The 57,671-nt window shown below is 59.9% G+C and carries 51 protein-coding genes (2 of these 51 only partly in view); 15 read left to right on the forward strand and 36 right to left on the reverse strand.

The genetic code is table 11. The annotated features are described in order from the left end of the window. Positions 1–518: the 3' portion of an ABC transporter substrate-binding protein gene (locus CAG02_RS23030; protein ID WP_085712410.1), read on the forward strand. 1,225 nt of this gene lie to the left of the window's left edge; 518 of the gene's 1,743 nt are visible here — the last part of the coding sequence; the start codon falls outside the window, past its left edge; it ends in the stop codon at positions 516–518. A 43-nt stretch (positions 519–561) separates the two neighbouring features. Here CAG02_RS23030 and CAG02_RS23035 read toward each other — a convergent pair whose 3' ends face one another. From CAG02_RS23035 to CAG02_RS23055, 6 genes are all read right to left on the reverse strand, one after another. Next, positions 562–1,347: an alpha/beta fold hydrolase gene (locus tag CAG02_RS23035; RefSeq protein ID WP_256576933.1), complete on the reverse strand. Its 786-nt coding sequence runs from the start codon at positions 1,345–1,347 to the stop codon at positions 562–564. Between the two features lie 89 nt (positions 1,348–1,436). Continuing rightward, on the reverse strand, positions 1,437–2,354 hold the full coding sequence (locus tag CAG02_RS23040; protein WP_256576932.1) for a trans-aconitate 2-methyltransferase: 918 nt from the start codon (positions 2,352–2,354) through the stop codon (positions 1,437–1,439). Positions 2,355–2,383: 29 nt separating this feature from the next. After that, complete coding sequence (locus CAG02_RS23045; protein ID WP_085712407.1) at positions 2,384–3,607, reverse strand: YcaO-like family protein; 1,224 nt, start codon at positions 3,605–3,607, stop codon at positions 2,384–2,386. Between the two features lie 50 nt (positions 3,608–3,657). Next, a complete protein-coding gene (locus tag CAG02_RS30080) occupies positions 3,658–3,786 on the reverse strand; it encodes a hypothetical protein (RefSeq protein WP_256576931.1) in 129 nt (42 codons plus the stop codon). A 384-nt stretch (positions 3,787–4,170) separates the two neighbouring features. After that, positions 4,171–5,577 carry a heavy metal sensor histidine kinase gene (locus CAG02_RS23050; protein ID WP_085712406.1) on the reverse strand — a complete coding sequence of 469 codons (1,407 nt, stop codon included), beginning with the start codon at positions 5,575–5,577 and terminating at the stop codon, positions 4,171–4,173. After that, entirely contained in the window at positions 5,574–6,248 is a 675-nt protein-coding gene (locus tag CAG02_RS23055; protein ID WP_085712405.1) for a heavy metal response regulator transcription factor, read from the reverse strand. Before CAG02_RS23055 ends, CAG02_RS23050 begins: the two co-directional genes overlap by 4 nt. A gap of 409 nt (positions 6,249–6,657) precedes the next feature. Here CAG02_RS23055 and CAG02_RS23060 point away from each other — a divergent pair, with 409 nt between their 5' ends. The 5 genes from CAG02_RS23060 (at position 6,658) to CAG02_RS23080 (ending at position 13,049) form a co-directional block, all read left to right on the forward strand. Next, positions 6,658–7,905 carry a TolC family protein gene (locus CAG02_RS23060; protein ID WP_085712404.1) on the forward strand — a complete coding sequence of 416 codons (1,248 nt, stop codon included), beginning with the start codon at positions 6,658–6,660 and terminating at the stop codon, positions 7,903–7,905. Positions 7,906–7,954: 49 nt separating this feature from the next. Next, a complete protein-coding gene (locus CAG02_RS23065) occupies positions 7,955–9,148 on the forward strand; it encodes an efflux RND transporter periplasmic adaptor subunit (RefSeq protein WP_085712403.1) in 1,194 nt (397 codons plus the stop codon). Positions 9,149–9,163: 15 nt separating this feature from the next. Then, complete coding sequence (locus CAG02_RS23070) at positions 9,164–12,316, forward strand: efflux RND transporter permease subunit (protein ID WP_085712402.1); 3,153 nt, start codon at positions 9,164–9,166, stop codon at positions 12,314–12,316. A gap of 134 nt (positions 12,317–12,450) precedes the next feature. Next, the gene (locus CAG02_RS23075) at positions 12,451–12,651 is read left to right on the forward strand and encodes a co-regulatory protein PtrA N-terminal domain-containing protein (RefSeq protein WP_085712401.1); all 201 of its coding nucleotides are present in this window, start codon (positions 12,451–12,453) and stop codon (positions 12,649–12,651) included. A gap of 65 nt (positions 12,652–12,716) precedes the next feature. Then, positions 12,717–13,049, forward strand: coding sequence for a DUF2790 domain-containing protein (locus tag CAG02_RS23080; RefSeq protein WP_085712400.1), 333 nt, complete (start codon positions 12,717–12,719; stop codon positions 13,047–13,049). An 85-nt stretch (positions 13,050–13,134) separates the two neighbouring features. Here the strand turns inward: CAG02_RS23080 and CAG02_RS23085 are convergent, their stop codons facing one another. The 4 genes from CAG02_RS23085 to CAG02_RS23100 all read right to left on the reverse strand — a co-directional run bounded on the left by CAG02_RS23085 (position 13,135) and on the right by CAG02_RS23100 (position 16,638). Continuing rightward, positions 13,135–14,286, reverse strand: coding sequence for an acyltransferase (locus CAG02_RS23085; protein WP_256576930.1), 1,152 nt, complete (start codon positions 14,284–14,286; stop codon positions 13,135–13,137). A 211-nt stretch (positions 14,287–14,497) separates the two neighbouring features. Beyond that, on the reverse strand, positions 14,498–15,823 hold the full coding sequence (locus tag CAG02_RS23090; RefSeq protein WP_085712399.1) for an OprD family porin: 1,326 nt from the start codon (positions 15,821–15,823) through the stop codon (positions 14,498–14,500). Positions 15,824–15,982: 159 nt separating this feature from the next. Then, positions 15,983–16,297 carry a DNA-binding transcriptional regulator gene (locus tag CAG02_RS23095; RefSeq protein WP_007951468.1) on the reverse strand — a complete coding sequence of 105 codons (315 nt, stop codon included), beginning with the start codon at positions 16,295–16,297 and terminating at the stop codon, positions 15,983–15,985. Then, complete coding sequence (locus CAG02_RS23100) at positions 16,294–16,638, reverse strand: toxin (protein WP_085712398.1); 345 nt, start codon at positions 16,636–16,638, stop codon at positions 16,294–16,296. The genes CAG02_RS23095 and CAG02_RS23100 overlap by 4 nt, the downstream gene beginning before the upstream one ends. 370 nt (positions 16,639–17,008) lie before the next feature. On the opposite strand from CAG02_RS23100, the gene CAG02_RS23105 reads away from it, so the two are divergent. Then, positions 17,009–17,473: a GNAT family N-acetyltransferase gene (locus CAG02_RS23105; RefSeq protein ID WP_085712397.1), complete on the forward strand. Its 465-nt coding sequence runs from the start codon at positions 17,009–17,011 to the stop codon at positions 17,471–17,473. 65 nt (positions 17,474–17,538) lie between these two features. On the opposite strand, the gene nuoN is transcribed toward CAG02_RS23105, so the two are convergent. The 22 genes from nuoN to CAG02_RS23215 form a co-directional block, all read right to left on the reverse strand. Further along, positions 17,539–19,002: an NADH-quinone oxidoreductase subunit NuoN gene (gene nuoN, locus CAG02_RS23110; RefSeq protein WP_085712396.1), complete on the reverse strand. Its 1,464-nt coding sequence runs from the start codon at positions 19,000–19,002 to the stop codon at positions 17,539–17,541. A gap of 7 nt (positions 19,003–19,009) precedes the next feature. Further along, positions 19,010–20,542, reverse strand: coding sequence for an NADH-quinone oxidoreductase subunit M (nuoM, locus tag CAG02_RS23115; RefSeq protein ID WP_007951464.1), 1,533 nt, complete (start codon positions 20,540–20,542; stop codon positions 19,010–19,012). 39 nt (positions 20,543–20,581) lie between these two features. Continuing rightward, a complete protein-coding gene (gene nuoL, locus CAG02_RS23120) occupies positions 20,582–22,435 on the reverse strand; it encodes an NADH-quinone oxidoreductase subunit L (RefSeq protein ID WP_085712395.1) in 1,854 nt (617 codons plus the stop codon). Further along, a complete protein-coding gene (gene nuoK, locus CAG02_RS23125; protein ID WP_003180046.1) occupies positions 22,432–22,740 on the reverse strand; it encodes an NADH-quinone oxidoreductase subunit NuoK in 309 nt (102 codons plus the stop codon). The genes nuoL and nuoK overlap by 4 nt, the downstream gene beginning before the upstream one ends. A 3-nt stretch (positions 22,741–22,743) precedes the next feature. After that, positions 22,744–23,244 (reverse strand): NADH-quinone oxidoreductase subunit J, encoded by a 501-nt coding sequence (gene nuoJ / locus CAG02_RS23130; protein ID WP_085690004.1) that lies wholly within the window; start codon positions 23,242–23,244, stop codon positions 22,744–22,746. A 9-nt stretch (positions 23,245–23,253) separates the two neighbouring features. After that, a complete protein-coding gene (nuoI, locus tag CAG02_RS23135; protein WP_085712394.1) occupies positions 23,254–23,802 on the reverse strand; it encodes an NADH-quinone oxidoreductase subunit NuoI in 549 nt (182 codons plus the stop codon). A gap of 11 nt (positions 23,803–23,813) precedes the next feature. After that, complete coding sequence (nuoH, locus tag CAG02_RS23140) at positions 23,814–24,821, reverse strand: NADH-quinone oxidoreductase subunit NuoH (RefSeq protein ID WP_007951460.1); 1,008 nt, start codon at positions 24,819–24,821, stop codon at positions 23,814–23,816. Then, positions 24,818–27,532 (reverse strand): NADH-quinone oxidoreductase subunit NuoG, encoded by a 2,715-nt coding sequence (gene nuoG / locus CAG02_RS23145; RefSeq protein WP_085712393.1) that lies wholly within the window; start codon positions 27,530–27,532, stop codon positions 24,818–24,820. The genes nuoH and nuoG overlap by 4 nt, the downstream gene beginning before the upstream one ends. A 138-nt stretch (positions 27,533–27,670) precedes the next feature. Then, entirely contained in the window at positions 27,671–29,026 is a 1,356-nt protein-coding gene (gene nuoF, locus CAG02_RS23150; RefSeq protein WP_085712392.1) for an NADH-quinone oxidoreductase subunit NuoF, read from the reverse strand. After that, on the reverse strand, positions 29,023–29,520 hold the full coding sequence (nuoE, locus tag CAG02_RS23155; protein WP_003223804.1) for an NADH-quinone oxidoreductase subunit NuoE: 498 nt from the start codon (positions 29,518–29,520) through the stop codon (positions 29,023–29,025). Before nuoE ends, nuoF begins: the two co-directional genes overlap by 4 nt. Positions 29,521–29,522: 2 nt before the next feature. After that, positions 29,523–31,307, reverse strand: coding sequence for an NADH-quinone oxidoreductase subunit C/D (nuoC, locus tag CAG02_RS23160; RefSeq protein WP_085712391.1), 1,785 nt, complete (start codon positions 31,305–31,307; stop codon positions 29,523–29,525). A 70-nt stretch (positions 31,308–31,377) separates the two neighbouring features. Continuing rightward, on the reverse strand, positions 31,378–32,052 hold the full coding sequence (locus CAG02_RS23165; RefSeq protein WP_007951456.1) for an NADH-quinone oxidoreductase subunit B family protein: 675 nt from the start codon (positions 32,050–32,052) through the stop codon (positions 31,378–31,380). Positions 32,053–32,062: 10 nt separating this feature from the next. Continuing rightward, positions 32,063–32,476, reverse strand: coding sequence for an NADH-quinone oxidoreductase subunit A (locus tag CAG02_RS23170; protein ID WP_003223812.1), 414 nt, complete (start codon positions 32,474–32,476; stop codon positions 32,063–32,065). A gap of 545 nt (positions 32,477–33,021) precedes the next feature. After that, positions 33,022–34,347, reverse strand: coding sequence for an isocitrate lyase (aceA, locus tag CAG02_RS23175; RefSeq protein ID WP_011334956.1), 1,326 nt, complete (start codon positions 34,345–34,347; stop codon positions 33,022–33,024). Positions 34,348–34,823: 476 nt separating this feature from the next. Continuing rightward, positions 34,824–35,561 carry a secretin N-terminal domain-containing protein gene (locus CAG02_RS23180; protein ID WP_085712390.1) on the reverse strand — a complete coding sequence of 246 codons (738 nt, stop codon included), beginning with the start codon at positions 35,559–35,561 and terminating at the stop codon, positions 34,824–34,826. A gap of 213 nt (positions 35,562–35,774) precedes the next feature. Beyond that, positions 35,775–36,200 carry a GNAT family N-acetyltransferase gene (locus CAG02_RS23185; protein ID WP_085712389.1) on the reverse strand — a complete coding sequence of 142 codons (426 nt, stop codon included), beginning with the start codon at positions 36,198–36,200 and terminating at the stop codon, positions 35,775–35,777. Next, on the reverse strand, positions 36,193–37,368 hold the full coding sequence (locus tag CAG02_RS23190) for a cupin domain-containing protein (RefSeq protein ID WP_085712388.1): 1,176 nt from the start codon (positions 37,366–37,368) through the stop codon (positions 36,193–36,195). The genes CAG02_RS23185 and CAG02_RS23190 overlap by 8 nt, the downstream gene beginning before the upstream one ends. Before the next feature lie 86 nt (positions 37,369–37,454). Next, positions 37,455–38,825: an adenylosuccinate lyase gene (gene purB / locus CAG02_RS23195; protein WP_085712387.1), complete on the reverse strand. Its 1,371-nt coding sequence runs from the start codon at positions 38,823–38,825 to the stop codon at positions 37,455–37,457. Between the two features lie 127 nt (positions 38,826–38,952). Then, on the reverse strand, positions 38,953–39,576 hold the full coding sequence (hflD, locus tag CAG02_RS23200) for a high frequency lysogenization protein HflD (RefSeq protein ID WP_064380694.1): 624 nt from the start codon (positions 39,574–39,576) through the stop codon (positions 38,953–38,955). Then, on the reverse strand, positions 39,573–40,697 hold the full coding sequence (gene mnmA, locus CAG02_RS23205; protein WP_085712386.1) for a tRNA 2-thiouridine(34) synthase MnmA: 1,125 nt from the start codon (positions 40,695–40,697) through the stop codon (positions 39,573–39,575). The genes hflD and mnmA overlap by 4 nt, the downstream gene beginning before the upstream one ends. A 59-nt stretch (positions 40,698–40,756) precedes the next feature. Beyond that, complete coding sequence (locus CAG02_RS23210) at positions 40,757–41,203, reverse strand: NUDIX hydrolase (RefSeq protein WP_085712385.1); 447 nt, start codon at positions 41,201–41,203, stop codon at positions 40,757–40,759. A gap of 78 nt (positions 41,204–41,281) precedes the next feature. After that, entirely contained in the window at positions 41,282–43,507 is a 2,226-nt protein-coding gene (locus CAG02_RS23215) for an NADP-dependent isocitrate dehydrogenase (protein ID WP_085712384.1), read from the reverse strand. A gap of 481 nt (positions 43,508–43,988) precedes the next feature. Between CAG02_RS23215 and icd the strand changes: the two genes are divergently transcribed. Beyond that, entirely contained in the window at positions 43,989–45,245 is a 1,257-nt protein-coding gene (icd, locus tag CAG02_RS23225; RefSeq protein ID WP_085712383.1) for an NADP-dependent isocitrate dehydrogenase, read from the forward strand. Positions 45,246–45,324: 79 nt separating this feature from the next. Here icd and CAG02_RS23230 read toward each other — a convergent pair whose 3' ends face one another. Continuing rightward, positions 45,325–45,606, reverse strand: coding sequence for a cold shock domain-containing protein (locus tag CAG02_RS23230; protein ID WP_085712382.1), 282 nt, complete (start codon positions 45,604–45,606; stop codon positions 45,325–45,327). Positions 45,607–45,830: 224 nt separating this feature from the next. Here CAG02_RS23230 and clpS point away from each other — a divergent pair, with 224 nt between their 5' ends. Further along, a complete protein-coding gene (gene clpS, locus CAG02_RS23235; RefSeq protein WP_011334948.1) occupies positions 45,831–46,214 on the forward strand; it encodes an ATP-dependent Clp protease adapter ClpS in 384 nt (127 codons plus the stop codon). Between the two features lie 30 nt (positions 46,215–46,244). Then, positions 46,245–48,515: an ATP-dependent Clp protease ATP-binding subunit ClpA gene (clpA, locus tag CAG02_RS23240; RefSeq protein WP_085712381.1), complete on the forward strand. Its 2,271-nt coding sequence runs from the start codon at positions 46,245–46,247 to the stop codon at positions 48,513–48,515. Positions 48,516–49,480: 965 nt separating this feature from the next. Here the strand turns inward: clpA and infA are convergent. The 3 genes from infA to aat all read right to left on the reverse strand — a co-directional run bounded on the left by infA (position 49,481) and on the right by aat (position 51,258). Continuing rightward, positions 49,481–49,699 (reverse strand): translation initiation factor IF-1, encoded by a 219-nt coding sequence (gene infA, locus CAG02_RS23245; RefSeq protein WP_002553999.1) that lies wholly within the window; start codon positions 49,697–49,699, stop codon positions 49,481–49,483. 112 nt (positions 49,700–49,811) lie between these two features. Beyond that, positions 49,812–50,519, reverse strand: coding sequence for an arginyltransferase (locus CAG02_RS23250; RefSeq protein WP_085712380.1), 708 nt, complete (start codon positions 50,517–50,519; stop codon positions 49,812–49,814). Positions 50,520–50,577: 58 nt separating this feature from the next. Then, positions 50,578–51,258, reverse strand: coding sequence for a leucyl/phenylalanyl-tRNA--protein transferase (gene aat / locus CAG02_RS23255; protein WP_085712379.1), 681 nt, complete (start codon positions 51,256–51,258; stop codon positions 50,578–50,580). A 475-nt stretch (positions 51,259–51,733) separates the two neighbouring features. Between aat and CAG02_RS23260 the strand changes: the two genes are divergently transcribed. The 5 genes from CAG02_RS23260 to serS form a co-directional block, all read left to right on the forward strand. Continuing rightward, the gene (locus CAG02_RS23260; RefSeq protein ID WP_085712378.1) at positions 51,734–54,142 is read left to right on the forward strand and encodes a DNA translocase FtsK; all 2,409 of its coding nucleotides are present in this window, start codon (positions 51,734–51,736) and stop codon (positions 54,140–54,142) included. Positions 54,143–54,207: 65 nt separating this feature from the next. Next, positions 54,208–54,828 (forward strand): outer membrane lipoprotein chaperone LolA, encoded by a 621-nt coding sequence (gene lolA / locus CAG02_RS23265; RefSeq protein WP_007958184.1) that lies wholly within the window; start codon positions 54,208–54,210, stop codon positions 54,826–54,828. Between the two features lie 24 nt (positions 54,829–54,852). Further along, on the forward strand, positions 54,853–56,175 hold the full coding sequence (locus tag CAG02_RS23270; RefSeq protein ID WP_085712377.1) for a replication-associated recombination protein A: 1,323 nt from the start codon (positions 54,853–54,855) through the stop codon (positions 56,173–56,175). Further along, a complete protein-coding gene (gene crcB, locus CAG02_RS23275; RefSeq protein ID WP_085712376.1) occupies positions 56,175–56,549 on the forward strand; it encodes a fluoride efflux transporter CrcB in 375 nt (124 codons plus the stop codon). Before CAG02_RS23270 ends, crcB begins: the two co-directional genes overlap by 1 nt. A gap of 15 nt (positions 56,550–56,564) precedes the next feature. Further along, a protein-coding gene (gene serS, locus CAG02_RS23280) for a serine--tRNA ligase (protein ID WP_085712375.1) crosses the window boundary here: on the forward strand, positions 56,565–57,671 show its 5' portion. The gene runs 174 nt beyond the window's last position; only the first 1,107 of its 1,281 coding nucleotides appear in the window; the start codon lies at positions 56,565–56,567; its stop codon lies off the right edge, out of view.

Genomic DNA, 57,671 nt, shown 5'->3' on the forward strand with positions numbered 1-57,671 from the left:
CCACGCCTGAGAAACAGAAACTCGCGGCCTGGCTGTACGCGCAGTTCGTGACCTCGAAGACCGTATCGCTGAAGAAAACCATCGTCGGCCTGACACCAATCCGCGAGTCGGACATCAACTCGCAAGCCATGACCGACCTGGCACCGAAACTCGGCGGTCTGGTCGAGTTCTACCGCAGCCCGGCCCGGGTGCAATGGACGCCGACCGGCACCAACGTGCCGGATTACCCACGTCTGGCACAACTGTGGTGGAGCCACATCGCCGAAGCCGCCAGCGGCGACAAGACACCGCAACAGGCGCTCGACGGTCTGGCCAAGGATCAGGACGCGATCATGACCCGTCTGGAACGCTCCAAGGCCCAGGCCACCTGCGCGCCGAAAATGAATCCCGAGCGCGACGCCCAATACTGGTTCGACCAACCGGGTGCACCGAAGCCGAAACTGGCGAACGAAAAACCGAAAGGCGAAACCGTGAGCTACAACGAACTGCTCAAGTCGTGGGAGGCAGCACGCAAGTAAGCGTTTTTGCGGGACGGAACGGCACCTCCGGGTGCCGTTTTTTTCAGCCCTCGATTTCACGTTTCACTGCCCGGCGCACGGCTTTGAGAATGGCGCTTTCAAAGGCGTTGTGCCCGGCATGCAGCAAACGGCAGTGAATGTTCATGCGTTGTCTGAGCCAGCGCACGCTGGCCATGCCGAAGGTATCCCGAATGCCCTGGATCAGCAGGGTGTTGTCGTCGAGGGTCAGCTTCTGGTCCCTTGGCTGGAAGAAATAGCCTTGAAGGTGATAATGCAATTCCAGACGGATGGCGAGCACCGCTTCCTGATCGACGAAACTCTCCAGTGAGTCGGGGCAAACCGTCTGGCCCGTGCGGCGTAGAACAGCACTCAGCCATTCGATGGCGGCAACGCGCTGTTGCAACGGGCAGCCTTCGCCGAGTATCCGGAAGATGTCTCTGGCGCGATGGCTTGAGGTCGCTGGTGGCGACTGCGCCAGCCCTTCATTGAGTGCCCGGTCGTACGCCCGGACATTGGTCGCGAAAGGTACGAACACTGATACCAGCGTGGTTTTCAGCAGGTGCTGCGGATAGCGCTGCTGGTACTGGATTGCCAGCCAACTGCCCCACGAAACGCCGAGCACACTGATCTTTTCGAAGCCGAAATGCTGGCGCAGAGCGTCGATGTCTTCGACACACAGGCCTGTGGTGTTGTCGCGCAATTCTCCGTAAGGCGTCGAGCGCCCGCAACCGCGTTGGTCAAACAGGATGATGTCGAAACGGCGCAGGTCGAAGAATTCCAGGTGATGGCGGCTGATTCGCCCGCCGGGGCCTCCATGCAGGAAAAACACCGGTTCGCCTCCCGTGATTCCATGCCGTTCCCAATAGAGTTGATGTCCGTCGTCGGTTGGGTAAAAGCCTCTGCCTTGCAGGGAAAACGTCATGCGGTTGCGACCTTCAGGCGATAGAACTGGAACAGTTCCGTTTGTCCCGGACGTGCCGCGACGCTGGATTCCAGTTGCAGGTTGTGAGCGGCGGCGAGCCAGACGACAGGGATCAGCACCGGGGTGTGACCGAAGACGAGGATTCTGCCGCCAGGCTTGACGCAACGAATGAGCGATTCGAATGCGGTCCGGGCTTCAGAGCGGGTCAAGACTTCGGCATTGAGGAAACGCAGGATCAGCACATCGCAGCGGATTCCCGCATTGAAGGCTTCCATCGCATCCAGCAAGTGGAAATCAACGGACGTCCCGCCATGACATTGCCGGGCGTGTTCAATCATCGAGGCTGAGCGATCACTCCCCAGGCACATGCAGTCGGGCAGGGCGCGGGCGAGGTGAGCGATGAATTCGCCCGTCGAACAGGCGGGGTCGTAGATCAACGCGCCGGTTTCGGTGATTGCCTGGAGCAGCCCTGCGCACTGTTCGCGCAGGTGTTGTTCATCGTTGTTCAACTGTTCGGCCAGTGATTCGCTGCATTGCCAGAAATCAGCCGGACAGACCGCTTCCCGTCCTGCCGCGTCAACTATCGGAAGCGGGAACAGAATCTCGCTGTCAGGCAGACGTAATGCTCGTTCAAAGGTCTGCGCTTTCTGTTCGACAGAGGCCGTCCGATAGCCGATCGACAATCCTTCATCCCCCCATAGTGAGTGGAGATGCGGACCCAGCAACATGCAGGGTTTGAGCACGCTGCTGGTGTGCCATCGAAAATGCCGGTCACGTTGCAGGCGCTTGCGGCCGACCCAGACCTCGCCATTTACCCGCAGGAAAAAAACGTGATGCAGTCCGCTGCCTGGAGGTTCGAGGTAATGGCCGACAGTACCTTTCTCGTCGATGTGAAGGTGCATGGAACTGGCCAATGCCAGTTCCCGGGAGCGATCGAGTCGGTTCATGGGGCGGCTCTCTCCAGAGTACGACCCCGGGCCAGCGGGATGACAACGTTGCCGCTGGAGACCACGAAAAACCTCTCCAGTCCGGGAATCACCACGTTGAGCAGGGTTGTACCGAGCCCGGTTTGCTGCAGGATCGAAGCGCCCAGCCTACGGCCGTGGCTTTGCAGGTCTTGAGTCAGCAAGTGAAGTTGATCGTGCACGGACATGTCCTCACTGACGCCGGGCAGCACCACCTCGTGTTGCGGGCAGCGATGCAGCAGCGTCTGCGGATCAAATTGCGCGCAGCGCAGCAGGCGCGGGAAGGGCTGCAGGTTGCGCAGTGCATTGGTCAGGGACTTGTGGTATTCGGGCTCGGCGGCACTCAATTGCAACTGCACCAGTTCACTGAGCGCACGCCATGCGGCGTGACGTGGGTCGAGTGAACAGCCACTGCCGTAAACCTGTGGATGAGGCCCCGGTTCAGTCGTGAAGGCCAGAAAGGTTCGTGCCTTGAATTCGCTGCTGATATCCGCCAGCACGATTTCGCCGCCGATTTCCTGTTCGGCATCGGCCCACAGACGACCGAGGTCATCGCCGTCACTGAGGCGGGCCACCCGTCGCAGAGGCGGGTGGTTTTCGTAATAGAAATGGTTGAGCAGAAACAGCGATACGGCATCGCGTTCGATGCATTCGTTGGCGGCGTGCAGCATCGCTTCGCTGTAAGTGGCGCCAATGGCGGTGCCGCTGTTGCTGGCGTAGCGTCGCACGGCACGGCAGTCGGCCGTGCCCGGTGATGAAGGCTGACGTGAATTGTTTGGCGAAGTCAGCGCAACCGGATAGGAAAAACGGTCATGCCACGGCGGACAGACGTAGGTCCTGCAGGGGATGCGCACATTCTGCTGACAGGTGAGCCTCTGCAGAAGCGAGTCATCGGCAAAGATCGACGAGTCTTTGAAATAGCGCTCCGTCTCGTGGTGAACATCGGTCGCAAAGCGTTCATCCGTCCAATAATGTTCGAGGGCTTCATACAGCGCGCCCAGGTGTGCCTGATCCGCATAACCCTTGCCGCCGCCACGGGCATGACGATTGTCGCTACCGTGAAGACTCGCCTGAACGGCGACCACCTTGCTGCCGAGTGTACGGGTTACCGGCGTGAGGCCGAGGCGTGAAAGCTCGGTCTGGATACGTCGCTCTGCCTGATCGGCCGTCAGCTCACGCTCGGCCATCCTTGTCTTGTCCATGGGTACCTTCCTGGAAAGTCCGCGAGGGCGCGCGGCCCTCGCGGGTCTTGTCACTCGGCGTTCAGTTCCGCCTGTTCTTCTTCGGTCAGTTGCAGTGCTTCAATCTGCTCGGCCGAAGGAGTTTCCTGTTCGTCGAGTTCATCGATCTGGTTGGCGTTCCAGCTGCCCATGTAGCCCATGAGGTTTCTCCTTGGTTGTTGTGTGGGTGTGCTGTTGCAAGCACGAGCAGAATCTAAGAGGGCAGTGACGAGGGGGTCAAAAATGTCCAGACGTTTCCGTTCGCGGTTTTTGCCCACGCCGAAACACGTACTGATAAATCTTGAATAGACGCGTCAGGATCAACGCAAAGGTTTGTTTTAGAGGGGAGGGAGCGGCGTGCAAGAAGGCGAACGAAGCGATCAGGAACCAATCGTCTGCGAAGTTTTTCCCTGTCCTTGTCAGACGCTTCATCGTGAGACTGACGCAAAATCGCACTGAAGGATTTGCATGGAGGTATGGCGCACTTGTGCGGTGATTTTTCTGACGGAGATTGAGAAAACACCGCACAAATCTGCTTGAAGGTTTTAGTGCTTTTCCGCAAACACGGGGAACACCAGACTGAAAACCGTCATCGCCCCTGGACGGCTCTGCACCTGTGCGGTACCCGAATGCAGGCTCATGATCGAGCGCACGATGGCCAGCCCCAGTCCCGTGCTGCCCTGTGAGCGGGTGCGGCTGCTGTCGACCCGGTAGAAACGGTCGAACAGATGTGGCAAGTGCTGCGCCTCTATACCCGCGCCGGGATTGCTCACCCGCAGCGCCACTTGTGTCGGTGACTGTTCAATGAACAACGAAACGGTTTTGCCGGCAGGGCAATGGCGCAGGGCATTGGACAGCAAGTTCGATATCGCCCGCTGGATCATCAAACGGTCGCCCGACACCCGGGCGCTGCCGACCACCTTCAGATGGATCTGCCTGTCCTGCGCCGACAGGGAAAACAGGTCGGCCACCCGTAATGCCTCATCTTCCAGTGCAATCGGTTCGAACGACGCGTGCGCCATCGGCTGACTGGCCTGGGCCAGAAACAGCATGTCCGAGACAATTCGCGCGACGCGTTCGAGCTCTTCGGTGCATGACACCAACACGTCCTTGTAGTCCTCGACCGAACGCTTGCGCGAGAGCGTGACCTGCGCCTTGCCCATCAGGTTGTTGATCGGCGTACGCAGTTCGTGGGCCAGATCATCGGAGAACTGCGACAGTTGCTGCACACCGCTGTCCAGGCGATCGAGCATCACGTTGATGCCTTGTGCCAGTTCGCTGAGCTCCTGGGGCATGTTCACCACTGACATCCGATGGTCGAGGTCCTGGGTGGTCACCCGGGCCGCCACCTTGCGAAACTCGCGCAGCGGCGCCAGTCCGCGCTGCACCGCGCCCCAAGCGGTCAGGCCGATGAACACCAGCAGCAACGGCAAGGCCATCAGCGTCGAGCGCAAATAGGCGCTGAGCAGGGCCTGATCGTGAGCATTGTCCATCGACAACAGCACCGGCACGTTGCTGCCGTCCTTCAGACGAATCAGCTTCGAGGCGGTGAGAAACTTCGCGCCATCAGCATCGGCGCTGTCGGTGTACGACAACTGATCGGTCGTCGCCCGCACCGCTTTCAATTCAATCCGTGGGTCCGTCAATCCTGTTCCGGACTTGAGCAACGGCGAGCGCAAATTGCCCCGGTCATAAATCGTCAGCGTCAGGTTGTCATGCCCCATGACCTGATCGAGCAGAATGTGCGGCTTGCCGCTGACTTCATTGGCATCGACGTACAGCGACAGGCTGTGTTCCACCTGCGCCATCTTCTTTTCCAGGCTGTCACGGGACAACGCGTTCAGTTCATGGGTCAGGGCGAAATACGCGAGGATCGCCAGAAACACCACCAGCAGCGCGCCAAGAATGCTGACGGTCAGCCCCAGTCGCAGCGACAGGCTGGCCGGCTTCATTCCCGTGCCTCCAGCACATAGCCCACACCACGCAGGGTGTGGATCAGTTTGCTGTCGAACGGGTCGTCGATCTTCGCTCGCAAGCGACGGATCGAGACCTCGACCACGTTGGTGTCGCAGTCGAAGTTCATGTCCCACACCAGCGAGATGATCTGAGTGCGGGTCAGCACTTCGCCAGACTGGCGCATCAGCAGATGCAGCAGAGCGAATTCCTTGGTGGTCAGGTCGATGCGCTGCGTGCCCCGAAACGCCCGGTGACGGCCCGGGTCAAGTTCCAGATCGGCGACCTTGAGTACCTGCGGTACCGGGATGTTTTCGCTGCGGCGCATCAGGGTGCGCACCCGGGCCAGCAGTTCCGGAAACTCGAACGGCTTGACCAGATAGTCGTCGGCGCCCAGATCCAGCCCCCGGATCTTGTCCGCCAGGCGACCGCGTGCGGTGAGCATCATCACCCGGGTGGAGTGAGTGCGCCGCAGTTGTTCAAGCACGCTCCAGCCGTCGAGTTCCGGCAGATTCACATCCAGAATGATCAGGTCATAAATCTGTTGTTGCGCCAAGTGCAAACCGTCGGCGCCGTTAACGGCGTGGTCAACGATATAACCACTTTCGGTCAGACCCTGATGCAAGTATTCGGCAGCTTTAAGCTCGTCCTCCACGACAAGGATTCGCATGATCTTTCACCACTTTTATTCAATGGATATTTAATTAAGGTGGCCAGGAAAGTTGTTGTTTTTGTAAGGTCTTCCGGACGGTTTCTGTTGCTGGATGGCGTGCAAGGTAAAGGCTGTAGTGGCTACAGAGTCAACGTTCAAGCCCTTTAAACCGGCTGTCCGCGACAGCCTGTCGCAGCAGCAGAGCGGTTTTTTCATGACATCCATTTCGGCAAGTGCTGTTCGGCAGATAACTAACGTGTATTTGTTTCCATGTGTTGCTACAACGCCATTCGAATCCGGAATCCTAGAGCAAAATAACTTCGATGAACTGTTGATAACGGATTTGTAATTTTCCAGTCACCTTGTCGATAAGTTCAAAACCCTACCGTGGCGCAATCAAAGATTCTTGATTAAAGGAAGTCTTCCATTGCCCGGTTTAATAGAACGGACGGCGCGCTCACGCCTGAAAAAAACCGCCAGCGGCCTCATGTTGCTGGCCTGTACAGGTCTTGCCAGTGCATCGACCCTGACCCTCGATCAAGCCCTGCAAACCGCCTTCGCCGGTAACCCGGACCTGGCGGCCGCGCAGTGGGAAATCGGCATTGCCGAAGGTGACCGCAAACAGGCGGGCCTGATCCCCAACCCCGAGGTTTCGTGGGAGGCCGAAGACACCCGGCGCCAGTCGCGCACCACCACGGTGATGCTCAGTCAGCCGATCGAGCTGGGCGGCAAGCGTGGCGCACGGATCGATGTGGCGAGCCGTGCTCAGGATGCCGCAGGCATCGAGCTGGAGCGCAAGCGCAACGCCTTGCGCGCCGATGTAATTCAAGCGTTCAACGGCGCACAAACTGCGCAGCAACGTTTGCAACTGAGCCGTCAGTCGCTGCAACTCGCCGAACACGGTGTGCGTGTGGCCCAAGGGCGGATCGAGGCGGGCAAGTCATCGCCGGTGGAAGGCACGCGGGCGCAAGTGCAGCTCTCTGAGGTTCGCCTGGAACTGAGCCGCGCCGAGCGTGATCAGGCCAATGCGTACCAGCAACTGGCGCAGGTCATGGGCGCACCGTTGCCGACTTCGACCACGGTGCAAAGCGCTGCTCAAAGCCTGCCAAGCGTCCCACCGCCGACCCGTTTGCTTGAGCGTCTGAACGAAACCGCTGAACTGCGTCTGGCGAAATTGCAGATCGATCAGCGCGAGGCATCGCTGGGGCTGGAGAAGTCCCAGCGGATTCCCGATCTCACCGTCAGCATCGGCAGTCAGTACAGCGAAACCGAGCGCGAGCGGGTCAACGTGGTCGGGCTGTCGATGCCGATTCCGCTGTTCAACCGCAATCAGGGCAATGTGCTGGCGGCGGCGCGGCGTGCCGATCAGGCACGGGACCTGCGCAACGCCACCGAGCTGCGCCTGCGCACGGAAATCCAGACCACCCTTGAGCAATGGCAGACCGCCAACGGCGAAATCCAGGCGTTCGATCAGACCATCCTGCCCGCCGCGCAAAGTGCGGTCGACAGCGCCACTCGGGGTTTCGAAATGGGCAAGTTCGGCTTCCTCGACGTGCTCGACGCCCAGCGCACGCTGATCAGCGCCCGCACCCAATACATCCAGGCGGTGAGCGAGGCGACCGACGCCCGGGTCCGCATCGAACGTATTTTCGGCGACCTCGGCGTCAACCGTTGAATTTCAATTTTCTGATCACTGCGCGACGGCACGGCGCAGAGGAGTTTCCATGGATAAAAAACTGATCGTGGTCGCTGCGGCGACCTTGGCGTTGGGCATTGGTATCGGCTCGATGTGGGCGGGCAACTCTGGCATCGATGCGCATGCCGATGAGGCCTCCGAGCATGCGGATCACGCCGAAGAGGGCGCCGCTGCTGAAGGCGAACATGGCGAAGAAGGACACATTGAATTGACGGCGGAGCAGATCACGGCCGCGGGGATTCAACTGGCCCAAGCGAAGGCGCAAAGCATCAGTCTCGGCTTGCCGTTCCCCGGCGAAGTGCGCTTCGACGAGGACCGCACCGCCCATGTGGTGCCGCGTGTCCCGGGGGTGGTCGAGTCGGTGTCGGTCAATCTCGGGCAGTCGGTGAAGAAAGGTCAGTTGCTGGCCGTGATCGCCAGTCAGCAGATTTCCGATCAGCGCAGCGAACAGGCAGCCGCGCAGCGCCGGCTGACCTTGGCGCGCACGACGTTCGAGCGCGAGAAAAAACTGTGGCAGGACAAGATCTCCGCCGAGCAGGATTTCCTCCAGGCGCGTCAGGCCCTGGAAGAGGCCGAGATCGCCGTGAGCAACGCCCGGCAAAAGATCAGCGTGCTCAGCGGCAGCGTGGTAGCTACCGGCGGCAATCGCTATGAACTGCGGGCACCGTTCGACGGTGTGGTAGTGGAAAAACACCTGACGCCGGGCGAGGTGGTCGATGAAACCACGGCGGCCTTCACGCTCTCGGATTTGTCGCGGGTGTGGGTCACCTTCGGCGTTTCACCCAAGGATCTGAACAAGGTGCAAGTGGGCAAACCCGTCACGGTCAGCGCGGTGGAACTGAATGCGGAAGTCAGCGGCACCGTGGCTTACGTCGGCAGCCTGCTCGGCGAGCAGACCCGTACCGCGACCGTGCGCGTCACTCTGGAAAACCCGCAAGGTTCATGGCGCCCCGGGCTGTTTGTCACCGCGCTGGTCGCCACCGACAGCCGTCAGGCCAAGGTCGCCGTACCGGAAACCGCGATCCAGACCGTCGAGGACAAACCCACGGTATTCGTGCGCACCGACGACGGCTTCAAGGCGCAAGTGGTGGAATTGGGCAGTCGCGCGGCGGGGCAGGTGGAAGTCATCGCCGGACTGGAACCGGGCGTGCAAGTCGCCAGCGCCGGCAGCTTCGTCCTCAAATCGGAGCTGGGCAAAGCCTCGGCCGAGCACAGTCATTAATCGCGGAAGACTCCCATGTTCGAACGCCTGATCCAGTTTGCCATCGAGCAGCGCATCATCGTGCTGCTCGCCGTTCTGCTCATGGCCGGCCTCGGCATCGCCAGTTATCAGAAACTGCCGATCGACGCCGTGCCCGATATCACCAACGTCCAGGTGCAGATCAACACCGGCGCGGCCGGGTTCTCGCCGCTGGAAACCGAGCAGCGCATCACGTTTCCGATTGAAACCGCCATGGCCGGCCTGCCCGCATTGGAGCAGACCCGCTCGCTGTCGCGCTCGGGGCTTTCGCAAGTCACGGTGATCTTCAAGGACGGCACCGATCTGTTCTTTGCCCGGCAACTGGTCAACGAGCGCTTGCAGTCCGCCAAGGAGCAATTGCCCGAAGGCGTGGAAGCGGTGATGGGGCCGATTTCCACCGGGCTCGGTGAGATCTTTTTGTGGACGGTCGAGACGAAAGAAGGCGCGCTGAAAGACGACGGCACGCCCTACACGCCGACCGATCTGCGGGTGATTCAGGACTGGATCATCAAGCCGCAATTGCGCAACGTCCCCGGTGTGGCCGAGATCAACACCATCGGCGGCTTTGCCAAGGAATACCAGATTGCCCCCGATCCGAAAAAACTCGCGGCCTACAAGCTGACCCTCACCGATCTGGTGACGGCGCTGGAGCGCAACAACGCCAACGTCGGCGCCGGTTACATCGAACGCAGCGGCGAGCAATTGCTGATTCGCGCACCGGGGCAAGTGGTGAGTACCGAGGACATTGCCAACATCGTCATGGCCAACGTCGACGGTACGCCGATCCGGATCAAGAACGTTGCCACCGTGGATATTGGCCGTGAACTGCGCTCCGGCGCCGCCACAGAAAATGGCCGGGAAGTGGTTCTGGGTACGGTGTTCATGCTGATCGGTGAAAACAGCCGCACGGTCTCCCAGGCCGTCGCCGCCAAGCTGGAACAGATCAACAAGTCCTTGCCCGCTGGCGTGATCGCGGTGCCGGTGTACGACCGCACGCATCTGGTCGACAAGGCCATCGCCACGGTGAAGAAGAACCTCGTCGAAGGCGCGATTCTGGTGATCGCAATCCTCTTCCTGTTCCTCGGTAACATCCGCGCCGCGCTGATTACCGCGATGGTGATTCCGCTGTCGATGCTGTTTACCTTCACCGGTATGTTCAGCAACAAGGTTAGCGCCAACCTGATGAGTCTTGGTGCGCTGGACTTCGGCATCATCGTCGATGGCGCGGTGGTGATCGTCGAAAACACCCTGCGACGGCTGGCTCATGCGCAGCAGCACCATGGACGGTTGCTGACGCGGTCCGAGCGTTTCCATGAAGTGTTCGCGGCAGCGAAAGAGGCGCGGCGACCGCTGATTTTCGGCCAGTTGATCATCATGGTGGTGTACCTGCCGATCTTTGCCCTGAGCGGGGTCGAAGGAAAAATGTTCCATCCGATGGCGTTTACCGTGGTCATTGCGTTGCTGGGCGCCATGCTCTTGTCCGTGACTTTTGTTCCTGCTGCGATTGCGCTGTTCGTCACCGGCAAGGTCAAGGAAGAAGAGGGCGTGGTGATGCGCGGCGCGCGTCGCGTTTATGCACCGGCGCTGGCCTGGGTGATGTCGCATCGTGCTGTTGCCGTGGGTGCGGCGCTGGGTGTGATCGTGCTCAGTGGCGTGGTCACCAGCCGCATGGGCAGCGAGTTTGTGCCGAGTCTCAGCGAAGGCGATTTTGCCTTGCAGGCGTTGCGCGTGCCGGGCACCAGCCTGACGCAATCGGTGGACATGCAGCAGCGGCTGGAAACGCTGATCCTCAATAAAGTGCCAGAGGTTGAACGCGTGTTCGCCCGCACCGGCACGGCGGAAATCGCCTCCGACCCGATGCCGCCGAACATCTCCGACAGTTACGTGATGCTCAAGCCAAAAGAGCAATGGCCGGATCCGGGCAAGTCCCGCGAAACCCTGATGGCCGAGCTGCAACAAGCCGCCGCGACGCTGCCGGGCAGCAACTATGAGTTGTCGCAGCCAATCCAGTTGCGTTTCAACGAACTGATCTCCGGTGTGCGCAGCGACGTGGCGGTGAAGGTGTTCGGCGATGACATGGACGTGCTCAACGCCACGGCGACGAAGATTGCTGCCGCGATGCAGAAGGTCAACGGCGCGTCCGAGGTCAAGGTCGAGCAAACCACCGGGCTGCCGGTGCTGACCATCAACATAGACCGCGATAAAGCGGCGCGTTACGGGCTCAACGTCGGCGATGTGCAGGACACGATCGCGGTGGCTGTTGGCGGGCAGAAGGCCGGGACGATGTATGAAGGCGACCGCCGATTCGACATGGTCGTGCGTTTGTCCGACGCCATGCGCAAGGATGTCGAAGGGTTGTCGGCGCTGCTGATTCCAGTGCCGGCGGCTGGCGGTGATGCAGCCAGTCAGATCGGTTTCATTGCACTGAAGGATGTCGCCAGCCTCGATCTGGTGCTGGGGCCGAATCAGGTCAGCCGCGAGAACGGCAAGCGCCTGGTAATCGTCAGCGCCAACGTACGCGGGCGGGATATCGGCTCGTTCGTCGCCGAGGCGGGCGAAGTGATCGAGCGCGACGTGCAGGTGCCGGCGGGTTACTGGACCACCTGGGGCGGGCAGTTCGAGCAACTGCAATCGGCGGCCAAGCGTTTGCAGATCGTGGTGCCGGTGGCGTTGCTGCTGGTGTTCGGGTTGCTGTTCATGATGTTCAACAACCTCAAGGACGGCTTGCTGGTGTTCACCGGGATTCCGTTTGCGCTGACCGGCGGGGTCATGGCGTTGTGGCTGCGGGACATTCCGCTGTCGATTTCGGCGGGGGTCGGGTTTATCGCCTTGTCCGGTGTGGCGGTGCTCAATGGCCTGGTGATGATCGCATTCATTCGCAATCTGCGGGAGGAGGGGCGTTCGCTGTCCGAGGCGATCAACGTCGGCGCGCTGACACGGTTGCGACCGGTGTTGATGACTGCGCTGGTGGCTTCCCTGGGCTTCATTCCGATGGCTCTGGCGACCGGCACCGGGGCCGAGGTGCAGCGACCACTGGCGACGGTGGTGATCGGCGGAATCCTGTCCTCGACCATTCTCACGCTGCTGATCCTGCCGGCGCTGTATCAGATCGCGCACCGCCGGGACGAGGAATCACCCACGGCAGCCTAGTCATTTTTTGCTTTAACAAAAGGCCCGCAACTGCGGGCCTTTCTACATAACGGATATGTAATTTCGGCGCCACCGTCACGAAAGGTTCGGATTGTTACCTTGATCCCGTCAGTTACTTAAATGAGGAATCAACCATGAAACCTGTACAGATCGGTGCGTTTTTGTTGGCGTTGGCGGTGTCTTCCCTGGCGATGGCCGAAGGTGGCGGCGACCGTACTTTCGACCGGATGATGACCAGCAACGACCGCTCCATGGAGCTGTTCGTTGCCAAGGAAAAGGCCCGGGATCCTGTTGTCGTCAATGACAAGAAAGGCGACAGCACACAGGACCTTTGAGCCCGCAGCACTGAGACGAGCCCGCTGTCGCATGCCGGTGTCGGGCTTTTTATGGAGGAGAAAACATGAAGTTGATCAAGTGGATGGCCTTCGCCGGCGTCATGACGATGTCCTTGAATGTGCTGGCCGAAGGGGGCGGTGATCGAACCTTCGAGCGCGCGTTCAGCGCTAACGCAAAGGCCATGGAGCAATACGCGGCCGAACGAGGCAAAGCAGCTCCGGTGGTGAAGGACTACGAATACGGGATGAAGCTGGACGTGGTGAAAATAGTCAGCGTGGTGAAACCGCAGCCGGCCTGCAACGTCGTTCCCACCGCGATGACCTATGAAGATTCGAACGGACAGCTCAATACGCTCAAATACAGCGTGGCAGGTGTTTGCCGAAACAGTGGTGGCTGATGCTGCGCACCGCCATGGTGTGCAGCCTGTCATCGCGGCTGTGCGCGGGAGACTTTCGGGTCTGCCGCGCTTCGCCGTTCCCGGACTATTTGACCGGCAATGGTACTGTGTTCGCGCCGGCTGCTTCGGGGAGCGCTTCATGGCTGAGTTTGCGGCGGGCAATTTCGGCTCCACGCTGGCGCAGCGGCGTTTCGACCAGGCGGTAATTGAGCTCGCTCAGCACCACCAGCAGACCCACCGACGTCAGCAACAGCTCAAGGGTAAAACGCCCGTCGAGGGGCACGCCCTGACTGGCGGCTACACGGGTCCAGATTTCGGTACTCAAGTGATTGGTGAAAACATGGATCACGTAAAGTCCATAGGACCGTGAACCGAGCCACTGCATGAGACCGCGCATGAAAACCGGGCAGTAGATGTAGCCTTTCTGGTAACTCGCCAGCCAGACAATCAGCACCGCAACGATCGCAACGATACCGACGGCAATCGGCATGGCAATCAGCTGGATCGCGACGGACCCCAGCATGTAGAGCAGGAACAGTGTGCACAGCAGCGGTTTGAGCGTTCCCTGACCCAGCCCGACAGGTTCTATCTGTCGATAGAGGCGGGTTCGGGTAAACAGGCACAGGAGAATTCCCCAGAGCATTGCATCCAGACGAAAGTGCGTGAGTATGCTTCCGGGTTCGGGATAGGGGTTGCGATCGATACCGAACTGCAGGGCATTGAGCGCGAACAGGGCAATGATTCGCCAGCGGGGGGACGTGACAAACAGCAGAAACAACGGGAATACGAAGTAAAACTGCTCTTCAAGCGCCAGGCTCCAGTATTGCGGGCTGGGCCCCAGCAGCGAGTTGAAATGCATCCCCAGATTACCGCTGAAGGTCGCGACGGCGGTGAAGCTGCGCAGATTGTCATACCACGAGCCAAAGGCATTCGACTGGTTGTAAACGATGGAAAACAACAGTGGAACGAGTATCCAGAGCCAGGCTGTGGGCAACAGGCGGTAGGCACGGCGCAACCTGAAACACACCGTTGCCAGACCAGACTGACCTTGCGCGCGATGGTTGTCGAAATAATCGAGATAGGCCTTGCTGACGACGAAGCCGGAAATGCAGAAAAACAGATCGACCCCGGTCCAGGGCATGAAGATCGAGAAGATTCTCAGCAGGGTATCGGTATGGAACGGCAGCATCATGGTGACGTGACACAGGAAGGTCATGGCAACCGCGGCCCCCCTCAATTATTCGATTTCCAGGTTTTTACGGTTACTCATCAATCCCTCGTTATTCTTGTTTTTCAACGCAGGCGAAGATGGCAGTTCGCTCGCTGCGCGGTCAAGAATACGATCTTTTATCAAGGCAAAAAAAGGCGCCCCGAAGGACGCCAAAGGATTCACCTCTTACCAAAGGAGCAAGGAGCTTCTAAAGGTGAATGTGTGTTGCTCGTTAAACTCAGAGAATCGCCAGCGGGTATTCGACGATCACGCGGACTTCATCCAGATCCGACTCGAACGCTGTGGCACGGGTGGTGGCCTGGCGAAGGCGCAGCGACAGGTCTTTCATCGAACCGCTCTGCACCACGTATTTGACTTCGATGTCACGCTCCCAGCGCTTCTGGTCGGTCAGCGGATTGCCTTCGGCATCGCGGCGCATGTACACGGCGTTGGCGTTGGAGTAATCGGCGTCGGTGCCGCGGGCATAACGGGTCATGAGCGACAGGCCCGGCACGCCGTAAGTGGTCATGTCGAGGTCGTAGCGCACCATCCATGAACGCTCTTTCGGCGAGTTGAAGTCGCTGTACTGGATGGAGTTGTCGAGGAAGATCGAGTCGGACTGGCGCAGATAATCGAAATCGTCGTTGCCGTTGTTGCGCTGGTGGGAGAGGGCGACCGAATGGGCGCCGAGTTTCACGCCGACCCGGCCGCTCCAGATGTTGTTGTCGAACTGACCGAGCAACTGTTTGCCTTCATCGACCGCCTTGTAATAGTTCAGGCCACCGAACAGCGACAGGTCATCCGACAGCGGATACGTCCAGGCGCTGCCGGCGTAATACTGGTTCCAGGCATCTTTCAGGCGACTGGAGTAAAGGCTGAAACTGAGGTTTTTGTTCAGCGCATAATCGCCACCGCCGTAAGCGATCCACGGCGAATTGACCGGGCCGGCATAGAAGGTCGCGAAGTTTTCGCGCATGTCGCTGGACACCGGTTGGCTCATCGCATGCAACCGGCCACCCTGGATCGACAGGCCCTCGATGCTGGTGTTGGTCGCCGTCACACCTCGAAAACTTTCCGGCAGCAATCGCGAGTCACCCGCCGCAACCACCGGGTTGGCCGGGAACACATCGCCGATTTTCACCACCGTATCGAAGGCCCGCACTTTGGCAGCACCGCCGACCTTGGTGTATTCGTCCCGTGCTTTGCCTTCGCTGTCGACCGGCAGCACATCGAACGAGCTGCGGCCACCGTTGCGCCCGTCACCGGTGTCGAGTTTCAGGCCGATCATCGCGAAAGCATCCACCCCGACCCCGACGGTGCCCTGGGTGAAACCGGATTCGAACTTGCTGATGACCGCATGGGCCCAGGCTTCGGAATAACCATTGCCGGTGGGACTGGACTGGCCGTTGCGGTGATCACGATTGAAATAGAAGTTACGGTTGAGGACCGACAGGCTGCTGCCTTCGATAAACCCTTCGGGTTTGTCTTCTGCAAACACCGTGGACGGCCCGGCGCCGACGACCACTGCTAAAGCGGCCATCGATATTTTTGTGTTGTTAACCATCAATCACTCCTGAGTTCGGCAGAACGGGAACGTGCTTCGGCGTGGGTTTTATTGTTCGACGGGCAAGGGCCCGCCGGGAGAGTCGCCGGGTGACATCGTTGCAGGCTGCGGATAACGGGGAGGTGATTGGGGGATTACAATTTTGTTAGATCCCGGAAGTCAGGTCAGAGCCGCAAGGTGGTCGATCGTTTGTGGAAAACGCTCGACCAGTCGAATGAGTGTCGTTGCTTGGGCATTTGGCGTTGCTCGACCTTGTTCCCAGTTTTCGAGGGTTCGAGTGTTGGTTCGCAGGTACATGGCGAAAACTGACCGGGAAAGGTTGAGTTGCTGGCGGATCGCAACCACTTCCTCGGCCGTGATCGGCAATAGTTTTGGTAACTGGACTTTGTGGGTACGAAGGGTGACCTTGCCCTGGCGCTCGTCGGCCAGAGCCTCAAGGCCCTCCATCAGTTCGGAAAAAATGTCACGTTTCATATTTGGGTTCTCGTGTTGATTTCTGTATCCAGCGCCTGTTTGAAGACTCTTTTCTGGGAAGGCAACAGATCGTCTTGCTCGTTTTTGCTGTACACGGTGAACAGCCAGAATTGGTCGAAACCGGACCACCCGTAATAAATCACTCGTAATCCGCTGCGCTTGCCTTTACCGCGTCGTTGGTCGCAGAAGCGAATTTTGCGCAGCCCGCCCGTGCCTTCGATGAGATCGCCCGCTTCGGGATTTTTCAGCAACTCCAACTGAAAGCTGCGGAACAGATCATCATCCAGGTAATCGTCCCGGTGTTTCTGGAACGCGGGTAATTCGATAAAAAGAGCATCCATGTTCTGTACGCTACCTACGTATAGTTTTGTCCCGATGATCGAATTGGTCAAGGCCTCCAGGCCATCCTTTTCGCCCCCTTTTCAACGGTAGTCATCCATCGTAAAAACACCTGTAGGACGAATCGGCCAGTATGGCGGGAGCATTCGACTGAATAGGGAGGAACCTTGTAATTGACGTGACTGAACAATCCGCAGCACTATCCAGCCATGACTGCCCAACATCGAATGACCATGATGTGCTCCGCTATGACCGCTTCCGGCGGGCCATAAGGTCATGCATGTCTGGTCAATGACGTGTTACCCAAAGCCCCGCCAGAAATGGACGGGGCTTTTTTCATTGCCTGTCCGCACATGGCTCATGGAGAGAGAAATGTTCGAAATCAAAAGAGCTACCCCGGAGGATGCCTGGATAGCGTTCGAGATCCGGCGACTGGCGATCCGTCACCAATGCATCGGCGCCTACAGCGAGCAGCAGATGCTCGACTGGACAAAAGGCTCGGCGCAGGACGGTTACGACACGCTCATGCAAAAGCATTTTTATCTGGGTTACGTTGAGGGTGAGCCCGTGGCAACCGGCATGCTCGATCTGGTGCATCGCGAAATTGGCGCAATTTTCATCCACCCGGATTTCATGCAACGCGGTCTGGGTAAACGGATGCTGAGATTTCTTGAGGCGCTGGCACGGGCTCTGGGAGTGGCAGAGGTTTGCCTGGATGCGACTTTGAATGCAGCCGATTTCTACAGGCGCTGCGGTTACGTCGGGGAGGGGAGTGCGGTTTATCAATCGCCTTCAGGTCTGCAACTGGCCTGCGTGCCGATGGTGAAGAAACTGTGATGGCATAAACGCAAAAACGGCACCCGAAGGTGCCGTTTCTGTTTGTAGCCATTCCAGCAGGGTAATCAGCCCGCCAGGCCCGCCTGCTGAACCAGGGTCAGCAATGGTTGCGGGTACACACCGAGGAAGAACGCGACCACGGCGATGGCCAGCAGCATTACGCCGCCTGCCTTCTGTTCCCAGTGCAGCTGGGCATCGTGGCGGCGCAGGTTCGGTTCGATCAGGTACAGGGTGACCATCACGCGCAGGTAGTAGAACACGCCGATGGCGCTGCCCAGTACCAGCGAACCGACCAGCCACCATTGGTGCGACTCGACACCGGTAGCGATGATGTAGAACTTGCCGATGAAGCCAGCGGTCAGCGGGATACCGGCCAGGGACAGCATCATCACGGTCAGTACGGCGGTCAGGTACGGACGGCGCCAGAACAGGCCGCGGTACTCGTACAGCGCATCCGCGTCGCGGCCGTTGTACGGCGAGGACATCAGGGTGATCACGCCGAAGGCGCCGAGGCTGGTGATCACGTAGGTGACCAGGTACACGCCGATGGCTTCCACCGCCAGACCCTTGCTCGCCACCAGTGCGATCAGCAGATAGCCGAAGTGCGCGATGGAGGAGTAACCGAGCAGACGCTTGAGGTTGCTCTGGGTCAGGGCCAGCAGGTTACCGAACAGGATCGAGGCGATGGCGATGATGGTCAGCACGTTGCTCAGAACACCACTGCTTGCGGCAGGGGAGATCTGGAACAGACGAACCATTACCGCGAACACAGCCACTTTCGACGCGGTGGCGAGGAACGCGGCCACCGGTGCCGGAGCACCTTCGTACACGTCCGGCGTCCACAGGTGGAACGGTACCAGCGACAGCTTGAACGCCAGACCGATCAGCATCATGCCCAGGCCCAGTTGCGCCAGTGAGCTTGGCAGGTTGGTGGTGGCCAGTGCCTGACCGATACCGACGAAGCTCAGGGAACCCGAGTCTGCGTACAGCAGTGCCATACCGAACAACAGGAACGCCGAACCGGCGGCCGACAGCACCATGTATTTGATGCCGGCTTCCAGCGAACGCTTGTTGAAGAACGCGTAGGCCACCAGACCGTAGACCGGCACCGACAGCAGTTCCAGACCGATGAACAAGCCGGCCAGGTGCTGCGCGCTGACCAGAACCAGGCCACCGGCGGCGGCCATCAGGATCAGCAGGTACAGTTCTTCACGGTTGCCCGGGTAACCCGAACCGCCATCGCCGAGGTAGGCGTGGGCGAGGGTGACACAAGCGAGGGTGGCGACCAGGATCAGCGCCATGTACAGGCAGGCAAAGGTGTCGATCTGCAGCAATGGAGTCACGGCCAGAGGCGCGACTTTCAGGGCCGGCAGGATCGACAGCAAGGCCAGGTTCAGACCCGCCACCGAAATCAGGAAGGTCTGCGAGTGGTTGCGGCGCCAGGCGATTGCCAGCATCACCACGATAATGGTGAGGCTGGTGATCAACAGTGGCGCTAGCGCAATAAAGTGTTGAATCGTGAATTCCATAGCGCTCTTACCGGGCCGAAGCGAGTTGAGTGAAGGCGGTGCCGAGCCACTGCTGTACGCCATGCATCGTGGCGGCAGAAGTGTCGAGGAACGGTTGCGGGTAGACGCCGAGGTAAATCAGCAGCACCGCAAGGCCCAGCACCATGATCAGTTCGCGACCGTCCATGCCGTGCAGGATCGAATCCGATTTGGACGGACCGAAGTAGGCACGGTGGATCATGATCAGCGAGTAGACCGAACCGAACACCAGACCGGAGGTGGCAATCGCGGTGATCCATGGCGCACTGGCGAAAGTACCGATCAGGATCAGGAACTCGCCGACGAAGTTACCGGTGCCCGGCAGACCCAGCGAGGCGGCTGCGAAGAACAGGCTGATCGCCGGCAGGTAAGCGATACGCGACCACAGACCGCCCATCTCACGCATGTCGCGAGTGTGCAGGCGCTCGTACAGCTGACCGCTGAGGATAAACAGTGCCGCCGCCGACAGACCGTGGGCCAGCATCTGGATCACTGCACCTTGCAGCGCCAGTTGGCTGCCGGAGTAGATGCCGATCAGTACGAAGCCCATGTGGGAAACGGACGAGAAGGCGATCAGACGCTTGATGTCGGTTTGCGCGAACGCCAGGAACGCACCGTAGAAGATCCCGATCAGACCGAGGGTCATGGCGATCGGCGCGAACTCGGCCGAGGCGTTCGGGAACAGCGGCAGGGCGAAACGCAGCAGACCGTAGGCCGCGGTTTTCAGCAAGATACCGGCGAGGTCGACGGAACCTGCGGTCGGTGCCTGGGCGTGAGCGTCAGGCAGCCAGGAGTGGAACGGAACCACCGGCAATTTGACCGCGAAGGCGATGAAGAAGCCGAGCATCAGGATGTACTCGGTGGTCATCGACATCTTGGTCTTCAACAGGTCGGCGTAGTTGAAGGTAATCACGCCGGTGCTGTTGTAGTTGACCAGTACCAGACCCAGGATCGCCACCAGCATGATCAGGCCGGAAGCCTGAGTGAAGATGAAGAACTTGGTCGCCGCGTAGATACGGGTTTTCTTGCCGTCCGAAGAACTGTGACCCCAGAGCGCGATGAGGAAGTACATCGGCACCAGCATCATTTCCCAGAAGAAGAAGAACATGAACAGGTCGAGGGCGAGGAACACGCCGACAACACCGCCCAGGATCCACATCAGGTTCAGGTGGAAGAAGCCAACGTGACGCTGGATTTCTTTCCACGAGCAGAGTACCGACAGGATACCCAGCAGACCGGTCAGCAGGATCATCAGCAACGACAGGCCGTCGAGGGCCAGGTGCACGTTGATGCCGAAGCGCTGGATCCAGACGTGCTTGAACTCAAGCGCCCAGGTCGGATCGGCGCCAGGCGCCGGAGCAAATGAATAGTCACCGTGGGCCCACAGCCAGAGGCCGAGGGCGAGTTCCAGGGTCATGGTCAACAGCGCAATCCAGCGGGGGAGGGTAGCGCCGAAGCGCTCACCCATCCAGCACAGCAGGCCGCCGATGAAGGGGATCAGGATTAGCCAAGGCAGAATCATGACGGGCTCGTTTCCTTTCGCAAATTCGCAAGGTTCATATCAGACCGCTACCAGCACGACAGCGCCGATTACCAGTACGGCACCAGCAGCCATCGAAGCAGCGTACCAACGCAGTTGACCGGTTTCGGTACGGCTCAGGGCGGTGTGACCCCCCTTGGCCATGCGCGGGATCAGACCGATGGTCTGGTCGAGCGGGTCTTTGCGCAGCATGTGGCTGATCGCAAGGTACGGCTTCACGAACAGTTTGTCGTAGATCCAGTCGAAGCCCCAGGCAGCGAACCACCAGGCCGAAAGGAGACGGCCGATGCCGCTGTTGGCGATCGCGGTCACGAAGCGACGCTTGCCGAGGAACAGCAGGGCCGCCAGCAGGATACCGGCCAGGGCGATGGCGCCCGAGGCGATTTCCAGACTGTGCTTGGCTTCGCCACCGGCATGGCCAACGCTCTCAGGCAGTACGCCGTGCAGCGGTGGAACGATCATGGCGCCGACGAAAGTCGACAGCACAATCAGCACCGACAGTGGCAGCCAGTGAGCGATGCCGTGACCGGCGTGGGCTTCGGTCTTGGCTTCACCGTGGAACGCGATGAAGATCAGGCGGAAGGTGTACAGCGAGGTCATGAACGCACCGACCAGACCGGCGTACAACAGACCGTTGTGGCCGCTGGCGAACGCTTCCCAGAGGATTTCGTCCTTGGAGTAGAAACCTGCGGTCACCAGCGGCAGGGCGGCCAGGGCGGCACCACCGACGATGAAGCTGGCGTAGGCCAGCGGCAGTTTCTTCCACAGGCCGCCCATCTTGAAGATGTTCTGCTCGTGGTGGCAGGCAACGATCACCGCACCGGAAGCAAGGAACAGCAGGGCCTTGAAGAAGGCGTGGGTCATCAGGTGGAAGATCGCGCCTTCCCAGGCACCAACGCCCAGCGCCAGGAACATGTAGCCGATCTGGCTCATGGTCGAGTAGGCGAGGATACGTTTGATGTCGGTTTGCACCAGTGCCGCGAAACCGGCCAGCACCAGGGTCACACCACCAACGATGCCGACCAGGTGCAGGATGTCCGGCGCCAGGGCGAACAGACCGTGGGTACGGGCGATCAGGTAGACACCCGCAGTAACCATCGTTGCAGCGTGGATCAGTGCCGAAACCGGGGTAGGACCGGCCATCGCATCCGCAAGCCAGGTCTGCAGCGGCAGTTGAGCCGATTTACCGACCGCACCACCCAGCAGCATCAGGGTTGCCAGCACGATCCAGAAATCGCCGACCTTGAAGTGCTCAGGCGCCTTCACCAGCAGTTCCTGGACGTTCAGCGTGCCCAGTTGCTGGAACAGGATGAACAGACCGATCGCCATGAACACGTCGCCGATACGGGTGACGATGAAGGCTTTCAGTGCGGCGTTACCGTTGTTGCGGTTGCTGTAGTAGAAACCGATCAACAGGTACGAGCACAGGCCCACGCCTTCCCAACCGAAGTAGATGAACAGCAGGTTATCGCCCAGGACCAGGAACAGCATGCTGGCGATAAACAGGTTGGTGTAGGCGAAGAAGCGCGAGTAACCGGCTTCACCGCGCATGTACCAGGAAGCGAACAGGTGGATCAGGAAACCCACGCCGACCACCACACCGAGCATGGTCACGGACAGGCCGTCCAGGTACAGGGCGAAGTTAGGCTGGAAGCCTTCCACCGAGATCCACTTCCACAGTACGTGGACGTACACGCCACCTTCCGGTGGAGCGACGTTGAACTGCCAGATCACGTAGGCCGCGACGATGGCAGACAGGCCGATGGAGCCGACACCGATCAGCGCCGACAGGTTTTCCGAGAGGCGGCCGCGCGAGAACGACAGCAACAGGAACCCGATCAGAGGGAATACGAAAGTCAGAAAGAGTAGGTTCATCCGCGCATCTCACTGGCAGCGTCGATATCGAGCGTGTGGAAGCGGCGATACAGTTGCAGCAGGATCGCCAGGCCAATACTGGCTTCGGCGGCTGCCAGGCTGATCACCAGGATGAACATGATCTGTCCATCCGGTTGCGCCCAGCGGGCGCCCGCAACGATGAAGGCCAGTGCAGAGGCGTTCATCATCACTTCCAGACTCATCAACACGAACAAAATGTTGCGGCGGACCATCAGGCCGACCAGACCAAGGCAGAACAGGATGCCGGCAACGGCTAATCCATGTTCGAGAGGGATAGCAGGCATGTCTTACTCCTTCGCCTCGTTACGGCCCAAATGGAACGCCGTGACGGCTGCAGCGAGCAGCAGCATCGAGGCGAGTTCGACCACCAGTAGGTACGGACCGAACAGGCTGATGCCCACGGCTTTCGCGTCCACGGTGGTTTGACCGATGGCCTGACCGCTCTGGTGAGCGAACAGCACATACAGCAGTTCGGCCAGCAGCAGGGCGGCGAGAATCACCGGTCCTGCCCAGATGCCGGGCTTGAGCCAGGTGCGTTCCTGCTGAACCGAGGCCGGGCCCAGGTTCAGCATCATCACCACGAACACGAACAGCACCATGATGGCGCCGGCGTAGGCGATCACTTCCAGCACGCCGGCGAACGGAGCGCCGAGGGCGAAGAAGGTCATGGCCACGGAGATCAGCGAAATGATCAGGTAGAGCAGGGCGTGCACAGGATTGGTGTTGGTAACCACACGCAGTGTGGACACAACAGCGATACCCGATGCGAAATAGAAAGCGAATTCCATCGTTCTTCCTTAAGGCAGCAAGCTCTTCACGTTGATCGGCTCGGCTTCGTTTTGTGCGGCGCCTTTCGGCTTGCCCGCAACGGCCATACCTGCAACACGATAGAAGTTGTAATCAGGGTTTTTGCCGGGGCCGGAGATCAGCAGATCTTCTTTCTCGTACACCAGGTCCTGACGTTTGAACTCGGCCATCTCGAAATCCGGCGTCAGCTGGATCGCGGTGGTCGGGCAGGCTTCCTCGCAGAGACCGCAGAAAATGCAGCGCGAGAAGTTGATACGGAAGAAGTCCGGGTACCAGCGACCGTCTTCGGTTTCAGCTTTCTGTAGCGAGATGCAACCCACCGGGCATGCCACGGCGCACAGGTTGCAGGCTACGCAGCGTTCTTCGCCATCGGGGTCACGGGTCAGGACGATACGGCCACGGTAGCGTGGCGGCAGGTAGACCGGCTCTTCCGGGTATTGCAGGGTGTCGCGCTTGCGAAAGCCATGACCGAAGATCATGACCAGGCTGCGCAACTGGGTACCGGTACCCTTAATGATGTCGCCAATATATTTGAACATGGGTCAAATCCTCACTGAACCGCAACTGCAGGCGTGTTCCACAACACGATTGCAGCGGTCACCAGCAAATTGATCAGGGTCAGTGGCAGGCAGAATTTCCAGCTGAAGTCCATCACCTGGTCATAACGCGGACGCGGGATAGATGCGCGCAGCAGGATGAACAGCATGATGAAGAACGCGGTCTTCAGTGCGAACCAGACGAAGGACAGTTGCGGCAGGATGCCGAACGGACCGTGCCAGCCACCGAAGAACAGGGTGACCAACAGCGCCGAGATCAGGATGATGCCGATGTATTCACCGACGAAGAACATGCCCCATTTCATGCCGGCGTATTCAATGTGGTAACCGTCGGCCAGTTCCTGTTCCGCTTCCGGCTGGTCGAACGGGTGACGGTGAGTCACGGCCACGCCAGCGATGAAGAAGGTACAGAAGCCGAAGAACTGCGGAATGATGAACCACAGGTTCTGCGCCTGGTACTCGACGATGTCGCGCATGTTGAACGAGCCGACCTGCACCACGATGCCCATCAGGGCCAGGCCCATGAATACTTCGTAGGACACGGTCTGTGCCGAGGCACGCAAGCTGCCCAGCAGGGCGAACTTGTTGTTGCTCGACCAGCCGGCGAACAGCACCGCGTAGACCGACAGACCGGCCATGGCGAAGAAGAACAGCAGGCCGATGTTCAGATCCGCCACGCCCCAGGTCGGGGTGATCGGGATGATCGCGAACGCGATCAGCAGGGCGGACATGGCCACCACCGGTGCCAGGGTGAAGATCACCTTGTCGGCAAACGGCGGGGTCCAGTCTTCCTTGAAGAACATCTTCAGCATGTCGGCAGCGATCTGGAACATGCCGAACGGACCAACGCGGTTCGGACCGTAACGGTCCTGCCACCAGCCCAGCAGGCGACGCTCGACAAAGCTGAGCAACGCGCCTGCGACCACAACGGCCAGCAGGATCACGATGGCTTTGATGACCGTCAGGATCACATCGATCACTTCAGGGGTGAACCAGGTCATTGCGCTGCCTCCTGCAGACCATCAACGGATACGCCGGCGAATGCCGGTGGAATGCCGGCGATGCCCGCAGGCAATGCCACCAGACCTGCGCCCAGCTCTTCATTGATGCGCAGCGGCAGACGCAGGGTCTGGCCGGCAACGTTGAGGCTCAGCAGTGCGCCGTCGTTGACGCCCAGGCGATCGGCTTCGGACTTGGCCAGAGCAACGTAGGCCGCCGGGATGCGTTCCTGAACCGGAGCGGCTTTCGAAGAGTTCTCTTCGCTGCCGAACAGGTGGAAGAACGGCACGGCTTGCCAGGTGCCCGGCGCCGGGTTGAATGCACGTGGCGCGGCGGCGAACCAGTTCAGCGAATCACCGGTGCTTTCGATCAGACGAGTGCCTGGATCGCCAGCGCGCAGGTGACCACCGACTTCGTCCTGGAACTTGTTCCAGGCTTGCGGCGAGTTCCAGCCCGGCGACCATGCAAAAGGAACCTGCTGACGCGGTTCGGCGGAACCCGAGTAACCTTCCATGGAGAAGGCGAACGCGGTGTCCTTGTCTTGCGGGGTGCGCGGTTCGTGAACGCTGATGTCGGCACGCATTGCGGTGCGACCGGAATAACGCAACGGCTCACGTGCCAGTTTCAGACCCTTGATGCGGAACGAAGCGGACGGCGCCGCGTCGACGATACGGGCCAGTTGCGCGGTGCTCGAAGCAACGGCAGCGGTCACGTGGTCGAGTTGCGTCCAGTCGATCGGCTGGTTCAGCAGGGTGGCGCGCAGGGCGTGCAGCCAGCGCCAGCCTTCGTGGACCAGAATGCTCGCGTCCATGTATTGCGGGTCGAAAACCTGGAAGAAGCGCTGGGCGCGACCTTCCTGGCTGACCAGCGTACCGTCGCCTTCAGCGAAGCTGGCAGCTGGCAGGACCAGATGCGCGCGGTCGCTGGTGGCAGTCTTCTGGTGGTCGGCAACGATCACTGTTTTCGCAGCGTTCAGTGCCGCATCGACCTTGGCTTTCGAGGTGCGGGTGTACAGATCGTTTTCCAGCACGACGATGGCGTCGGCCTTGCCGTCGATCACGGCTTGCAGCGCGGCGTCAACCGATTCACCACCGAGCATGGCCAGACCGAGGCTGTTGGCTTCCGGCACGATCAGGCTGATCGAGCCGTTCTTCTCGCGCAGCTTAAGGGCTTTGGCGATGTTCGCCGCGGCTTCGATCAAGGCTTTGGAGCCCAGCGAAGTACCGGCGATGATCAGCGGGCGCTTGGCGGCGAGCAGGGCGTCGGCGATGCGCTTGGCCAGTTCCAGGGCTTCGGCGTCCAGACCTTCGACGGCCGGTGCGCTGGCGTCCAGGGCGTGAGCCACGGCGAAACCGATGCGGGCCAGATCGTCAGGAGCGGCGTGTACACACTCTTCGGCGATGTCGTCGAGCTTGGTTTCAGCCAGGCTGGCGATGAACAGCGGGTTCAGTTCGTGCTGACCGATGTTCTTCACCGCAGCGTCGAGCCAAGGCTGGACGCGCATGGCTTCGGCCATGTCTTCGGCCTTGCCTTTTACCGACTGACGCAGGGCCAGGGCCATGCGGGCGGCGGTCTGGGTCAGGTCTTCACCGAGGACGAACACGGCGTCGTGGTCTTCGATGTCGCGCATGTTCGGCACTGGCAGCGGGCTGTCTTTCAGCACTTGCAGGACCAGACGGATGCGTTCCAGCTCGGAGGCTTCGATACCGGAGTAGAAGTGCTCGGCGCCCACCAGTTCACGCAACGCATAGTTGCTTTCCAGGCTGGCACGCGGCGAACCGATACCGACGATGTTGCGACCGCGCAGCAGGTCGGCGGCTTTGTCCAGCGCGTCGTCCAGGCTCAGCTTGGTGCCGTCGGCCAGCAGCGGCTGACGTGGACGGTCGGTGCGGTTGACGTAGCCATAACCGAAACGGCCACGGTCGCACAGGAAGTACTGGTTCACCGAACCGTTGTAACGGTTTTCGATGCGACGCAGTTCGCCGTAACGCTCGCCCGGGGAGATGTTGCAACCGCTGGAGCAGCCATGGCAGATGCTCGGCGAGAACTGCATGTCCCATTTGCGGTTGTAGCGCTCGGAGTGAGTCTTGTCGGTGAACACACCGGTCGGGCAGACCTCGGTGAGGTTGCCGGAGAACTCGCTTTCGAGGGTGCCGTCTTCAACGCGACCGAAGTACACGTTGTCGTGGGCACCGTACACACCGAGGTCGGTGCCGCCGGCGTAGTCCTTGTAGAAACGCACGCAGCGGTAGCAGGCGATGCAGCGGTTCATTTCGTGGGAAATGAACGGGCCCAGTTGCTGGTTCTGGTGGGTGCGCTTGGTGAAGCGATAACGGCGCTCGTTGTGGCCGGTCATCACGGTCATGTCTTGCAGGTGGCAGTGACCGCCTTCCTCGCACACAGGGCAGTCGTGCGGGTGGTTGGTCATCAGCCATTCGACGACACTGGCGCGGAACGCCTTGGATTCTTCATCGTCGATGGAGATCCAGGTGTTGTCGGTGGCCGGGGTCATGCAGGACATGACGATGCGACCACGGGTGTCGTTCTCGTCGGTGTACTGCTTGACCGCGCACTGGCGGCAGGCCCCGACGCTACCAAGCGCGGGGTGCCAGCAGAAATAAGGGATGTCGAGGCCCAGCGACAGACATGCCTGTAACAGGTTGTCTGCCCCGTCGACTTCGAGCGCTTTGCCGTCTACGTGGATAGTGGCCATGGTTCAAAGGTCTTCGTTGGCCCGGTGTCAGCGGGCGTGGCTAATGGAATCTTGTTATCCGTCCGAATCCAGTCAGCCCCGAAAGGCGTCATCGGACGAAAGGCGAAGGGCACGGACCCTTCGCCTTTTTTTAAGCGTTTACGCGCCGACTACAATCGGCTTCGCCAGATGCGGGACGGCGGCGCTTGCAGGCGCGATACCGGCTTCGAACTCTGGACGGAAGTATTTGATGGCACTGCCCAACGGCTCCACGGCACCCGGTGCGTGAGCACAGAAGGTCTTGCCCGGGCCGAGGAAGTTGACGAGACCCAGCAGGGTCTCGATGTCGCCCGGCTGGCCACGGCCTTGTTCGATGGCCATCAGCAGCTTGACGCTCCATGGCAGGCCATCACGGCAAGGGGTGCAGAAACCGCAGGATTCGCGAGCGAAGAACTGCTCCATGTTGCGCAGCAGGGACACCATGTTGACGCTGTCGTCCACCGCCATGGCCAGGCCGGTACCCATACGGGTGCCCACCTTGGCGATGCCGCCGGCGTACATTTGTGCGTCGAGGTGTTCCGGCAACAGGAAACCGGTACCGGCGCCGCCTGGCTGCCAGGCCTTGAGCTTGTAGCCGTCGCGCATGCCGCCGGCGTAGTCTTCGAACAGCTCGCGGCCGGTCACGCCGAACGGCAGTTCCCACAGACCAGGGTTCTTGACCTTGCCGGAGAAGCCCATGAGCTTGGTGCCCATGTCTTCGCTGCCGTCGCGGGCCAACGATTTGTACCAGTCCACGCCGTCGGCAATGATCGCCGGCACGTTGCACAGGGTTTCAACGTTGTTCACGCAGGTCGGCTTGCCCCACACGCCAACGGCGGCAGGGAAGGGCGGTTTGGAGCGCGGGTTGGCGCGGCGGCCTTCGAGGGAGTTGATCAGTGCGGTTTCTTCACCGCAGATGTAACGCCCGGCGCCGGTGTGGACGAACAGCTCGAAATCGAAGCCGCTGCCCAGGATGTTCTTGCCCAGCAGGCCCGCAGCCTTGGCTTCTTCCACGGCACGGTTCAGGTGCTTGGCGGCGGTGGTGTACTCGCCACGCAGGAAGATGTAGCCACGGTAGGTTTTCAGCGCGCGGGCGCTGATCAGCATGCCTTCGATCAGCAGATGGGGCAGTTGCTCCATCAGCATGCGGTCTTTCCAGGTGTTCGGCTCCATTTCATCCGCGTTGCACAGCAGGTAGCGGATGTTGATGGATTCGTCCTTGGGCATCAGGCCCCACTTCACGCCAGTGGGGAAGCCTGCACCGCCGCGACCCTTGAGGCCGGCGTCTTTCACGGTCTGGACGATGGCGTCCTGATCCATGTCGGCGAAGGCTTTGCGCGCAGCGGCGTAACCGTTCTTGGCCTGGTATTCGTCGAGCCATACGGCTTCGCCGTCGTCACGCAGGCGCCAGGTCAGCGGGTGAGTCTCGGCCGAACGCTGGATGCGGTTGGCCGGACCGAAAGAAGTCAGGGTCATACGTAGCCCTCGAGCAGTTTGGCGACGCCGGCAGGCTGGACATCGCCAAAGGTGTCGTCATCGATCATCAGCGCCGGTGCCTTGTCGCAGTTGCCGAGGCAGCAGACCGGCAGCAGGGTGAAACGACCGTCGGCGGTGGTCTGCCCCAGGCCGATACCCAGGTTGTTCTGGATTTCGCTGACCACCGACTCGTGGCCGCCGATGTAGCAGACCATGCTGTCGCAGACGCGAATGATGTGACGGCCGACCGGCTGACGGAAGATCTGGCTGTAGAACGTGGCCACGCCTTCAACGTCGCTGGCCGGGATGCCGAGGATCTCGCCGATGGCGTACAGGGCGCCGTCGGGCACCCAGCCGCGTTCCTTCTGGACGATTTTCAGGGCTTCGATCGACGCCGCGCGCGGGTCTTCGTAGTGATGCAGCTCGTGCTCGATGGCCGAGCGCTCGGTTTCACTCAAGGTGAAACGGTCTGTCTGGATAAGCGTGCTGTTCATGCTTAGCGGTCCACGTCGGCCATAACGAAGTCGATACTACCCAGGTACGCAATCAGGTCCGCGACCATGCTGCCTTTGATCACCGAAGGGATCTGCTGCAGGTGGGCGAAGCTCGGAGTACGGATCCGGGTACGGTAGCTCATGGTGCCGCCGTCGCTCGTCAGGTAATAACTGTTGATGCCCTTGGTCGCTTCGATCATCTGGAAGGATTCGTTGGCCGGCATGACCGGGCCCCACGAAACTTGCAGGAAGTGCGTGATCAAGGTTTCGATGTGCTGCAGCGTGCGCTCTTTCGGCGGCGGCGTGGTCAGCGGGTGATCCGCCTTGTACGGGCCTTCCGGCATGTTGCGCAGGCACTGGTCGATGATCCTGACGCTCTGGCGCATCTCTTCGACGCGAACCATGCAGCGGTCGTAGGCATCGCCGTTGGCGGCCAGCGGCACTTCGAACTCGAAGTTCTCGTAGCCGGAGTATGGACGCGCTTTACGCAGGTCGAAGTCGCAACCGGTGGAACGCAGGCCGGCACCGGTGACGCCCCATTCCAGGGCCTCTTTGGTGTTGTACTGGGCAACGCCGATGGTACGACCCTTGAGGATGCTGTTCTGCAGGGCGGCCTTGGTGTATTCGTCGAGGCGCTTTGGCAGCCATTCAACGAAGTCTTTCACCAGTTTGTCCCAGCCGCGCGGCAGGTCGTGGGCGACGCCACCGATGCGGTACCAGGCCGGGTGCAGACGGAAGCCGGTGATGGCTTCGATCACCGTGTACGCCTTCTGGCGGTCGGTGAAGGTGAAGAACACCGGAGTCATTGCGCCGACGTCCTGGATGTAGGTACCCAGGAACAGCAGATGGCTGGTGATCCGGAAGAACTCGGCCATCATGATGCGGATGACGTCGACCTTCTCCGGCACCTTGATGCCGGCCAGCTTCTCGACCGAGAGCACGTACGGCAGGTTGTTCATCACGCCGCCGAGGTAGTCGATACGGTCGGTGTACGGAATGAAGCTGTGCCAGGACTGACGCTCGGCCATCTTCTCGGCGCCACGGTGGTGGTAGCCGATGTCCGGAACGCAGTCGACGATCTCTTCACCGTCCAGTTGCAGGATGATGCGGAACGCACCGTGAGCCGAAGGGTGGTTCGGACCCAGGTTGAGGAACATGTAGTCCTCGTTCGGGCCGGAACGCTTCATGCCCCAGTCTTCAGGGCGGAAGCGCGCGGCTTCTTCCTCGAGCTGTTGCTTGGCCAGGTTCAGGCTGAACGGATCGAATTCGGTGGCGCGCGCCGGGAAGTCCTTGCGCAGCGGGTGACCTTCCCAGGTCGGCGGCATCATGATGCGCGACAGGTGAGGGTGACCTTTGAAGTCGATGCCGTACATGTCCCAGACTTCACGCTCGTACCAGTTGGCGTTCGGCCAGATGCTGGTGACGGTCGGCAAGCTGAGGTCGCTCTCGGACAAGGCGACCTTGATCATCACGTCACTATTACGTTCCAGCGACATGAGGTGATAGAACACGGTGAAGTCGGCGCCCGATGGCAGCCCTTGACGCTTGGTGCGCAGACGCTCGTCCACGCCGTGCAAGTCATAGAGCATGACGTACGGCTTGGGCAGGTTGCGCAGGAAAGTCAGGACTTCAACGAGCTTGGCGCGGGCCACCCACAGCACCGGCATGCCGGTGCGGGTCGGCTGAGCGGTGAACGCTTCGGCGCCAAAACGGTTGTTCAGTTCGACGACCACATCCTGGTCGTCTGCCTTGTAAGGCGGGATGTACAGAGCACTGCCTGTAGTCATGGTTATTTTTTCGCTTTCGGTCAACGTAAAGAATGAAGCCAGCTTCTCGTTTCTTTGAAACAGATCTGGATCAGACTTCGTCAGGGCTACGCAGATTGGTGACTGCGATTCGCTGTTCGCGGCGCTGTTCCTTCTGCGAAGGCATGTCGGCGCGATAAACGCCTTGATCGCCAACGACCCAGGAAAGTGGGCGACGCTCCTGGCCAATGGATTCCTGCAACAGCATCAAGCCTTGCAGAAATGCTTCTGGACGGGGCGGGCAGCCAGGTACGTAGACGTCCACGGGCAGGAACTTGTCCACCCCTTGAACCACGGAGTAGATGTCGTACATGCCACCGGAGTTGGCGCACGAACCCATGGAGATAACCCATTTCGGCTCGAGCATCTGCTCGTAGAGACGCTGAATGATCGGCGCCATCTTGATGAAGCAGGTCCCGGCGATAACCATGAAGTCGGCCTGACGCGGTGATGCCCGGATAACTTCGGCGCCGAAGCGCGCGATGTCGTGGGGCGCCGTGAAGGCGGTGGTCATTTCCACGTAGCAGCACGAAAGACCGAAGTTGTACGGCCACAGGGAGTTCTTACGTCCCCAGTTGACCGCGCCACTCAGCACGTCTTCCAGCTTGCCCATGAAAATGTTTTTGTGGACTTGATCTTCTAACGGATCGGAAACGGTTTCCCGCTGGCCGATCGGATACTGCTCGTTAGGAGCATCGGGGTCGATTCTGGTGAGATTGTATTGCATTGCCAAAGCCTCATTGTTTCAGCTTCGCCTGCCGCTTGCGACGAGCTTCCGGAGCCCAGTCAAGGGCGCCCACTCGGAACAGGTAGACAAGACCTGCCAACAGAATTGCTATGAAAACGAGAGCTTCGACGAATCCGGTCCAGCCGCTTTCGCGGACGGACACAGACCATGCAAAGAGAAAGAGGGCTTCGATATCGAAGATCACGAACAGCATCGCGACCAGATAGAATTTGGCTGAGAGCCGCAAGCGGGCGCCACCGGTAGGTAGCATGCCGGACTCGAACGGTTCGTTTTTGCTGCGGCCCCAGGCTTTTGACCCGAGGAGGCTGGAGACGCCGAGCATGAAGGCACACAGGCCGACTACACCCAGAAGGAAAATGGCAAAGCCCCAGTTGTGGGCCATGAGTCCTGTCGCTTCGGGCATGCTGGAAATCCTTAACAGAGAGCAAAGGTCTCTGAGCTTGATAAAGAAATAAGGCAGTGACGATATGTCGCAGCAATCAATCGCGCTGATTTTATGGCTAAACACCCTGCAAGTAAAATTCCTATAGCGAAATTATTTATTGGAATAAGGACATAGCGCACCTCTATGGCCCTGTAGCCCATGCGTTGCGGGCATTAGCCGGGATTTCACGAATTATGTTTTGTAGGAAATGTAACGAACATAGTTGTCGCTAAATGATAATTAATATCGTTTGGAGTGGTTTTGTAACTGTTTAGCGATTGGGCAGTTGGGAAGTTGTCTTATATCCGCGTTACTGCAAGTAGCGGCGGCGCCCGTTTTAACCGATTTTTGTGACGCGGATACCGCTCTGGATCAATGTTTCGCCTGAAAGGCTGTGCCAGCTCTGGGGCGTTCAGCAGGTCGCAGGCAAAAAAAACGCCCCGAACCAGTCGGGGCGTCAGTCTTTCGGCTATGCGGTTAGCTTTCTATACGGTCCGCAAAGGCCGTTTACTCGGTGAAGTCGATCAGTGGAACTGTTCTTCTTCGGTCGAACCGGTCAGCGCGGTCACCGAGGACGTGCCACCCTGGATCACGGTGGTCATGTCGTCGAAGTAGCCGGTGCCCACTTCCTGCTGGTGAGCCACGAAGGTGTAACCCTTGGCGGCGTCAGCGAATTCCTGCTCCTGCAGCTTCACGTAGGCAGTCATGTCGTTGCGGGCGTAGTCGTGCGCCAGGTTGAACATGCTGTGCCACATGTTGTGAATGCCGGCCAGGGTGATGAACTGGTGCTTGTAACCCATGGCGGACAGTTCGCGCTGGAACTTGGCGATGGTCGCGTCGTCCAGGTTTTTCTTCCAGTTGAAGGAAGGCGAGCAGTTGTACGACAGGATCTGGTCCGGGTATTCCTTCTTGATCGCTTCAGCAAAGCGACGGGCTTCGTCCAGGTCTGGTTTAGCGGTTTCGCACCAGATCAGGTCGGCGTACGGCGCGTAGGCCAGGCCACGGGCGATTGCCTGGTCCAGGCCGGCACGCACCTTGTAGAAGCCTTCCTGAGTGCGGGTGCCGGTTACGAACGGCTGGTCGTACGGGTCGCAGTCGGAAGTCAGCAGGTCGGCAGCGTTGGCGTCGGTACGGGCCAGGATGATGGTCGGTACGCCGGCAACGTCGGCAGCCAGGCGAGCAGCGGTCAGCTTCTGCACGGCTTCCTGGGTTGGAACCAGTACCTTGCCGCCCATGTGGCCGCATTTCTTCACGGAAGCCAGCTGGTCTTCGAAGTGAACGCCGGCGGCGCCTGCTTCAATCATGCTCTTCATCAGCTCGTAGGCGTTCAGTACGCCGCCGAAACCGGCTTCAGCGTCAGCCACGATCGGCGCGAAGTAGTCGATGTAGCCTTCGTCGCCCGGGTTCTTGCCGGCTTTCCACTGGATCTGGTCGGCACGACGGAACGAGTTGTTGATGCGCTTGACCACGGTTGGAACCGAGTCCACCGGGTACAGCGACTGGTCCGGGTACATCGATTCTGCGGAGTTGTTGTCCGCAGCGACTTGCCAGCCCGACAGGTAGATCGCCTGGATACCGGCTTTGACCTGCTGTACAGCCTGGCCGCCGGTCAGGGCGCCCATGCAGTTGACGAAATCTTTCTCTGGGCGGAAAGACGGCTTGGCACCCTGGGTGACCAGGTTCCACAGCTTCTCGGCGCCCATTTTCGCAAAAGTGTGCTCTGGTTGAACCGAGCCACGCAGACGGACGACGTCAGCAGCGGAGTAATTGCGAGTCACGCCTTTCCAGCGCGGGTTTTCAGCCCAGTCTTTTTCAAGGGCTGCAATTTGCTGTTCGCGTGTCAGTGCCATGGAGATAAACCTCGTCGCGTCTTTATGAAAAGTTGTTCTGCGGTGGAAAATTCCTTGCGCTCGCTGACCAGAAGCTTAGGTGGTCAGGTCGGGTTCGGCGGGGCAGGCGACGGGATGAACGATGGGCTCGAGGGGAGGTGAGCAGGTAAAGGCGAACTGGCGGGCGCATTCGGGCGTCGTGGGCCTTTGTGCGAACTACAGTGTAAAGCCGGGTTACCTAATTACGCTTCCGTCCCTCGGGACAACTTCGTTCCAGTCGGCAACCTCGTCAAACACACCTTGTGGGCGGTACAGACACGAAACGGCTCGCGGGGATGGTTGCGAGCATCGCTTCGAAGGCCCTTGCCAGGGCCTCTGATTAGCGGGAGCGAGGCCATCATGCCTTCGCTTTTTTGGCTCGTCAAACGTTTTGTAGTGCTTTTTTTCAAGCACTACATCTTTCGTCTAATACGACTAATCAGTCAGTTTTTGGTGCTTTAGTCCAGCGTGTCGACTTTCACCCGCAACGTCATGTCATCCCGGCCTTGAGTCGAGTAGCTGCGGGCCAGGCCCTGTTTGTCGGCCTGAGTCTCACGGTTTACGCCGGCGAGGGTGATCCACTCGCCCAGGCGCCCTGTGACAGTTGTGTCGGTGCTTTGCACGTTCACTACATCGGGACGTTCCTGGCTCATGCGGTCACGGTTGGTACTGATTGCCAGGTGAACGGTGTCGCCGGTAACGCTGGCGGTGACATAGAAGCCCTGAGTGACGTTGCGATATTGGGTCTGGCTGCTGTAATCGCCATAGGAGTTGGTCTGGCTGCTGGTGATCGGCACGCTCTGGCCGACCTGGATCAGCGCGGGTGCGCCTTCGCTGGCCTGAATCTGCTGAATGCCGCCGTCACGGCTGGCGGTGCTGTAGTTGATGATTCTGGTTTGCTGGTCGCCGGTGTTCTGCTGGTTGTTTTCGTTGGTGTCGACGGTGATCAGCAGGCGTTTGGGTGCGGTATCGAGCTGGGTGAGCAGGGCTTTGAGCTCCTGGATCTTGTCCGGCTCGGCTTTGACGATCAGCTGATTGCCATAGGCGCTGACCTGGCCGTCCTTGCCGATGAAGTCCTGAGCTACCGGCAGCATGTCGGCGCTGGTGTGGTACTTGAGGGGCACGATTTCTGTGGCTGCCAGCACCGAAAAACTGCAACCGAGCAGCAAGGTGGTGAGCAGGGTGCGTAGGGACATGTCCGTTATCTCCGCTTTCGAAAGGCTTGATATTGCCAGTTTGTCGGCCCGGGGTGGGGCAAGTTGAATCCTAGACAGCAAAACGCCCCGGCATCGGTCGATGGCGGGGCGTTTTGAGTTTTCTTGAGGCCGCTATCGCGAGCAAGCTCGCTCCCACAGGTTCAGCGTAAATCCTGTGGGAGCGAGCTTGCTCGCGAAGGGAGCGCCTCGGGCTTAAGCCGAATGGCGAACCATGTCGACATGCGGAATCCCGGCTTCCAGGAATTCCTCACTGACCAGATTGAAACCCAGACGCTCATAGAACGCCGTGGCCTGCACCTGCGCGCTGAGCATCTGCTGCTTCAGTCCGCGAGCTTCAGCTTCGGCGATGACCGCTTGCATCAGCGCGTCGCCGACCTTCAGTCCGCGCCAGTCCTTGAGCACCGAAACCCGGCCTATGTGCCCGTCGGGCAGCAGGCGGGCGGTGCCGATTGGAAAGTCGCCTTCGAAGGCCAGGAAATGCACCGCCGTGGCGTCATCGGCGTCCCACTCAAGCTCGGGTGGAACCGATTGTTCGGCAATGAACACCGTTTCGCGAATGCGGCGGATCTCGGCGTTGTCCTTTTGCCAGTCTGCAACGCGTACGCGAATCTTATTCATCGTCGGCGAACCCCAGGCTTCCCTGTTTGACCAGTTCGCACAGCAGGCCACGGCCGTCTTCGTCGCTCAGCCAGTCGCCGAGGTTGTCGGTGTGCAGGGCGTCAGCCGAACAGATCAGCTTCAGCAGCTCGCGCAGCTTGCCCGGCAGGTAACGGCTCTTGCCGCTGGCGAACAGCAGCAGATCGTCATCGACTTCCGACCATGCCAGGCGTGCGCTCGGGTTGCGGATCAGGATGGCACCGTCTTCGAGGGCGCTGAGGAAGTCTTCTTCTTCGACTTCTTCCGGGCCGACTACCAGCTCCGGATAACGCGGCTCGGTCATGTACTGGCCGAACCAGGTCAGCAGCAGACGTTCGTCGCTCATGTGCTCGGCGAGCAGCGCTTTCAGGCGGCCCAAAGCATCGTGCTGGATCTGGTGCGGATCATCGCTGACCGGTTTCGCATCGGCGTCGGTGTAGCGCTCTTCGTCAGTCAGGAACTGGCTGAGGAAGTCGGTGAAGTGGGTCAGCACTTCAGCGGCGCTCGGTGCGCGGAAGCCGACCGAGTAGGTCATGCAGTCATCGACGGCCACGCCGCAGTGGGCCAGGCGCGGCGGCAGGTAGAGCATGTCGCCCGGTTCCAGGACCCACTCTTCGGTCTCGTGGAATTCGGCGAGGATGCGCAGGTCCGCATGTTGCAGCAGCGGGCTCTCGGAATCGCACATCTGGCCGATTTTCCAATTGCGCTTGCCGTGGCCTTGCAGCAGGAACACGTCGTAGTTGTCGAAGTGCGGGCCGACGCTGCCGCCCGGTGCTGCAAAGCTGATCATCACGTCATCGACACGCCAGCTCGGCAGAAAGCGGAAGTTTTCCAGCAGCTCGCTGACTTCCGGCACGAACTGATCGACGGCCTGCACCAACAGTGTCCACTCGCGCTCCGGCAGTTTGCTGAATTCGTCTTCGGCGAACGGGCCGCGGCGCAGTTCCCATGGGCGCTCGCCGTGCTCGATCACCAGGCGCGATTCGACTTCTTCTTCCAGGGCCAGGCCGGCGAGTTCGTCGGCGTCGATCGGGCTTTCGAAATCAGGAATCGCCTGACGGATCAGCAGTGGTTTTTTCTGCCAGTAATCGCGCATGAACTCGCGCGCCGTGAGACCACCCAGAAGTTGAAGAGGAATATCGGGATTCATATGTAACCTATTGAAAAAAAGCATTTTTCAGACGGGAATAAAAACGCCCGGCGCGGCCGGGCGTCTCAAACGGGTCAAGCAGTCGATCAGATGCGTTTGGCTTGCGCTACAGCGTTGCCGATGTAGTTGGCCGGAGTCAGTTGCTTGAGCTCGGCTTTCGCAGCGGCCGGCATGTCCAGGCCATCGATGAAAGTCTGCAGCGCTTCAGGGCTGATGCCCTTGCCGCGAGTCAGTTCTTTCAGCTTCTCGTACGGGTTTTCGATGTTGTAGCGACGCATCACGGTCTGGATCGGCTCGGCCAAGACTTCCCAGCAAGCGTCCAGATCGGCAGCGATCTTGTCAGCGTTCAGTTCGAGCTTGCTGATGCCTTTGAGGCTGGCTTCGTACGCGATCACGCTGTGGGCGAAGCCGACACCGAGGTTGCGCAGCACGGTGGAGTCGGTCAGGTCGCGCTGCCAGCGGGAGATCGGCAGTTTGCTCGCCAGGTGCTGGAACAGCGCGTTGGCGATGCCCAGGTTGCCTTCGGAGTTTTCGAAGTCGATCGGGTTGACCTTGTGCGGCATGGTCGACGAACCGATTTCGCCGGCGATGGTGCGCTGCTTGAAGTAACCCAGGGAGATGTAGCCCCAGATGTCACGGTCGAAGTCGATCAGGATGGTGTTGAAGCGCGCAATGGCGTCGAACAGCTCGGCGATGTAGTCGTGCGGCTCGATCTGCGTGGTGTACGGGTTGAAGGCCAGGCCCAGCTCGTCTTCGATGAAGGCGCGGGCGTTGGCTTCCCAGTCGATCTGCGGGTAGGCCGACAGGTGAGCGTTGTAGTTGCCGACAGCACCGTTGATCTTGCCCAGCAGCGGAACGGCAGCGACTTGAGCGATCTGACGCTCGAGACGGTAAACCACGTTCGCCAGCTCTTTACCCAGAGTGGTCGGCGAAGCCGGCTGACCGTGGGTGCGCGACAGCATTGGCACGTCGGCAAAGCGCAGGGCCAGTTCGCGGATGGCGTTGGCGGTCTGGCGCATCAGCGGCAGCATCACGTCGTCACGGCCTTCGCGCAGCATCAGGGCGTGGGACAGGTTGTTGATGTCCTCGCTGGTGCAGGCGAAGTGGATGAACTCGCTGACCTTGGCCAGTTCCGGCAGCTTGGCCGCCTGCTCCTTGAGCAGGTACTCGATCGCCTTCACGTCGTGGTTGGTGGTGCGCTCGATCTCTTTCACGCGCTCGGCGTGCTCCAGCGAGAAGTTTTCGGCCAGTTCGTTCAGAACGGCGTTGGCTTCGGCGGAGAAGGCTGGCACTTCCGGGATGCCGGCGTGAGCGGCCAGGCGCTGGAGCCAGCGCACTTCAACCAGAACGCGGGCACGGATCAGGCCGTACTCGCTGAAAATCGGGCGCAGGGCCTGGGTTTTGCCGGCGTAGCGGCCGTCAACAGGGGAAACCGCAGTGAGCGAAGAGAGCTGCATGGGGTGTTCTCGGACAGTCGGGCAACGAAATGGGGCGCGTATCATACATGAAAAAATCCGCCGGTCCGTCGCCAACTGACCGGCGTATTACGCGTTACAGACTACAAAGCTTTTATTGCGCGGTGATTTACTCGCTGCGCATCAACGGATACAGCTCTTTGAGCAGCTTGCGACGACTGATCACCAACTGCCAGCGATGACCGCCGAGCTGACGCCACAGGCGTGCCGAACGAATGCCGGCGAGCAGCAGGGCGCGAATCTTCGAAGCGTTGCTCGGCTGCTGCAGGTTGCGCATGTCGCCGTGCACCTGGATGCGTTGGCGCAAGGTGCTCAGGGTGTCCTGATACAGCGCACCGCAGGCTGCGATCACGTTTTCGTGGGCCGGGCCGAAATGTTCGACCTGCGACTGGATCTGCGGCAGACGCTTGCCGATCACGTCGAGCATGTCGTTGCGCTTGGCCAGTTGTCGCTCAAGACCCAGCATCGACAAAGCGTAGCGAAGCGGCTCGCGCTGAAGGGTGCTCGGGTCGCGCTCGAGGGCGCCGATCAAGGCGCGATAACCCTCGCGCAGATTGATGTCGTCGCCGCCGTACACGTCCAGCGTGTCTTTCGGGTCGCGAACCAGCAGGCTGCCGAGCATGCAACTCAGGCCGGCCTCATTGGTCTGGCCGGTCTTGGCGATCCGGTCGACCAGTACGGCGGCGAGAAACACGCCACCCAGAGCCGTCAATTGCTCCTGAGTCGGACTCATGCCTGGCCGCTCCACGGCTCGGCGACTTCGATCACGCCGCCACCGAGGCAGATTTCGCCGTCATAGAACACCACCGACTGGCCCGGCGTGACCGCGCGTTGTGGCTCGTCGAACACGGCGCGATAACCGGTCGCGGTTTTTTCCAGGGTGCAGGCCTGATCGCTCTGGCGATAACGGACCTTGGCAGTCAGGCGCAGCGGTTGGCTCAAGTCGATCGGGTTGACCCAATAGATTTCCGAAGCGAGCAGGGCGCCGGAGAACAGCCATGGATGGTTGTTGCCCTGGCCGACGATCAGCTCGTTGGTGTCCAGATCCTTGCGCAGCACGTACCACGGCTCGTCGCCGGCGTCTTTCAGGCCGCCGATGCCCAGGCCCTGGCGTTGACCGATGGTGTGGTACATCAAGCCGTGGTGACGGCCGATGACTTCGCCTTCGGTGGTCTTGATCTCGCCCGGTTGCGCCGGCAGGTATTGCTTGAGGAAATCGCTGAAACGACGCTCGCCGATGAAGCAGATTCCCGTGGAGTCCTTCTTCTTGGCAGTCGCCAGCTCGTACTTCTCGGCAATCGCACGGACTTCCGGTTTCTCCAGCTCACCGACCGGGAACAGGGTCTTGGCGATCTGTTCACCGCCGACGGCGTGCAGGAAGTAGCTCTGATCCTTATTCGGATCCAGGCCCTTGAGCAGTTCGGTACGGCCATCGATGTCGCGGCGACGCACGTAGTGGCCGGTGGCGATCAGGTCGGCGCCGAGCATCATGGCGTAGTCGAGGAACGCCTTGAACTTGATCTCGCGGTTGCACAGGATGTCCGGGTTCGGCGTGCGGCCGGCCTTGTATTCGGCCAGGAAATGCTCAAACACGTTGTCCCAGTACTCGGCGGCGAAGTTGGCGGTGTGCAGCTTGATACCGATTTTGTCGCACACGGCCTGGGCATCCGCCAGGTCGTCCATGGCAGTGCAGTATTCCGTTCCGTCGTCTTCTTCCCAGTTCTTCATGAACAGGCCTTCCACCTCATAACCCTGCTCGATCAGCAGGAGAGCGGAAACGGAAGAGTCCACGCCGCCGGACATGCCGACAATGACGCGCTTCTTGGATGTGTCAGAAGGGGCTGGATCACGCATAGGGATTCAATGAGTGTCTTGAAAAAGGACGCGATTCTATCAGGCTCACGGCCTCAAGGCTAAAGGGAAGGGCGGATCAGTTCGAGACCGAAGCGATTGCCGGCCAGATAATCATCGATGCAGCGGATGATCAGCTCGCTGCGCCAGTTGTCGCGCTGGACCAATAATTCGTCGCGGGTCAGCCACTTGGCGCCGACGATGCCGTCGTCCAGTTGGTAATCCGGGTGGTGTTTCACGGCTTTGGCGCTGAAGCATACGCGCTGGTAAGTCACGCCATTGCTCGGCGCGGTGTACAGATAAATGCCGATGACGGCGGTGGGTTCGACGTCCCAGCCGGTTTCTTCGAGGGTTTCGCGCACGGCGGCTTCGATCAGGGTTTCGTCCGGATCCAGATGGCCGGCGGGCTGATTGAGCACGTTACGGCCAGCCTTGTGTTCCTCGACCATCAGGAAACGACCATTGTCCTCGACGATAGTGGCGACGGTGATGTGGGGGAGCCATTGCATTGATTGAATCTCCTGGGCGGAAGGCAGAAACACAAACCCCGGCGCATGGCCGGGGTTTGTGATGTTCCCTTTACAACCTTATACCAGCGCAGCAATCGCCGCGTTGAGGGTTGCGCTCGGGCGCATGGCCTTGCTGATCAGCTCGGCATTGGCGTGGTAGTAACCGCCGATGTCCACTGGCTTGCCTTGAACGGCGTTGAGCTCGGCGACGATGGTCGCTTCGTTCTCGGTCAGGGTCTTGGCCAGGGTTGCGAACTGCGCTTGCAGTGCAGCGTCTTCAGTCTGGGCAGCCAGGGCTTGTGCCCAGTACATGGCCAGGTAGAAGTGGCTGCCGCGGTTGTCGATGTTGCCGACTTTGCGCGATGGCGACTTGTTGTTGTCCAGGAACTGGCCAGTGGCCTGGTCCAGAGTCTTGGACAGAACCAGCGCTTTCGGGTTGTTGTAGTTCACACCCAGGTGCTCGAGAGACGCGGCCAGAGCCAGGAATTCACCCAGCGAATCCCAGCGCAGGAAGTTCTCTTCGACCAGTTGCTGCACGTGCTTCGGAGCCGAACCGCCGGCGCCGGTTTCGAACAGGCCACCGCCGTTCATCAGCGGCACGATCGACAGCATCTTGGCGCTGGTGCCCAGTTCCATGATCGGGAACAGGTCGGTCAGGTAGTCGCGCAGTACGTTGCCGGTCACCGAAATGGTGTCCTTGCCTTCGCGGGTGCGCTGCAGGGTGTACTTCATCGCGTCGACCGGCGCCATGATCTGGATGTCCAGACCGGCGGTGTCGTGATCCTTCAGGTAAGCCTGAACCTTCTCGATCACCACGCCGTCGTGGGCGCGCATCGGGTCCAACCAGAAAATGGCCGGGGTGCTGCTTGCGCGAGCACGGTTGACGGCCAGTTTGACCCAGTCCTGGATCGGCGCGTCTTTGGTCTGGCACATGCGGAAGATGTCGCCGGCTTCGACAGCCTGTTCCATCAGCAGGGTGCCTTTGCTGTCGGTCACGCGAACCACGCCGTCGGCCTTGATCTGGAAGGTCTTGTCGTGGGAGCCGTACTCTTCAGCCTTTTTGGCCATCAGGCCAACGTTTGGCACGCTGCCCATGGTGGTCGGATCAAAAGCGCCATTGGCTTTGCAGTCTTCGATCACGGCCTGGTAGATGGTGGCGTAGCAACGATCCGGGATCACGGCCTTGGTGTCGTGCAGCTGGCCATCGGTGCCCCACATCTTGCCGGAGTCACGGATCATGGCCGGCATCGAGGCGTCGACGATGACGTCGCTCGGCACGTGCAGGTTGGTGATGCCTTTGTCGGAGTTGACCATTGCCAGCGACGGACGAACGGCGTAGACCGCTTGAATGTCAGCTTCGATCTGGGCTTGTTGCTCGGCCGGCAGGGCTTTGATGCGGGTGTACAGGTCGCCGATGCCGTTGTTCAGGTTGAAGCCGATTTCGGCCAGCACGTCAGCGTGCTTGGTCAGGGCGTCTTTGTAGAACTCGGCAACGATCTGGCCGAACATGATCGGGTCGGAGACCTTCATCATGGTGGCTTTCAGGTGAACCGACAGCAGCACGCCTTGTTGCTTGGCGCTGTCGATTTCAGCGGCGATGAACGCGCGCAGGGCTTTTTTGCTCATTACGGAGCAGTCGAGGATCTCGCCCGCCTGAACGGTGGTTTTTTCCTTCAGGACGGTAGCGGTACCGTCTTTGGCGATCAGCTCGATCTTCACGGCGTCAGCGGCGTCGATCAGGGCAGCTTTTTCGCTGCCGTAGAAATCGCCGGTGCTCATGTGAGCGACGTGGGACTTGGAGTCCTTGGCCCAGGCGCCCATTTTGTGCGGGTGCTTGCGCGCGTAGTTCTTGACCGACAGCGGAGCGCGGCGGTCGGAGTTGCCTTCACGCAGAACCGGGTTCACGGCGCTGCCCTTGACCTTGTCGTAACGCGCCTTGGCGTCTTTGTCGGCGTCGCTGGTCACGGTTTCCGGGTAGTCCGGCAGGTTGTAGCCCTGGGCCTGCAGTTCTTTGATCGCGGCTTGCAGTTGCGGAACCGAGGCGCTGATGTTCGGCAGCTTGATGATGTTGGCTTCAGGCGTAACGGCCAGGTCGCCCAGTTCGGCGAGGTGGTCGGCTACGGCTTTGTCGCCCAGTTGCTCGGGGAAGCTGGCCAGAATGCGTGCTGCAAGAGAGATATCGCGGGTTTCCACGGCGATATCGGCCGAGGCGGTGTAAGCCTCGATGATCGGCAGCAGGGAATAGGTGGCGAGGGCTGGAGCTTCGTCGGTGAAGGTATAGATGATCTTCGAGCGGGTGGGCATATTCGGATTAACTCTCTCTTCTTTGCTAAAGCGTGCGCAGAAACTCGAGGGGCGCCGGGTAAGCGCGTTCGTTCAAAGTCATCCATGAACCGAATGTCGAGAATCTTCGCGGTGATGTTGGGTGCATCAGTAGAGCGTCAAGCAGTCGGACTGCGGTAACAACCCGACCAATCAGGCGGAAAGTCTCGTGCTAGAGAGGCCAGCCGTCGTGACCCTTTGGTCAGCGGGCGGCATTATACATAGGTAGCTGGCAATCTGCCGATGGTTCATATGCAACGATTCTCGTCCATTGGTCTAAAGGTCGCAGGGCAGGGTGGGGCGTAGAGTCGCCGTGAATGCTTGAGATTGGCGCTTTTCCCTTTGCTTTCAGGCTTGTACGAAACGAGATGTGGCCGCGCCCGGAACAGAGGGTTTGCGTGTTGATTCAACTGGGTTACGCTCGAACCAAGCCAGATGTTCAATCCAAACAATGGAGTTCAGCATGGGTTACAAGAAGATTCAGGTTCCAGCCGTCGGCGACAAAATCACCGTCAACGCAGACCATTCTCTCAATGTCCCTGATAACCCGATCATTCCCTTCATTGAAGGTGACGGCATTGGCGTCGACGTCAGCCCTGTGATGATCAAAGTGGTTGATGCTGCCGTGGCCAAGGCCTACGGGGGCAAGCGCAAGATTTCCTGGATGGAGGTTTATGCTGGCGAAAAAGCAACTCAAGTCTACGACCAGGACACCTGGCTGCCCCAGGAAACCCTGGACGCCGTCAAGGATTACGTCGTTTCCATCAAGGGCCCGCTGACCACCCCGGTCGGTGGCGGCATCCGCTCCCTCAACGTTGCCCTGCGTCAACAGCTCGACCTCTATGTCTGCCTGCGCCCTGTGGTGTGGTTCGAAGGCGTACCGAGCCCGGTGAAAAAGCCCGGCGACGTCGACATGGTGATCTTCCGCGAGAACTCCGAAGACATTTATGCCGGTATCGAATGGAAGGCCGGCTCCCCTGAGGCCACCAAGGTCATCAAGTTCCTGAAAGAGGAAATGGGCGTCACCAAGATCCGTTTCGACCAGGATTGCGGTATCGGCATCAAGCCGGTTTCGAAAGAAGGCACCAAGCGTCTGGTGCGCAAGGCCCTGCAATACGTGGTGGATAACGACCGCAAGTCGCTGACCATCGTGCACAAGGGCAACATCATGAAATTCACCGAAGGTGCCTTCAAGGACTGGGGCTACGAAGTGGCGCGGGATGAATTCGGCGCCGAGCTGCTCGATGGCGGCCCGTGGATGAAATTCAAGAACCCGAAAACCGGTCGCGAAGTCATCGTCAAGGACGCCATCGCCGACGCCATGCTCCAGCAGATTCTGCTGCGTCCGGCTGAATACGATGTGATCGCCACCCTCAACCTCAACGGTGACTACCTCTCCGACGCCCTGGCGGCGGAAGTGGGCGGTATCGGTATCGCGCCGGGCGCCAACCTGTCCGACACCGTAGCCATGTTCGAGGCGACTCACGGTACCGCGCCGAAATATGCCGGCAAGGACCAGGTCAACCCGGGTTCGGTGATCCTGTCGGCGGAGATGATGCTGCGCCACCTGGGCTGGACCGAGGCGGCAGACCTGATCATCAAGGGCACGAACGGCGCGATCAAGGCCAAGACCGTGACCTATGACTTCGAACGTCTGATGGAAGGCGCCACGCTGGTGTCGTCGTCGGGCTTCGGTGAAGCGATCGTCAAGCACATGTAAGAACGACAGCTGCAACGAAACCGCCCGGCTCGAGTGATCGAGCCGGGCGGTTTGTTTTCTGGCAGGTGTTCTGGTCGTTTCAGCTGGTCACTGACTGCTGATGAGCCGCTGGCGAGACGGCGTCTTTTGCGGCCTCGACATTCTGAATTTTTGTGGCGTGCAGGCCTTTGGGCCCTTGCACGATCTCGAATTTGACGATTTGCCCGGCTTTGAGGGTTTTGTACCCGTCCATTTCAATGGCGGAGTAGTGGGCAAAGAAATCGATTTCCTTGCCGTCCTCATCTTTCCCCTCGCGGGCGTCGGTGTTGATGAAACCGAACCCCTTGGCATTGTTGAACCATTTCACCTTGCCGACAACCATGCTCAAATCCCTCTGCAACAGTCTCCATCGCTGGAGTATCATCCAATTCATCCGCAGTCGAATCCGTTAAAAAGATTGACTCCGCGGATCTTTTTTACCCACTGTGGGTTCTATTGGTTGTAACACCGTTTTCCCGATAGTCAAGGTGACCGGGCAGTCGGAGTTGAAAACGTGTCAAGCCGCCCCCACCACTGTATTTGCACAACTGACGAACCTTTCTTTCCATGCATGCAATCAGCCAGATTCGACTAACATTCAATCAGGATCGCCCGCTTCTCCAAAAGGATCTTCCACAGGAGCACGACGACGATTCGGCAGGCGTTGCTGTTCAGGAAGCAAAGCCTGCGTTACAGGCGCCGCCGATGTACAAGGTGGTTTTGTTTAATGATGACTACACACCGATGGATTTCGTCGTCGAAGTGCTCGAGGTGTTTTTTAACCTGAATCGCGAGCTGGCGACCAAGGTCATGCTGGCCGTCCACACAGAAGGGCGGGCAGTATGTGGAGTGTTTACCCGCGACATCGCCGAGACAAAGGCCATGCAGGTCAACCAGTACGCCAGGGAAAGCCAGCATCCGCTACTCTGTGAAATCGAGAAGGACGGTTAATCGCCGACCACTTGGGTATGAGGTGAAGCTATGTTAAACCGCGAGCTCGAAGTCACCCTCAATCTTGCCTTCAAGGAGGCTCGTTCGAAGCGTCATGAGTTCATGACCGTCGAACACCTGCTGCTGGCCCTATTGGATAATGAGGCTGCCGCCACCGTATTGCGTGCCTGCGGCGCAAACCTCGACAAACTCAAGCACGACCTGCAGGAGTTCATCGACTCCACCACGCCGCTGATCCCCGTCCATGACGAAGATCGCGAAACCCAGCCAACCCTGGGCTTCCAGCGTGTGCTGCAACGTGCTGTCTTTCATGTACAGAGCTCGGGCAAGCGCGAAGTAACCGGCGCCAATGTGCTGGTTGCAATCTTCAGTGAGCAAGAGAGTCAGGCAGTGTTCCTGCTGAAACAGCAGAGCGTTGCACGAATCGATGTCGTCAACTATATCGCCCATGGCATTTCCAAGGTGCCGGGGCATGGCGATCACTCTGAAGGTGAACAAGACATGCAGGACGACGAGGGCGGTGAGTCTTCTTCTTCAGGCAATCCGCTGGATGCGTATGCCAGCAATCTCAACGAACTCGCACGCCAGGGCCGGATCGATCCGCTGGTCGGGCGTGAAACGGAAGTCGAGCGTGTCGCGCAGATTCTCGCGCGTCGGCGCAAGAACAATCCGTTGCTGGTAGGCGAGGCAGGTGTGGGTAAAACCGCGATTGCCGAAGGTCTGGCCAAGCGCATTGTCGACAACCAGGTGCCGGATCTGCTGGCCAACAGCGTCGTTTATTCCCTCGATCTGGGCGCCTTGCTCGCAGGCACCAAATATCGCGGCGATTTCGAGAAGCGCTTCAAGGCACTGCTCGGCGAGCTGAAAAAACGTCCGCAGGCGATTCTGTTCATCGACGAGATCCACACCATCATCGGTGCGGGTGCTGCGTCCGGTGGCGTCATGGATGCCTCGAACCTGCTCAAGCCGCTGCTGTCGTCGGGTGATATTCGCTGCATCGGTTCGACCACGTTCCAGGAATTCCGTGGCATCTTCGAAAAAGACCGTGCCCTGGCGCGTCGCTTCCAGAAGGTCGATGTGGTCGAGCCGTCTGTGGAAGACACCATCGGCATCCTGCGCGGCCTGAAAGGGCGCTTCGAGCAGCACCACAACATCGAGTACAGCGATGAGTCGCTGCGCGCCGCTGCAGAACTGGCATCGCGCTACATCAATGACCGGCATATGCCGGACAAGGCCATCGATGTAATCGACGAGGCGGGCGCCTACCAGCGTCTGCAACCGGTCGACAAGCGCGTGAAGCGCATCGACGTGCCACAGGTTGAGGATATCGTGGCGAAGATCGCGCGGATTCCGCCAAAACACGTCACCAGTTCCGACAAGGAGCTGCTGCGTAACCTGGAACGCGACCTTAAGCTGACGGTGTTTGGTCAGGATGCGGCGATCGATTCGCTGTCGACCGCGATCAAACTGTCCCGTGCGGGCCTCAAGTCGCCGGACAAGCCAGTCGGTTCGTTCCTGTTCGCCGGGCCTACCGGTGTCGGTAAAACCGAGGCTGCGCGGCAATTGGCCAAGGCGCTGGGGATCGAACTGGTTCGTTTCGACATGTCCGAATACATGGAGCGCCACACCGTATCGCGTCTGATCGGTGCGCCTCCGGGTTATGTCGGTTTCGACCAGGGCGGTCTGTTGACCGAGGCGATTACCAAGCAACCGCATTGCGTATTGCTGCTCGATGAAATCGAGAAGGCGCATCCGGAAGTCTTCAACCTGCTGCTGCAGGTGATGGATCACGGCACGCTGACCGACAACAACGGGCGCAAGGCCGACTTCCGCAACGTGATCGTGATCATGACCACCAACGCCGGTGCCGAAACCGCGGCGCGTGCTTCGATCGGTTTCACTCATCAGGACCACTCGTCCGATGCGATGGAAGTGATCAAGAAGAGCTTTACGCCGGAATTCCGCAACCGCCTGGACACCATCATTCAATTTGGTCGCCTCAGTCATGAGGTCATCAAAAGCGTGGTGGACAAGTTCCTCACCGAACTTCAGGCGCAGCTGGAAGACAAGCGGGTGCTTCTGGAAGTTACCGACGCGGCGCGCAGCTGGCTGGCGGCCGGTGGCTACGACTCGGCAATGGGCGCTCGTCCGATGGCGCGTCTGATCCAGGACAAGATCAAGCGTCCACTGGCGGAGGAGATTCTGTTTGGCGAACTGGCCGAGCATGGCGGTGTGGTGCACATCGACATCAAGGATGGTGAGCTGACGTTTGACTTCGAGACCACCGCAGAAATGGCCTGATGGCTGGTAAGTGAAAAGGCGCCTTCGGGCGCCTTTTTGTTGTCTGGTTGTTTGGTGTGAATATCCGTTGCTGCGGTAACGGCTTCTTGGGGTTCCGCCCTTACGGCGGGTCACCTTTTCCAAACGCCGAAAAGGTAACCCAAAAGGCTTTACCCTGACGTACGGCCCTCGCTGTGGCTCGGGTTCCTTCGCTCCGGGATTGATCCGGGGGCATCGCCTACGGTTTGCTTCGCTGCACCTCCTCTCGATGTGTTTGGCTTCGCCAAATGGTCGCTGCGCTCCCACCCCCGAATCAATCCCTCCACTCAGCCTGCCGACGGGCCTTGCGATCAAAAGCGGTACTCGAGCTTACGCTCATCGTGGTGAGTGGGGAGGAGCACGGCGTGTTCGGCTTTGGTTTTGTGGTGGATTTACCCACCCCAGCCCTCTCCCCTAGGAGAGGGAGCCGACTGGTGTGCTTTTCAAAACCTGAGTTCAACGCGGTATCGCACGTCGGCGAACTTCTCCCAAACCACTCGATCAGTTCCCTCTCCCTCCGGGAGAGGGCTAGGGTGAGGGGAGGCTCTTGATCTGGCTTTTGCTCTGGCTCTGGCTCTGGCTTTTGATTTTTTGCCCCTTCGGCAGGCCGAGCGGAGGTGTCCATCAGGGGGTAGGCGCGCAGCGCCGTGCGGCGAAGCCGCATACATCGAGAGGAGGTGCAGCGAAGCAAACCGTAGGCGATGCCCCCTGATGGACACCGTAGCGAGGGAACACTGAGCCTAAGCGAAGTGCCGTACGCCGGGGGCCAAGACTTTTTGGTTACTTTTTTGGCGTTTGAAAAAAGTGACCCGCCGTAAGGGCGGAACCCTAAGAAGCCGTTACCGCAGCAACGGATATACACTCAAAACTCAAGTACAAACCCAAAGCGCCAAATCCCGGACAAACAAAAACGCCCGGCAAATGCCGGGCGTCTTGTATTGACTTGATTAGCGAGCGCGGTAAGTAATACGCCCTTTGCTCAAGTCATAGGGCGTCAGCTCGACGCGCACTTTGTCACCGGTAAGAATACGAATGTAGTTCTTGCGCATCTTGCCGGAAATATGCGCGGTTACGACGTGCCCATTTTCCAACTCCACACGAAACATGGTGTTGGGCAGGGTGTCGACGACAGTGCCTTCCATTTCGAAGCTGTCTTCTTTCGACATGCAGTAAAGCCCTCGGTATCCAATGAATGGCCCGGTGCAACTGCGCCAGGCAAAAGCGGCGTGCATTGTGCCCGAAAAATGGGGTTTACGCCAAGGGGTTTAGGGCTTGCATTCAGTTCAAGATAACCCAGCGCTGATTAATCAGCAGTTCGATAGGTCGATATTGGGTCTTGTAGTTCATCTTTTTGCAGTTTTTGATCCAGTAACCCAGGTACACCGCTTCGAGCCCCAGCCGCTGGGCTTCGCCAATCTGCCAGAGGATGGCATAGCGTCCCAGGCTGCGGCGTTCTTCTTCCGGTTCGTAAAAGGTGTAAACCGCCGACAGGCCATTGGGCAGCAGGTCGGTGACGGCGACGGCCAGCAACCGTCCGTCGAGCCGAAACTCATAGAAGCGTGAGAAGGGCAGGTCGCGAACCAGAAAAGTCGAGAATTGATCACGGCTTGGCGGGTACATGTCGCCGTCGGCATGACGCTGTTCGATGTAGCGCTGATAAAGATCGAAATATTCTTCGCTGAAGGCCGGCTTGACCGGGCGCACCTGCAGGTCGGCGTTGCGTTTGAAAATGCGCTTCTGCTGGCGATTGGGATTGAACTGCGCGACCGGAATGCGCGCAGGCACGCAGGCATTGCAGTTCTGGCAATGCGGGCGGTACAGATGATCGCCGCTGCGACGAAAGCCCATTTCCGACAGGTCTGCGTAGACATGCACATCCATGGGCTGGCTCGGATCGAGAAACAGGGTCGTGGCCTGTTCCTCGGGCAGATAACTGCAGGAGTGAGGCTGAGTGGCATAAAACTTCAACCGCGCCAACTCGGTCATGATCAACCCTCAGGGGTAAGCTGGTGAATTAAGTGTAAGCCACGCGCGCAAAAGTCGCTCAGCAAACCCAGGTGGCCAGGTTGGGTCGGTCGAGGTGCCGGGCCAGATACTCGGCAAAGGCGGGGCGGGAAATTGCCCGGGCGCCCAGGCTGTGCAGATGATCGGTCGGCATCTGGCAGTCGATCAACACGAAACCGGAGTCTTTCAGGTGCCGTACCAGTGTGGCAAAGCCGTACTTGGAAGCATTGTCGGCGCGACTGAACATCGATTCCCCAAAAAACAGCTGCCCCATCGCCAGGCCATAGAGGCCGCCGACCAGTTTGCCCTCATCCCACACTTCCACTGAATGGGCGAAGCCCCGCTGGTGCAGTTCAATATAGGCATCCTGCATGGCCTGGGTGATCCAGGTGCCATCGGCATAATCCCGTGGCGCGGCGCAGGCGCGGATAACCGCTTCGAAGTCCTGATCGAAGGTCACTTGATAGCGTTGCTGGCGCAGCAGTTTGCCCAGGCTGCGCGAGACGTGCAGTTCGTCGGGAAACAATACGGTGCGCGGATCCGGCGACCACCAGAGGATCGGCTGTCCTTCGGAGAACCACGGAAAGCAACCGTGGCGATAGGCCTGGATCAGGCGATCGGCGGACAGGTCACCGCCGGCCGCCAGCAATCCGTTGGGATCGCGCATGGCCTTTTCCAGCGGCGGGAAAGTCAGTGAATTGCGTTGTAACCAAGTCAGCATGGCGTCCAGGCTTGCAGAAGGGGAGGGCGGTGGGCGGCATGGCCCGTTGCAAAGTGTGCCGTTAAATGGCGCGAATGTCCTCCCGAACCTGCGCGAAGTCGACGCTGCTGCAACTTGCCTTCCGGGATGCGGTCGTAGACGGGCGACGAGCTTGAGGGTGCATGCTTCGCTACGTTCATCAAATACACCTCATAAGCCTTTGTCACAAAAGACAATGCATGCTCAAATTGCGTCGCAGGTTTGGTCTGCTTGGCTATGCTTGAACATGGGGTTCGAAGCATGGCATCGAACGCGCAAACCCGTACAATGCCGGGCTGTTACAGAATATTCGCAGTGTGCCGTGTTTATAAAAGAGCGGGCGCAGTGTTAAAAGTAGTCTCAGTTGCGCCCGTCAATTTTTTACCTGCCTGGATTGGGCAGTTTTTTATCGTCATTCAATAGATGGACGCGCCGCTGGCGCAGGAAAAGAAGCGTTTTGAAGAAATCCACGGAAGCACCAAAAACAGTCGTTCCGCTTTGGCGCCAGCAATTGCACTACCGGCTCAAGGAAGGTGCATTGATCGCCATCGGCGCTCTGTGCCTGTTCCTGATGATGGCCTTGCTGACCTACGGCAAGGACGATCCGGGCTGGAGCCACAACAGCAAGATCGACGACGTGCAGAATTTCGGCGGTCCGGCGGGCTCCTATAGCGCCGACATCCTGTTCATGGTGCTGGGTTACTTCGCGTACATCTTCCCGTTGCTGCTGGCGATCAAGGCGTATCAGATCTTCCGTCAGCGTCACGAGCCGTGGCAGTGGAGCGGCTGGCTGTTTTCCTGGCGCCTGATCGGCCTGGTGTTTCTGGTGCTGTCCGGCGCTGCGCTGGCGCACATACATTTCCATGCGGCCACCGCGTTGCCGGCCGGTGCGGGTGGCGCGCTGGGTGAAAGCCTCGGTGACCTGGCCCGCAACGCCCTGAACATTCAGGGCAGCACATTGCTGTTCATCGCACTGTTTCTGTTCGGCCTGACTGTGTTCACCGACCTGTCGTGGTTCAAGGTGATGGACGTCACCGGCAAGATTACCCTCGACCTGTTCGAACTGTTCCAGGGTGCGATCAATCGCTGGTGGTCGGCGCGTACCGAGCGCAAGCAACTGGTGGCGCAACTGCGTGAAGTCGATGACCGGGTGCACGACGTGGTCGCGCCGACCGTCACCGACAAGCGCGAGCAGGCCAAGGTCAAGGAACGCCTGATCGAGCGCGAGCAGGCCCTGAGCAAACACATGTCCGAGCGCGAGAAGCAGGTTCCGCCGGTCATCGCCCCGGCCCCGGTCAAGGCGCCGGAGCCGAGTAAGCGCGTGCAGAAAGAGAAGCAGGTGCCGTTGTTCGTCGACAGCGCCGTGGAAGGCACCTTGCCGCCGATCTCGATCCTCGATCCTGCGGAAAAGAAACAACTCAATTATTCGCCCGAATCCCTGGCAGCGGTCGGTCACTTGCTGGAGATCAAGCTCAAGGAGTTCGGCGTCGAAGTCACCGTGGACTCGATCCATCCGGGCCCGGTCATTACCCGTTACGAAATCCAGCCGGCTGCCGGTGTGAAGGTCAGCCGTATTGCCAACCTGGCGAAAGACCTTGCTCGTTCGCTGGCCGTGACCAGTGTGCGGGTGGTGGAAGTGATTCCGGGCAAGACCACGGTCGGTATCGAGATCCCCAACGAAGACCGCCAGATCGTGCGCTTCTCCGAAGTGCTGTCGACGCCCGAGTACGACAACTTCAAGTCGCCGGTCACTCTGGCCCTGGGCCACGACATCGGCGGCAAACCGGTCATCACCGACCTGGCGAAGATGCCGCACCTGCTGGTGGCCGGTACGACCGGTTCCGGTAAGTCGGTGGGCGTGAACGCGATGATCCTCTCGATCCTGTTCAAGTCCGGCCCGGACGACGCCAAGCTGATCATGATCGACCCGAAAATGTTGGAACTGTCGATCTACGAAGGCATTCCGCACCTGCTGTGCCCGGTCGTGACCGACATGAAGGACGCCGCCAACGCCCTGCGCTGGAGCGTTGCCGAGATGGAGCGTCGCTACAAGCTGATGGCGAAGATGGGCGTGCGAAACCTGTCCGGCTTTAATGCCAAGGTCAAGGAAGCCCAGGACGCCGGCGAGCCGTTGAGCGATCCGCTGTACAAGCGCGAAAGCATCCACGACGAAGCGCCGCTGTTGCAGAAGCTGCCGACCATCGTCGTGGTCGTGGACGAATTCGCCGACATGATGATGATCGTCGGCAAGAAGGTTGAAGAACTGATCGCCCGTATCGCCCAGAAGGCGCGTGCGGCTGGTATCCACCTGATCCTCGCGACCCAGCGGCCGTCGGTGGACGTGATCACCGGTCTGATCAAGGCCAACATCCCGACGCGCATGGCGTTCCAGGTATCGAGCAAGATCGACTCCCGGACCATCATCGACCAGGGCGGCGCCGAACAACTGCTCGGCCACGGTGACATGCTCTACATGCCACCGGGCACCAGCCTGCCGATCCGGGTTCACGGCGCATTCGTGTCCGACGATGAAGTTCACCGGGTGGTTGAGGCCTGGAAACTGCGCGGCGCGCCGGAATACAACGACGACATCCTCAACGGCGTCGAAGAGGCGGGCAGTGGTTTCGAAGGCAGTAGCGGCGGTGGTGACGGTGACGATCCGGAAGCCGACGCGCTGTACGACGAAGCCGTGCAGTTCGTGCTGGAAAGCCGTCGTGCCTCCATTTCCGCCGTACAGCGCAAGCTGAAGATCGGCTACAACCGTGCCGCGCGCATGATCGAAGCCATGGAAATGGCCGGGGTCGTGACGTCCATGAACACCAACGGTTCCCGCGAAGTCCTGGCCCCTGGCCCGGTGCGCGACTGATTCAAATGCAATGGGCGGTGCATGAGGCGCCGTCCACTTTCCTACGCGTATTCAAGAGGACTCCCATGCGTCTTATCCGCATGTTGCTGCCGGTACTGGCTCTGACCACCCTCACGGCTCACGCCGATGACAAGGATGTGGCTCGCCTGACCCAATTGCTGGAAACATCCAAGACCCTGACCGCCAACTTCTCCCAGCTGACCCTCGACGGCAGCGGCACCCAGTTGCAGGAAACCACTGGCGACATGACCCTGCAGCGTCCGGGCCTGTTCTACTGGCACACCAATGCACCGGCCGAGCAGACCATGGTCTCCGACGGCAAGAAAGTCACCCTGTGGGACCCGGACCTGGAGCAGGCCACCATCAAGAAACTGGACGAGCGTCTGACCCAGACCCCGGCCCTGTTGCTGTCCGGTGACGTATCGAAGATCAGCCAGAGCTTCGACATCAGCGCGAAAGAGGCGGGCGGCGTGATCGATTTCACCCTGAAGCCGAAAACCAAGGACACCCTGTTCGACAGCCTGCGCCTGTCGTTCCGCAACGGTCTGGTCAATGACATGCAACTGATCGACAGCGTCGGCCAGCGCACCAACATCCTGTTCACCGGGGTGAAGGCCAATGAAGCGGTCCCGGCCTCGAAGTTCAAGTTCGACATCCCGAAGGGTGCCGATGTGATCCAGGAATAAACACAGAGGTTTCAACGGTACGTGATGGATCTGTTTCGCAGTGCGCCGATTGCCCAGCCGCTGGCCGCCCGTTTGCGGGCGACCAATCTGGATGAGTACGTCGGTCAGGAACACGTGCTCGCTCGCGGCAAACCACTGCGCGAAGCGCTGGAGCAGGGTGCCCTGCATTCGATGATCTTCTGGGGCCCGCCGGGCGTGGGCAAGACCACCTTGGCGCGGTTGCTGGCGGAAGTCTCGGATGCGCACTTCGAAACGGTGTCGGCCGTGTTGGCCGGCGTCAAAGAGATCCGTCAGGCGGTGGAGATCGCCAAACAGCAGGCCGGCCAGTATGGAAAGCGCACGATCCTGTTTGTCGATGAAGTGCACCGCTTCAACAAGTCGCAGCAGGATGCGTTTCTGCCGTACGTTGAAGACGGCACGCTGATCTTCATCGGCGCGACCACCGAAAACCCTTCCTTCGAATTGAACAACGCATTGCTGTCGCGGGCGCGGGTCTATGTACTCAAGAGCCTCGACGAAGCGGCGTTGCGCAAACTGGTGCACCGCGCCCTCACCGAAGACCGTGGCCTGGGCAAGCGGCATCTGACCCTCAGCGATGAAGGCTTCCAGATGCTGCTGTCCGCCGCCGATGGCGATGGCCGGCGCTTGCTCAATCTGCTGGAAAACGCCTCGGACCTGGCCGAAGACAACAGCGAGATGGGCACCGAGCTGCTGCAAAGCCTGCTCGGCGATACTCGCCGACGTTTCGACAAGGGTGGCGAAGCGTTCTACGATCAGATTTCTGCGCTGCACAAATCTGTGCGCGGTTCGAACCCGGACGGCGCGCTGTACTGGTTCGCGCGAATGATCGATGGCGGCTGCGATCCGCTGTACCTGGCCCGCCGCGTGGTGCGCATGGCCAGCGAAGACATCGGCAATGCCGACCCCCGCGCGCTGAGCCTGTGCCTGGCCGCGTGGGAAGTGCAGGAGCGTCTTGGCAGTCCGGAAGGTGAGCTGGCAGTGGCTCAGGCCATCACCTATCTGGCTTGTGCGCCGAAAAGCAACGCGGTGTACATGGGCTTCAAGACCGCGCTGCGCGCCGCCGCCGAGCACGGCTCGCTGGAAGTGCCGCTGCATTTGCGCAATGCCCCGACCAAACTGATGAAGCAATTGGGTTACGGCGACGAATACCGCTACGCCCATGACGAGCCGGACGCCTATGCCGCCGGCGAAGACTATTTCCCGGATGAACTCGACCCGATTCCGTTCTACCAACCGGTGCCCCGTGGCCTGGAGTTGAAGATCGGCGAGAAGCTCAACCACCTTGCCCAACTCGATCGTTTAAGCCCCCGGCAGCGGAGAAAATAGTGGTTCCATTGATCGTTGCAGTCTCCGTCGGCGGGGTTGCCGGCACCTTGTTGCGCTTCGCCACCGGCAATTGGGTCAACGCCAATTGGCCGCGGCACTTCTATACCGCGACGCTGGCCGTTAATATCGTGGGCTGCCTGTTGATCGGCGTGTTGTACGGCCTGTTTTTGATACGCCCGGAAGTACCGATCGAGGTGCGCGCCGGGTTGATGGTCGGCTTCCTCGGGGGGCTGACGACTTTTTCATCCTTTTCACTGGATACGGTGCGTCTGCTGGAAAGCGGGCAAGTGCCGCTGGCCCTGGGCTATGCGGCCATCAGCGTATTCGGCGGGCTGCTCGCGACGTGGGCCGGCCTGTCCTTGACCAAACTTTGATAACGAGAAACCGACATGCTCGATTCCAAACTGTTACGTAGCAACCTCCAGGACGTAGCGGACCGCCTGGCTTCCCGTGGCTTTGCCCTGGATGTCGCGCGCATCGAAGCGCTGGAAGAACAGCGCAAGACCGTCCAGACCCGCACCGAAGCACTGCAGGCTGAGCGTAACGCGCGTTCCAAATCCATCGGTCAGGCCAAGCAGCGCGGCGAAGACATCGCGCCGCTGATGGCGGACGTCGAGCGCATGGCGGGCGAACTGAGCGCCGGTAAAGTCGAGCTGGACGCGATCCAGACCGAGTTGGACTCGATCCTGCTGGGCATCCCGAACCTGCCGCACGAATCGGTACCGGTTGGCGAAGACGAAGACGGCAACGTCGAAGTGCGCCGCTGGGGCACCCCGACCGCGTTCGACTTCCCGGTTCAGGACCACGTAGCCCTGGGCGAGAAGTTCGGCTGGCTCGACTTCGAAACCGCCGCCAAGTTGTCCGGCGCACGTTTCGCCCTGCTGCGTGGCCCGATTGCCCGTCTGCATCGCGCACTGGCGCAGTTCATGATCAACCTGCACGTCACCGAGCACGGCTACGAAGAGGCCTACACGCCTTATCTGGTTCAGGCTCCTGCGCTGCAAGGCACCGGTCAGTTGCCGAAGTTCGAAGAAGACCTGTTCAAGATCGGTCGCGAAGGCGAAGCCGATCTGTACCTGATCCCGACCGCCGAAGTGTCGCTGACCAACATCGTGGCCGGCGAAATCGTCGATTCGAAACAACTGCCGATCAAGTTCGTTGCCCACACCCCGTGCTTCCGCAGCGAAGCCGGCGCGTCGGGTCGTGACACCCGCGGCATGATCCGCCAGCACCAGTTCGACAAGGTCGAGATGGTGCAGATCGTCGAGCCGTCGAAGTCGATGGAAGCGCTGGAAGGCCTGACCGCCAACGCCGAAAAAGTCCTGCAACTGCTGGGTCTGCCTTACCGTACCCTGGCGCTGTGCACCGGCGACATGGGCTTCAGTGCGGTCAAGACTTACGACTTGGAAGTGTGGATCCCGAGCCAGGACAAATACCGCGAAATCTCGTCGTGCTCCAACTGCGGCGACTTCCAGGCTCGCCGCATGCAGGCGCGT

The sequence above is a fragment of the Pseudomonas sp. R43(2017) genome (genome assembly GCF_002112345.1).
Taxonomy (GTDB): Bacteria; Pseudomonadota; Gammaproteobacteria; order Pseudomonadales; family Pseudomonadaceae; genus Aquipseudomonas; species Aquipseudomonas kribbensis.

What these genes read in the sequence shown, in the direction of transcription:
- CAG02_RS23045 (WP_085712407.1), bottom strand. Translation starts at nt 3,607, where the DNA reads ATGGACAAGACAAGGATGGCCGAGCGTGAGCTGACGGCCGATCAGGCA.
- CAG02_RS30080 (WP_256576931.1), bottom strand. Translation starts at nt 3,786, where the DNA reads ATGGGCTACATGGGCAGCTGGAACGCCAACCAGATCGATGAACTCGAC.
- CAG02_RS23050 (WP_085712406.1), bottom strand. Translation starts at nt 5,577, where the DNA reads ATGAAGCCGGCCAGCCTGTCGCTGCGACTGGGGCTGACCGTCAGCATT.
- CAG02_RS23055 (WP_085712405.1), bottom strand. Translation starts at nt 6,248, where the DNA reads ATGCGAATCCTTGTCGTGGAGGACGAGCTTAAAGCTGCCGAATACTTG.
- CAG02_RS23065 (WP_085712403.1), top strand. Translation starts at nt 7,955, where the DNA reads ATGGATAAAAAACTGATCGTGGTCGCTGCGGCGACCTTGGCGTTGGGC.
- CAG02_RS23070 (WP_085712402.1), top strand. Translation starts at nt 9,164, where the DNA reads ATGTTCGAACGCCTGATCCAGTTTGCCATCGAGCAGCGCATCATCGTG.
- CAG02_RS23075 (WP_085712401.1), top strand. Translation starts at nt 12,451, where the DNA reads ATGAAACCTGTACAGATCGGTGCGTTTTTGTTGGCGTTGGCGGTGTCT.
- CAG02_RS23080 (WP_085712400.1), top strand. Translation starts at nt 12,717, where the DNA reads ATGAAGTTGATCAAGTGGATGGCCTTCGCCGGCGTCATGACGATGTCC.
- CAG02_RS23090 (WP_085712399.1), bottom strand. Translation starts at nt 15,823, where the DNA reads ATGGTTAACAACACAAAAATATCGATGGCCGCTTTAGCAGTGGTCGTC.
- CAG02_RS23095 (WP_007951468.1), bottom strand. Translation starts at nt 16,297, where the DNA reads ATGAAACGTGACATTTTTTCCGAACTGATGGAGGGCCTTGAGGCTCTG.
- CAG02_RS23100 (WP_085712398.1), bottom strand. Translation starts at nt 16,638, where the DNA reads ATGGATGCTCTTTTTATCGAATTACCCGCGTTCCAGAAACACCGGGAC.
- CAG02_RS23105 (WP_085712397.1), top strand. Translation starts at nt 17,009, where the DNA reads ATGTTCGAAATCAAAAGAGCTACCCCGGAGGATGCCTGGATAGCGTTC.
- nuoN (WP_085712396.1), bottom strand. Translation starts at nt 19,002, where the DNA reads ATGGAATTCACGATTCAACACTTTATTGCGCTAGCGCCACTGTTGATC.
- nuoM (WP_007951464.1), bottom strand. Translation starts at nt 20,542, where the DNA reads ATGATTCTGCCTTGGCTAATCCTGATCCCCTTCATCGGCGGCCTGCTG.
- nuoL (WP_085712395.1), bottom strand. Translation starts at nt 22,435, where the DNA reads ATGAACCTACTCTTTCTGACTTTCGTATTCCCTCTGATCGGGTTCCTG.
- nuoK (WP_003180046.1), bottom strand. Translation starts at nt 22,740, where the DNA reads ATGCCTGCTATCCCTCTCGAACATGGATTAGCCGTTGCCGGCATCCTG.
- nuoJ (WP_085690004.1), bottom strand. Translation starts at nt 23,244, where the DNA reads ATGGAATTCGCTTTCTATTTCGCATCGGGTATCGCTGTTGTGTCCACA.
- nuoI (WP_085712394.1), bottom strand. Translation starts at nt 23,802, where the DNA reads ATGTTCAAATATATTGGCGACATCATTAAGGGTACCGGTACCCAGTTG.
- nuoH (WP_007951460.1), bottom strand. Translation starts at nt 24,821, where the DNA reads ATGACCTGGTTCACCCCTGAAGTGATCGATGTGATCCTGACGGTCATC.
- nuoG (WP_085712393.1), bottom strand. Translation starts at nt 27,532, where the DNA reads ATGGCCACTATCCACGTAGACGGCAAAGCGCTCGAAGTCGACGGGGCA.
- nuoF (WP_085712392.1), bottom strand. Translation starts at nt 29,026, where the DNA reads ATGACCCTGACTTCTTTCGGTCCGGCCAACCGCATCCAGCGTTCGGCC.
- nuoE (WP_003223804.1), bottom strand. Translation starts at nt 29,520, where the DNA reads ATGAACAGCACGCTTATCCAGACAGACCGTTTCACCTTGAGTGAAACC.
- nuoC (WP_085712391.1), bottom strand. Translation starts at nt 31,307, where the DNA reads ATGACTACAGGCAGTGCTCTGTACATCCCGCCTTACAAGGCAGACGAC.
- CAG02_RS23165 (WP_007951456.1), bottom strand. Translation starts at nt 32,052, where the DNA reads ATGCAATACAATCTCACCAGAATCGACCCCGATGCTCCTAACGAGCAG.
- CAG02_RS23170 (WP_003223812.1), bottom strand. Translation starts at nt 32,476, where the DNA reads ATGCCCGAAGCGACAGGACTCATGGCCCACAACTGGGGCTTTGCCATT.
- aceA (WP_011334956.1), bottom strand. Translation starts at nt 34,347, where the DNA reads ATGGCACTGACACGCGAACAGCAAATTGCAGCCCTTGAAAAAGACTGG.
- CAG02_RS23180 (WP_085712390.1), bottom strand. Translation starts at nt 35,561, where the DNA reads ATGTCCCTACGCACCCTGCTCACCACCTTGCTGCTCGGTTGCAGTTTT.
- CAG02_RS23185 (WP_085712389.1), bottom strand. Translation starts at nt 36,200, where the DNA reads ATGAATAAGATTCGCGTACGCGTTGCAGACTGGCAAAAGGACAACGCC.
- CAG02_RS23190 (WP_085712388.1), bottom strand. Translation starts at nt 37,368, where the DNA reads ATGAATCCCGATATTCCTCTTCAACTTCTGGGTGGTCTCACGGCGCGC.
- purB (WP_085712387.1), bottom strand. Translation starts at nt 38,825, where the DNA reads ATGCAGCTCTCTTCGCTCACTGCGGTTTCCCCTGTTGACGGCCGCTAC.
- hflD (WP_064380694.1), bottom strand. Translation starts at nt 39,576, where the DNA reads ATGAGTCCGACTCAGGAGCAATTGACGGCTCTGGGTGGCGTGTTTCTC.
- mnmA (WP_085712386.1), bottom strand. Translation starts at nt 40,697, where the DNA reads ATGCGTGATCCAGCCCCTTCTGACACATCCAAGAAGCGCGTCATTGTC.
- CAG02_RS23210 (WP_085712385.1), bottom strand. Translation starts at nt 41,203, where the DNA reads ATGCAATGGCTCCCCCACATCACCGTCGCCACTATCGTCGAGGACAAT.
- CAG02_RS23215 (WP_085712384.1), bottom strand. Translation starts at nt 43,507, where the DNA reads ATGCCCACCCGCTCGAAGATCATCTATACCTTCACCGACGAAGCTCCA.
- icd (WP_085712383.1), top strand. Translation starts at nt 43,989, where the DNA reads ATGGGTTACAAGAAGATTCAGGTTCCAGCCGTCGGCGACAAAATCACC.
- CAG02_RS23230 (WP_085712382.1), bottom strand. Translation starts at nt 45,606, where the DNA reads ATGGTTGTCGGCAAGGTGAAATGGTTCAACAATGCCAAGGGGTTCGGT.
- clpS (WP_011334948.1), top strand. Translation starts at nt 45,831, where the DNA reads ATGCATGCAATCAGCCAGATTCGACTAACATTCAATCAGGATCGCCCG.
- clpA (WP_085712381.1), top strand. Translation starts at nt 46,245, where the DNA reads ATGTTAAACCGCGAGCTCGAAGTCACCCTCAATCTTGCCTTCAAGGAG.
- infA (WP_002553999.1), bottom strand. Translation starts at nt 49,699, where the DNA reads ATGTCGAAAGAAGACAGCTTCGAAATGGAAGGCACTGTCGTCGACACC.
- CAG02_RS23250 (WP_085712380.1), bottom strand. Translation starts at nt 50,519, where the DNA reads ATGACCGAGTTGGCGCGGTTGAAGTTTTATGCCACTCAGCCTCACTCC.
- aat (WP_085712379.1), bottom strand. Translation starts at nt 51,258, where the DNA reads ATGCTGACTTGGTTACAACGCAATTCACTGACTTTCCCGCCGCTGGAA.
- lolA (WP_007958184.1), top strand. Translation starts at nt 54,208, where the DNA reads ATGCGTCTTATCCGCATGTTGCTGCCGGTACTGGCTCTGACCACCCTC.
- CAG02_RS23270 (WP_085712377.1), top strand. Translation starts at nt 54,853, where the DNA reads ATGGATCTGTTTCGCAGTGCGCCGATTGCCCAGCCGCTGGCCGCCCGT.